At 55.9% G+C, this 57,671-nt stretch carries 48 protein-coding genes and 1 pseudogene (2 of these 49 cut by a window edge); 29 read left to right on the top strand and 20 right to left on the bottom strand.

Features of this window, described 5'->3' with window-relative positions:
- A protein-coding gene (locus GVO84_RS00965) for a DUF3053 domain-containing protein (RefSeq protein WP_024909075.1) crosses the window boundary here: on the bottom strand, positions 1 to 648 show its 5' portion. 63 nt of this gene lie to the left of the window's left edge; the window shows 648 of its 711 coding nt (coding positions 1–648); it begins with the start codon at positions 646 to 648; its stop codon lies off the left edge, out of view.
- 331 nt (positions 649 to 979) lie between these two features.
- Between GVO84_RS00965 and GVO84_RS00960 the strand changes: the two genes are divergently transcribed.
- Complete coding sequence (locus tag GVO84_RS00960) at positions 980 to 1,267, top strand: HTH-type transcriptional regulator (RefSeq protein ID WP_023309948.1); 288 nt, start codon at positions 980 to 982, stop codon at positions 1,265 to 1,267.
- 38 nt (positions 1,268 to 1,305) lie between these two features.
- On the opposite strand, the gene GVO84_RS00955 is transcribed toward GVO84_RS00960, so the two are convergent.
- Positions 1,306 to 2,925, bottom strand: coding sequence for an ABC-F family ATP-binding cassette domain-containing protein (locus GVO84_RS00955; RefSeq protein WP_159515282.1), 1,620 nt, complete (start codon positions 2,923 to 2,925; stop codon positions 1,306 to 1,308).
- Positions 2,926 to 3,766: 841 nt separating this feature from the next.
- Here GVO84_RS00955 and GVO84_RS00950 point away from each other — a divergent pair.
- Together GVO84_RS00950 and GVO84_RS00945 are read left to right on the top strand one after the other, a co-directional pair.
- Positions 3,767 to 3,946, top strand: a pseudogene (locus tag GVO84_RS00950) (hypothetical protein); the annotation flags it as partial.
- A complete protein-coding gene (locus GVO84_RS00945; protein WP_306432153.1) occupies positions 3,874 to 4,284 on the top strand; it encodes a hypothetical protein in 411 nt (136 codons plus the stop codon). The pseudogene GVO84_RS00950 and the gene GVO84_RS00945, both read left to right, overlap by 73 nt.
- Before the next feature lie 93 nt (positions 4,285 to 4,377).
- On the opposite strand, the gene glyS is transcribed toward GVO84_RS00945, so the two are convergent.
- The 3 genes from glyS to GVO84_RS00930 form a co-directional block, all read right to left on the bottom strand.
- Entirely contained in the window at positions 4,378 to 6,447 is a 2,070-nt protein-coding gene (gene glyS, locus GVO84_RS00940; protein WP_159515280.1) for a glycine--tRNA ligase subunit beta, read from the bottom strand.
- Positions 6,448 to 6,456: 9 nt separating this feature from the next.
- On the bottom strand, positions 6,457 to 7,368 hold the full coding sequence (gene glyQ / locus GVO84_RS00935; RefSeq protein WP_003860141.1) for a glycine--tRNA ligase subunit alpha: 912 nt from the start codon (positions 7,366 to 7,368) through the stop codon (positions 6,457 to 6,459).
- A gap of 160 nt (positions 7,369 to 7,528) precedes the next feature.
- Positions 7,529 to 7,834 (bottom strand): YsaB family lipoprotein, encoded by a 306-nt coding sequence (locus tag GVO84_RS00930; protein ID WP_159515279.1) that lies wholly within the window; start codon positions 7,832 to 7,834, stop codon positions 7,529 to 7,531.
- Between the two features lie 183 nt (positions 7,835 to 8,017).
- Between GVO84_RS00930 and GVO84_RS00925 the strand changes: the two genes are divergently transcribed.
- Positions 8,018 to 9,013 carry an acyltransferase gene (locus GVO84_RS00925; protein WP_159515278.1) on the top strand — a complete coding sequence of 332 codons (996 nt, stop codon included), beginning with the start codon at positions 8,018 to 8,020 and terminating at the stop codon, positions 9,011 to 9,013.
- On the opposite strand, the gene GVO84_RS00920 is transcribed toward GVO84_RS00925, so the two are convergent.
- From GVO84_RS00920 to xylA, 4 genes are all read right to left on the bottom strand, one after another.
- Positions 9,006 to 9,926: a GlxA family transcriptional regulator gene (locus GVO84_RS00920; RefSeq protein ID WP_121425979.1), complete on the bottom strand. Its 921-nt coding sequence runs from the start codon at positions 9,924 to 9,926 to the stop codon at positions 9,006 to 9,008. The genes GVO84_RS00925 and GVO84_RS00920 overlap by 8 nt on opposite strands.
- Positions 9,926 to 10,465: an isochorismatase family protein gene (locus tag GVO84_RS00915; protein WP_159515277.1), complete on the bottom strand. Its 540-nt coding sequence runs from the start codon at positions 10,463 to 10,465 to the stop codon at positions 9,926 to 9,928. The genes GVO84_RS00920 and GVO84_RS00915 overlap by 1 nt, the downstream gene beginning before the upstream one ends.
- 103 nt (positions 10,466 to 10,568) lie before the next feature.
- Positions 10,569 to 12,023, bottom strand: coding sequence for a xylulokinase (xylB, locus tag GVO84_RS00910; protein WP_159515276.1), 1,455 nt, complete (start codon positions 12,021 to 12,023; stop codon positions 10,569 to 10,571).
- A 60-nt stretch (positions 12,024 to 12,083) separates the two neighbouring features.
- Complete coding sequence (xylA, locus tag GVO84_RS00905; protein ID WP_121426086.1) at positions 12,084 to 13,406, bottom strand: xylose isomerase; 1,323 nt, start codon at positions 13,404 to 13,406, stop codon at positions 12,084 to 12,086.
- 371 nt (positions 13,407 to 13,777) lie between these two features.
- Here xylA and xylF point away from each other — a divergent pair, with 371 nt between their 5' ends.
- From xylF to xylR, 4 genes are all read left to right on the top strand, one after another.
- Complete coding sequence (gene xylF / locus GVO84_RS00900; protein ID WP_032650791.1) at positions 13,778 to 14,770, top strand: D-xylose ABC transporter substrate-binding protein; 993 nt, start codon at positions 13,778 to 13,780, stop codon at positions 14,768 to 14,770.
- A gap of 72 nt (positions 14,771 to 14,842) precedes the next feature.
- Entirely contained in the window at positions 14,843 to 16,384 is a 1,542-nt protein-coding gene (locus tag GVO84_RS00895) for a xylose ABC transporter ATP-binding protein (RefSeq protein WP_121425982.1), read from the top strand.
- Positions 16,362 to 17,543 (top strand): xylose ABC transporter permease XylH, encoded by a 1,182-nt coding sequence (xylH, locus tag GVO84_RS00890; RefSeq protein ID WP_024909063.1) that lies wholly within the window; start codon positions 16,362 to 16,364, stop codon positions 17,541 to 17,543. The genes GVO84_RS00895 and xylH overlap by 23 nt, the downstream gene beginning before the upstream one ends.
- 33 nt (positions 17,544 to 17,576) lie before the next feature.
- Complete coding sequence (xylR, locus tag GVO84_RS00885; RefSeq protein ID WP_159515275.1) at positions 17,577 to 18,755, top strand: D-xylose utilization transcriptional activator XylR; 1,179 nt, start codon at positions 17,577 to 17,579, stop codon at positions 18,753 to 18,755.
- Between the two features lie 39 nt (positions 18,756 to 18,794).
- Here the strand turns inward: xylR and GVO84_RS00880 are convergent, their stop codons facing one another.
- Positions 18,795 to 19,619, bottom strand: a complete 825-nt coding sequence (locus GVO84_RS00880) for a protein bax (RefSeq protein ID WP_032661838.1) — start codon at positions 19,617 to 19,619, stop codon at positions 18,795 to 18,797.
- A gap of 314 nt (positions 19,620 to 19,933) precedes the next feature.
- On the opposite strand from GVO84_RS00880, the gene GVO84_RS00875 reads away from it, so the two are divergent.
- Together GVO84_RS00875 and avtA are read left to right on the top strand one after the other, a co-directional pair.
- Positions 19,934 to 21,964 (top strand): alpha-amylase, encoded by a 2,031-nt coding sequence (locus tag GVO84_RS00875; RefSeq protein WP_159515274.1) that lies wholly within the window; start codon positions 19,934 to 19,936, stop codon positions 21,962 to 21,964.
- Between the two features lie 246 nt (positions 21,965 to 22,210).
- Complete coding sequence (avtA, locus tag GVO84_RS00870) at positions 22,211 to 23,464, top strand: valine--pyruvate transaminase (protein ID WP_121425986.1); 1,254 nt, start codon at positions 22,211 to 22,213, stop codon at positions 23,462 to 23,464.
- Between the two features lie 7 nt (positions 23,465 to 23,471).
- Here avtA and GVO84_RS00865 read toward each other — a convergent pair whose 3' ends face one another.
- Both GVO84_RS00865 and yiaJ read right to left on the bottom strand, forming a co-directional pair.
- Positions 23,472 to 23,927 (bottom strand): 4Fe-4S dicluster domain-containing protein, encoded by a 456-nt coding sequence (locus GVO84_RS00865; RefSeq protein ID WP_159515273.1) that lies wholly within the window; start codon positions 23,925 to 23,927, stop codon positions 23,472 to 23,474.
- A gap of 3 nt (positions 23,928 to 23,930) precedes the next feature.
- Positions 23,931 to 24,749 carry an IclR family transcriptional regulator YiaJ gene (gene yiaJ, locus GVO84_RS00860; RefSeq protein WP_021242452.1) on the bottom strand — a complete coding sequence of 273 codons (819 nt, stop codon included), beginning with the start codon at positions 24,747 to 24,749 and terminating at the stop codon, positions 23,931 to 23,933.
- Positions 24,750 to 24,974: 225 nt separating this feature from the next.
- Here yiaJ and yiaK point away from each other — a divergent pair, with 225 nt between their 5' ends.
- From yiaK to araD, 8 genes are all read left to right on the top strand, one after another.
- Complete coding sequence (gene yiaK, locus GVO84_RS00855) at positions 24,975 to 25,973, top strand: 3-dehydro-L-gulonate 2-dehydrogenase (RefSeq protein ID WP_121425988.1); 999 nt, start codon at positions 24,975 to 24,977, stop codon at positions 25,971 to 25,973.
- 10 nt (positions 25,974 to 25,983) lie between these two features.
- Positions 25,984 to 26,451 carry a YhcH/YjgK/YiaL family protein gene (locus GVO84_RS00850; protein WP_159515272.1) on the top strand — a complete coding sequence of 156 codons (468 nt, stop codon included), beginning with the start codon at positions 25,984 to 25,986 and terminating at the stop codon, positions 26,449 to 26,451.
- A 28-nt stretch (positions 26,452 to 26,479) separates the two neighbouring features.
- Positions 26,480 to 27,409 (top strand): DUF4862 family protein, encoded by a 930-nt coding sequence (locus GVO84_RS00845; protein WP_159515271.1) that lies wholly within the window; start codon positions 26,480 to 26,482, stop codon positions 27,407 to 27,409.
- Between the two features lie 46 nt (positions 27,410 to 27,455).
- Positions 27,456 to 28,775 carry an MFS transporter gene (locus GVO84_RS00840; protein ID WP_159515270.1) on the top strand — a complete coding sequence of 440 codons (1,320 nt, stop codon included), beginning with the start codon at positions 27,456 to 27,458 and terminating at the stop codon, positions 28,773 to 28,775.
- A 78-nt stretch (positions 28,776 to 28,853) separates the two neighbouring features.
- Positions 28,854 to 30,359 carry an FGGY-family carbohydrate kinase gene (locus GVO84_RS00835; RefSeq protein ID WP_159515269.1) on the top strand — a complete coding sequence of 502 codons (1,506 nt, stop codon included), beginning with the start codon at positions 28,854 to 28,856 and terminating at the stop codon, positions 30,357 to 30,359.
- On the top strand, positions 30,356 to 31,009 hold the full coding sequence (gene ulaD, locus GVO84_RS00830) for a 3-keto-L-gulonate-6-phosphate decarboxylase UlaD (protein ID WP_159515268.1): 654 nt from the start codon (positions 30,356 to 30,358) through the stop codon (positions 31,007 to 31,009). Before GVO84_RS00835 ends, ulaD begins: the two co-directional genes overlap by 4 nt.
- Before the next feature lie 2 nt (positions 31,010 to 31,011).
- A complete protein-coding gene (locus GVO84_RS00825; RefSeq protein ID WP_080329869.1) occupies positions 31,012 to 31,872 on the top strand; it encodes an L-ribulose-5-phosphate 3-epimerase in 861 nt (286 codons plus the stop codon).
- Positions 31,866 to 32,561 carry an L-ribulose-5-phosphate 4-epimerase gene (gene araD, locus GVO84_RS00820; protein WP_159515267.1) on the top strand — a complete coding sequence of 232 codons (696 nt, stop codon included), beginning with the start codon at positions 31,866 to 31,868 and terminating at the stop codon, positions 32,559 to 32,561. The genes GVO84_RS00825 and araD overlap by 7 nt, the downstream gene beginning before the upstream one ends.
- Here the strand turns inward: araD and GVO84_RS00815 are convergent, their stop codons facing one another.
- Positions 32,562 to 33,371, bottom strand: coding sequence for an AraC family transcriptional regulator (locus GVO84_RS00815; RefSeq protein ID WP_121425995.1), 810 nt, complete (start codon positions 33,369 to 33,371; stop codon positions 32,562 to 32,564).
- 225 nt (positions 33,372 to 33,596) lie between these two features.
- Between GVO84_RS00815 and GVO84_RS00810 the strand changes: the two genes are divergently transcribed.
- Positions 33,597 to 34,997, top strand: a complete 1,401-nt coding sequence (locus tag GVO84_RS00810; RefSeq protein ID WP_159515266.1) for an MFS transporter — start codon at positions 33,597 to 33,599, stop codon at positions 34,995 to 34,997.
- A gap of 10 nt (positions 34,998 to 35,007) precedes the next feature.
- Entirely contained in the window at positions 35,008 to 36,957 is a 1,950-nt protein-coding gene (locus GVO84_RS00805; RefSeq protein WP_159515265.1) for a glycoside hydrolase family 127 protein, read from the top strand.
- Between the two features lie 106 nt (positions 36,958 to 37,063).
- On the opposite strand, the gene GVO84_RS00800 is transcribed toward GVO84_RS00805, so the two are convergent.
- On the bottom strand, positions 37,064 to 37,804 hold the full coding sequence (locus tag GVO84_RS00800) for a MipA/OmpV family protein (RefSeq protein ID WP_159515264.1): 741 nt from the start codon (positions 37,802 to 37,804) through the stop codon (positions 37,064 to 37,066).
- Between the two features lie 117 nt (positions 37,805 to 37,921).
- Here GVO84_RS00800 and GVO84_RS00795 point away from each other — a divergent pair, with 117 nt between their 5' ends.
- On the top strand, positions 37,922 to 38,887 hold the full coding sequence (locus GVO84_RS00795) for a LysR family transcriptional regulator (RefSeq protein ID WP_121425999.1): 966 nt from the start codon (positions 37,922 to 37,924) through the stop codon (positions 38,885 to 38,887).
- Here GVO84_RS00795 and aldB read toward each other — a convergent pair.
- The 6 genes from aldB to GVO84_RS00765 form a co-directional block, all read right to left on the bottom strand.
- Positions 38,884 to 40,422, bottom strand: coding sequence for an aldehyde dehydrogenase AldB (gene aldB, locus GVO84_RS00790; protein ID WP_023309928.1), 1,539 nt, complete (start codon positions 40,420 to 40,422; stop codon positions 38,884 to 38,886). The genes GVO84_RS00795 and aldB overlap by 4 nt on opposite strands.
- An 86-nt stretch (positions 40,423 to 40,508) precedes the next feature.
- A complete protein-coding gene (selB, locus tag GVO84_RS00785; RefSeq protein ID WP_159515263.1) occupies positions 40,509 to 42,356 on the bottom strand; it encodes a selenocysteine-specific translation elongation factor in 1,848 nt (615 codons plus the stop codon).
- Positions 42,353 to 43,738 carry an L-seryl-tRNA(Sec) selenium transferase gene (gene selA, locus GVO84_RS00780; protein WP_159515262.1) on the bottom strand — a complete coding sequence of 462 codons (1,386 nt, stop codon included), beginning with the start codon at positions 43,736 to 43,738 and terminating at the stop codon, positions 42,353 to 42,355. Before selA ends, selB begins: the two co-directional genes overlap by 4 nt.
- 103 nt (positions 43,739 to 43,841) lie before the next feature.
- The gene (locus GVO84_RS00775) at positions 43,842 to 44,450 is read right to left on the bottom strand and encodes a glutathione S-transferase (RefSeq protein ID WP_159515261.1); all 609 of its coding nucleotides are present in this window, start codon (positions 44,448 to 44,450) and stop codon (positions 43,842 to 43,844) included.
- A gap of 90 nt (positions 44,451 to 44,540) precedes the next feature.
- Entirely contained in the window at positions 44,541 to 45,677 is a 1,137-nt protein-coding gene (locus GVO84_RS00770; RefSeq protein WP_121426003.1) for an HlyD family secretion protein, read from the bottom strand.
- Positions 45,678 to 45,679: 2 nt separating this feature from the next.
- Positions 45,680 to 46,036, bottom strand: a complete 357-nt coding sequence (locus tag GVO84_RS00765; protein WP_159515260.1) for a DUF3302 domain-containing protein — start codon at positions 46,034 to 46,036, stop codon at positions 45,680 to 45,682.
- 656 nt (positions 46,037 to 46,692) lie between these two features.
- Between GVO84_RS00765 and GVO84_RS00760 the strand changes: the two genes are divergently transcribed.
- The 8 genes from GVO84_RS00760 to lldR all read left to right on the top strand — a co-directional run.
- Positions 46,693 to 48,600, top strand: a complete 1,908-nt coding sequence (locus GVO84_RS00760) for a PTS mannitol transporter subunit IICBA (protein ID WP_159515259.1) — start codon at positions 46,693 to 46,695, stop codon at positions 48,598 to 48,600.
- Between the two features lie 100 nt (positions 48,601 to 48,700).
- The gene (gene mtlD, locus GVO84_RS00755) at positions 48,701 to 49,849 is read left to right on the top strand and encodes a mannitol-1-phosphate 5-dehydrogenase (RefSeq protein WP_159515258.1); all 1,149 of its coding nucleotides are present in this window, start codon (positions 48,701 to 48,703) and stop codon (positions 49,847 to 49,849) included.
- Positions 49,846 to 50,436 (top strand): mannitol operon repressor MtlR, encoded by a 591-nt coding sequence (mtlR, locus tag GVO84_RS00750; RefSeq protein WP_159515257.1) that lies wholly within the window; start codon positions 49,846 to 49,848, stop codon positions 50,434 to 50,436. Before mtlD ends, mtlR begins: the two co-directional genes overlap by 4 nt.
- Before the next feature lie 58 nt (positions 50,437 to 50,494).
- Complete coding sequence (locus GVO84_RS00745; RefSeq protein WP_159515256.1) at positions 50,495 to 50,857, top strand: YibL family ribosome-associated protein; 363 nt, start codon at positions 50,495 to 50,497, stop codon at positions 50,855 to 50,857.
- 487 nt (positions 50,858 to 51,344) lie between these two features.
- Positions 51,345 to 51,995: a DUF3251 domain-containing protein gene (locus GVO84_RS00740; protein WP_159515255.1), complete on the top strand. Its 651-nt coding sequence runs from the start codon at positions 51,345 to 51,347 to the stop codon at positions 51,993 to 51,995.
- 43 nt (positions 51,996 to 52,038) lie between these two features.
- Positions 52,039 to 55,668, top strand: coding sequence for a YadA-like family protein (locus tag GVO84_RS00735; protein WP_159515254.1), 3,630 nt, complete (start codon positions 52,039 to 52,041; stop codon positions 55,666 to 55,668).
- Between the two features lie 291 nt (positions 55,669 to 55,959).
- Positions 55,960 to 57,615, top strand: coding sequence for an L-lactate permease (gene lldP, locus GVO84_RS00730; protein WP_038417734.1), 1,656 nt, complete (start codon positions 55,960 to 55,962; stop codon positions 57,613 to 57,615).
- Positions 57,612 to 57,671, top strand: the 5' portion of a protein-coding gene (gene lldR, locus GVO84_RS00725) for a transcriptional regulator LldR (RefSeq protein WP_063145474.1). 714 nt of this gene lie beyond the right edge of the window; the window shows 60 of its 774 coding nt (coding positions 1–60); its start codon is at positions 57,612 to 57,614; the stop codon falls past the right edge of the window. Before lldP ends, lldR begins: the two co-directional genes overlap by 4 nt.

Below are 57,671 nucleotides of genomic sequence, written 5' to 3'. Positions count from 1 at the left end.
CGGCCCAATCAGCGTATTGTACTGGCTTGCCTGCTGCGAGGTCGGGAACTGAATGCCGTTGGCAACAAAGCTCACCTGCGTATTCTGCTGGGCAATAAAGTCACCCACCTGAACCAGCTGCTGCGTGAAGATTTGCGCGGCCGGAATCAGCGGTTGCAGCGCTTCAGAAGGCTTGGTCACCACTTTCTCATACACTTTGTCGAAGACCGGTTTGAGATCGTCGCCCTGCTTCAGCGCAGAACGTGACGCGTCAGCCTGCATTTTCGCATTCTGCAACTGCTGGCTCAGCACGCCAAGCGCACCGTTGGACTGGCGAAGCGGTTCGCGCTGCGTCATATAATCCTGCGGAACGCGGATGGCGTTCACGCTATCCACCACGGGACGAATTCCGGAATCCATCGCCTGGCTCACCTGCTGTGAATAACCATAAAGAATGGCGTAATCGGACACGAAGGGGCCAAACTGTTTTTTCTGATCCGCAGTCAGCGTCGGCAACCGCTCGCCGCTGCGCATCACTGTATTCTGTAGAAAATCGATAAACGCTTTGCGCTGATCGCCTTCTTTATCAAAACACCCACTCAGGCTAACAACCATCAACAACGCCGCAATAGGCGCAAACCAGCGAGAGCAGGACTTTCCTGTCGCCATTTTATTACTCCTTTCACCCAAAAAAGCGCACACCGGCACACGCGTGCCCGACGCTGACAAGGATAGTCCAGGTCAGCCTTGCAAGATACTCTTTTCATGCAAAACGGCTATTGCCGATTTATTTCTTACCATTTACAAAAAAATACCTGACGAAGCCGACATATGACTAATCAGGGAATTAGCATAACTATCCATATTGCTGAATCGGATAAAGCGATCGTTACCGCACGATTAATCACACCCGTGACGATCCTGGGTTGGTATTAGGGACTATTCTTAACTGGCTCTCTGATGTTCTTGATCACGATGTGAGATTTAAGAGGAGTCCTCAATGGAATATAAAGATCCTGAGTTTGAGCTGCTGAGCAGCCTGGAACAGATCATTTTTAAAGATGTACCGCAGACGATTAGCCTGCAACAAAAATCCAATCCCTTTACAGAATATGAGCAATTGCGCAAAGGGACAGGATTGAAAACCGAAGAATTCGCCAGAGCGATGGGTGTCAGCGTGGCTATGGTGCAGGAGTGGGAGTCAAAACGTGAGAAACCCACCCCAACCGAGTTAAGGCTGATGCGCCTGATTCAGGCCAACCCTGCACTCAGCAAACAGATAGCGTAGTCAAGTTTGAACGCCCCCGCCTCTGCGGGGGCTTGTGTTTAAAGGCTCTCACAACGCCAGCCCGCCTCTTCCCACACCCATTCATGCGTTAACGTTAAGCCTCTTAAAAACGCCTCATCGTGTGATACCACCAGCAGAGCCCCGGGGAAATTGGCCAGCGCCGCTTCAATGGCCTGGACCGAGGCCAGATCCAGATGGTTGGTCGGTTCATCCAGCAGCAGAAGCTGCGTGGCCTCCGCGCGCCACAGCACGCAGGCCAGGGCGGCCTTAAGACGCTCGCCGCCGCTGAGCTCCGCCAGCGGGAGCATCACTTTGTCGGCACCCAGTTGAAGCTGCGCCAGACGGGTTCGCAATACCCCCTCTTCCAGAGGCGTATGACCCAGGTTGAGATGCGTCATGACCGACTGCGAAAGATCGAGCCGGGACAGATGCTGGTCGAGATAGGCACAGCTGACGGACACCTTACAGGTACCCGAACGGGGGGCAATCTCGCCGAGGAGGATTTTTAACAGCGTCGATTTTCCGCAGCCGTTCGGTCCCTTTAACGCCACGCGCATCGGTCCGTCCATCCGCCAGTTGAGCGGAGGAATATGCACATGCGGCAGCACCAGATCCTCCAGCACCAGCACCTGCTTCCCCTCCGGGATCTGACTCCCCGGCAGGGTGAACATTACCGGGTTATCTTCTTCAACGCGTTCACGCGCCTTGTTTACCGCAGCATTCAGGGCTTCATTTTGCTCGCTGTGCTGTTTTTTCCAGGAACCGATCCGCTCCTTTGCCGCGCCTTTATATTTGACCCGCTCGAACGACGCGATATTCAGGGTATCGACGGTGCGCAATGTCTTTGCCGAACGCCGCTGGCTGTCGTCATGCTCTTTTTGCATGCGTACCCGAGTGCGTTTGCGCTCGGTTGCAGCATGTTCCAGCGCCGCGCGGGCCGCCTGCTGTTCGGCATCGCGCTGGGTTTGATAATCCGCATAATTCCCGCCGTAGCTGCGCAGGCCCGAGGCGCTCAGTTCAAGGATTCGCGGCACCTGCTCCAGAAGTTCGCGGTCATGGGAGGCCACCAGCACGCCGCCCTGAAAACGACTGAGCTGGTCGTAGAACCACGCCCGGCCTTGCCGATCCAGATGGTTAGTGGGCTCGTCCAGCAGCATGAAATCCGCCTCAGCCGTAAACGCCCCGCACAGCAGGGCGCGAATGCGCTCGCCGCCGCTGAGTTCACCGGCAGGTTTATCCGGGTCAAACGGTGGAAGCTGCGCATTGCTAAACGCCTCGCTCAGACGCTCGGCAACATCCCAGTAGCCGTCAAGCAACTCCAGATCGTCAGGCTGGTAATCGCCGCTGTCGATGCGCTTACGCGCAGTAAAAATCGCGTCATACCCGAGCAGTTCAGCCAGCGTCGTCTGCGGAGAAATGACGTGCTGCTGCGCCACATAGACATGCGAGCCAAAGCGTTCAATATGACCGGTAGCCGGTTCGTCCAGCCCCGCCAGCAGACGCAGCAGACGCGTTTTCCCGCTGCCGTTACGGCCAACCAGCGCGCACAGGGAGGGTTCCAGTGTGAGATTCAGCGGACCAAAAAGGGTATCGCCCGTCGGAAACTGACAGGTGACCTGATGCAAAATAAAAGAAGGGGACTGCGCAAAATGAGCCATAAGCACTCCTGAATGAAATCAAAACATCCCCTGCCGACGCGGTGGCGTTTAGCAAGGATCGAAATTCATCAGTCGTGTTTGTTCATTTTTGGGGGGCGCTCCAGCGCGAGAAAGTTAACGCGATAAGGATAGCGGTAATGTGTTGACCATTTCAAGGTTAAATTTTGGGCGACTTATACTCCCTCTCCCTTTGGGCTGAGGGATCCCCACAAATTAATGCGAGCAGTGAACAATCCCCTCGCCCCTTTGGGGAGAGGGTTAGGGTGAGGGGGAGCATACGGCTCTGGTGGTCATTCCGTTCACTTTATGTTCCTTGCTACTCTGTAACGACAATATCCGTGAACGTGCCAGGGTGGCTCAATCGCCACCACCCTGGCTACCCGGGCTCCCGGCGGTAAATCGCCGCTACGCGGTACCTTCGGCTTATTCCTTCCGGCTTATCGGGGACGGGCGGAGGTAACATCCCTGTAAAGCCCGCCCTCTCGGCGCATCCATGCGCCTCGCCCCGGCCTGCAGGAAACGCCTCAGCGATTTACAGCCGGACCATAGCGTCGCTATAAGACCTCTGCCCGCAGTATGCTTTTCATTGCGGTAATTTTGCGAGTCTCTTTCCAGAAATGGTAATATCCTCAGTGGCATAGCTCAAATCTATTGCCGCCTGTTTTGATGAGCAGTAAGTTCTCTTTGCACCTGCAAAATCAGGTGCCGGGTTTAGCATCCTGGCTTATCTTATCGGCGGCACATTATGTGCAGCATGCTTTGCTACATCTCAATGGTGGGCTGAGCAGGGGCATCGAAAGATGCGCCGGTATCCGATAAGGCCGGTAATGCTAACTCTGTTCAGTCCACCACCAGCGAAGTTAGCATTTCCGGTGGTGGAAGCTTTATCACTTATCGGAGGCTGCCAATATGGCTACTACCCCAACCCAAGCTCATTCTTTATTCACCCTGCCCTTCAACCACGCCACCGAATTCACCGAACTGGCGGATAACTGCGAACGTTTTACCGACGCACTGGTAGATTGCGAAGAACCCGCCCCAAAAATGGCGCTTTACGGCAGACTCTATGCCTGTCTGAATCTTCTGCAACCCACGCTTCTGGAACCTGTTCCGGACGCTTTAAAAGCCAGCCTGACCGTGAAGGAACTCCCGTCACGCGTTCCGGCTTTCGAACCCGAATGCGATCAGCTGGGGCGCTACTGTCAGGAGCTTACGCAGCTGCTGATGAACGGCTCACTGCCGCGACAATCTGAAATCGTTATGGAAGATTTGCTGTGCGAGCTGGTCAGCTACTTTGCTGATACGCTGAAGGCACCGCGCTGGCTGCAGACAGACGAAGGCACAATCGCGATCGGCTAAACCTGCCGGATGACGCTGCGCTTATCCGGCCTACAAAAACCCCATAAAAAAACCCGCCGAAGCGGGTTTTTAGCATTTGTAACAGCGGGCACATTACTGCAGCAGCGAAATATCCGCTACGCGCAGGAACAGTTCGCGCAGTTTCTCGAGCATGGAGAGACGGTTAACACGCAGCTCTTTATCTTCTACGTTCACCATCACTTTCTCGAAGAAGGCGTCGATAACGTCACGCAGCTCGGCCAGCTCCACCAGCGCTTCCTGGTAGCGACCTTCCGCGAAGTACGGCTCGAGCTTGTCGCGCAGCACCACAACCTGCATCGCCAGGGCGATCTCTTCCGGCTCTTTCAGGGTTGCGGCGTTCACGCGCTCGTTCAGCGTCTCGTCGGATTTCGCCAGAATGTTGGATACACGCTTGTTGGCCGCGGCCAGGGCAGATGCCGCTTCCAGGGTACGGAAGTGGGAAACCGCCTTCATACGCGCATCGAAATCAGCCGGACGAGTCGGACGACGCGCCAGCACCGCCTGAATGGTGTCAACGGTGTAACCTTCGTCCTGATACCACGCGCGGAAACGACCGAGCATAAAGTCGATCACGTCATCCACAACGTTCGCGTTGGTCAGCTTGTCGCCGTACAGACGCACCGCTTCTTCGGTCAGCGTCTGCAGATCGAGGTTCAGGTTCTTCTCAACGATGATACGCAGCACGCCCAGCGCAGCACGACGCAGCGCAAACGGGTCTTTGTCGCCTTTCGGATGCTGACCGATACCGAAGATACCCGCCAGGGTGTCCATCTTATCGGCAATCGCCACGGCGCAGGCAACCGGGTTGGACGGCAGGTCGTCACCCGCAAAGCGCGGCTGATACTGCTCGTTCAGGGCCACGGCCACGTCTTCCGCTTCGCCATCGTGACGCGCGTAGTGCATGCCCATCACGCCCTGGGTGTCGGTAAATTCGAACACCATGTTGGTCATCAGGTCGCACTTGGACAGCAGGCCAGCACGCGTCGCGTGGTTGACGTCTGCACCGATTTCACGAGCAATCCAGCCGGACAGCTCCGCAATGCGGTCGGTCTTGTCGCGCAGCGTGCCCAGCTGCTGCTGGAACAGCACGGTCTGCAGGCGCGGCAGGTTATCTTCCAGACGCTTTTTACGGTCGGTATTGAAGAAGAACTCGGCATCCGCCAGACGTGGGCGCACCACTTTCTCGTTACCGGAGATAATCTGGATCGGATCTTTTGATTCGATGTTCGCTACGAAGATGAAGTTTGGCAGCAGCTTGCCGTCGTTGGCGTATACCGGGAAGTACTTCTGGTCACCCTTCATGGTGTACACCAGCGCTTCAGCCGGAACGGCCAGGAATTTCTCTTCGAACTTCGCGGTCAGCACAACCGGCCATTCCACCAGAGAGGTGACTTCTTCCAGCAGGCTTTCGCTCAGGTCAGCGTTACCGCCAATCTGGCGCGCCGCTTCTTCGGCGTCCGCTTTGATTTTGGCTTTACGCTGCTCGTAGTCGGCAATGACTTTACCGCGCTCCAGCAGGATCTGCGGATACTGGTCGGCATTGTCGATGGTGAACTCAGGCTCGCCCATAAAGCGGTGGCCACGGATCACGCGATCGGACGCCACGCCCAGAATGGTCGCAGGGATAACGGTATCGCCCAGCAGCAGGGTCACGGTGTGAACCGGACGCACGAAGTGCACGTCGGACGCGCCCCAGCGCATCAGCTTAGGAATCGGCAGCTTCGCCAGCGAAGTGGCAATCATGTCCGGCAGCAGCGCTTCCGCGCTTTCGCCTTTCACGTGCGCACGATACAGCAGCCACTCGCCTTTATCCGTGGTCAGACGCTCGGCCTGATCAACGGTGATGCCGCAGCCGCGCGCCCAGCCTTCAGCTGCTTTGCTCGGCTTGCCTTCCGCGTCAAACGCCTGGGCAATCGCCGGGCCACGTTTTTCGACTTCACGATCCGGCTGAGACGCCGCCAGATTTGCTACTTTCAGCGCCAGACGGCGCGGTGCAGCAAACCACTCAATTTTACCGTGTGCCAGGCCAGCGTTATCCAGCTCGGCAGTCACGTTCGCAGCAAAAGATTCAGCCAGGCTGCGCAGGGCTTTTGGTGGCAGCTCTTCGGTGCCGATTTCCACCAGGAAAGTTTTCTCAGACATGGCCGCCTCTTATTTGTTTCGGTTGCACATCGGGAAGCCAAGGGCTTCACGGGACGCGTAGTAAGCTTCTGCAACGGCTTTGGTCAGGGTACGAATACGCAGAATGTAGCGCTGACGTTCAGTCACGGAGATGGCTTTGCGGGCGTCCAGCAGGTTGAAGCTGTGGGCGGCCTTCAGAATACGCTCGTAAGCAGGCAGCGGCAGCGGAGTCTCCAGCGCCAGCAGCTGCTGCGCTTCTTTCTCGTACTGCTCGAAGCAGGTGAACAGGAAGTCCACGTCCGCGTATTCGAAGTTATAGGTGGATTGCTCCACTTCGTTCTGATGGAAAACGTCGCCGTAGGTGGTTTTACCCAGCGGGCCGTCGCTCCAGACCAGGTCGTAAACGCTGTCTACGCCCTGAATGTACATCGCCAGACGTTCCAGACCGTAGGTGATTTCACCGGTGATCGGCTTACATTCCAGACCCCCCACCTGCTGGAAGTAAGTGAACTGGGTCACTTCCATGCCGTTCAGCCACACTTCCCAACCCAGACCCCAGGCACCCAGCGTTGGGTTTTCCCAGTTATCTTCCACGAAACGGATGTCGTGGATGGTTGGATCCATACCCAGCTCTTTCAGCGACCCGAGGTACAGTTCCTGAATGTTGTCGGGTGATGGCTTAATCACCACCTGGAACTGATAGTAATGCTGCAGACGGTTCGGGTTTTCACCGTAACGACCATCGGTCGGACGACGGGAAGGCTGCACATACGCGGTCGCCATTGGCTCAGGCCCCAACGCGCGCAGGCTGGTCATCGGGTGTGAAGTGCCGGCGCCGACTTCCATGTCCAAAGGTTGAACAATGGTACAGCCCTGACGAGCCCAGTAATCCTGTAAGGTCAGGATCAGGCCCTGGAAGGTCTTGGTATCAAACTTTTGCATAGTATTTCGTGCTGGATACGTGTGGTTTTAAATGGAAGGGACCAGTATACCCGCTGGCTGCAAGATATACAGTACGAAACGGGGTTGTTTAGGGAAAATTGGGAAATAAGCCTTGCGGCCAGAACGCTGACGGCGTCTGGCTGTTGATTATGCGAGCAGGCTAGCGCATGGAGAGGTGTAAAAACTGACCGTCCGCATCAAACGAGCAGACAAAGCCCTCTTTGCGCGACGTATGGCCCCGCAGCTCGTAGCTTCCCTGAAAACGCTCAAACCCGGTGACATCAATTTTCTGCACGTCCGAGTTATAGCGGCGAGCGGCCCGATCCTTACAGAGCGCTTCCATATCCAGAGAACGTTCCGGGCTCATTTTACCCTGCTGCGCTTTTTGCACAGGTGCTTCTTGCGGCGCACTGCATCCCGCCAGGATCGCCAGCAGAAAGAGTGACGCCACACGCTTCATCATCATTTTTATTACCGCCCTGGTCAGTGGCTGTTATTTTTAGTATCAAAGCTTTTATAGATTACGGTCCGGCATTCTGCGAATCTCGCGGCCTCCCTACAAGCCTGCTGAATAAAACTCAGAATTTTCCAAACGAAGACTTTTGGACAACGGCAGTCACACTCAATTTACAGGGAATACGAGGAACTGATGCAGTCAAAAATTAACTGGATTGATAACCTGCGAGGAATAGCGTGTCTGATGGTGGTCATGATCCACACGACGACCTGGTACGTCACAAATGCCCACAGCATCAGCCCCGTTAACTGGGATATCGCCAATATTCTCAACTCTGCGTCACGCGTCAGCGTGCCGCTGTTCTTTATGATTTCCGGCTTTCTCTTTTTTGGCGAACGCAGCGCGCAGCCGAGACACTTCATTCGCATCGCGGCCTGTCTGGGGTTCTACAGCGCCGTTGCCCTGCTCTATATCACCCTGTTCACCTCGATTAACGCCGGGCTTTCGCTGAAATACGTGCTGCAAAAACCGGTGTTCTATCACCTGTGGTTCTTCTTCGCCATTATCGTTATCTATCTGGTCTCCCCGCTCATCCAGGTAAAAAACGTCAGCGGTAAAATGCTGCTGGCCCTAATGGTGGTTATCGGCATTATCGCCAACCCGAATACGCTCTCGCAGAAAATCGACGGATTTGAGTGGCTGCCGGTCAATCTCTATATCAACGGTGATACTTTTTACTACGTGCTTTACGGCATGCTGGGGCGCGCCATTGGGATGATGGACACGCAAAAACGCGGTCTGAACTGGCTCTGCGGGGCGCTGTTTATCGCTGGCGTGGCGGTGATTTCACGCGGGACGCTGCACGAGCTGCAGTGGCGCGGCAATTTTGCCGATACATGGTATCTGTACTGCGGGCCGATGGTCTTTATCTGTGCCGTTTCGCTGCTCACTCTCGCCAAAAACACTCTGAACGCGCGTCCCCTGCCCGTGCTGAGTCTTATCTCGCGGCACTCTCTCGGGATTTACGGTTTTCACGCGCTGGTGATCCACGCGCTGCGCACGAGAGGCGTTGAGCTAAAAAGCTGGCCGGTGCTGGATATCGTCTGGATTTTTGCCGCCACGCTGGCGATCAGCCTGCTGCTGTCGATGCTGCTGCAAAAAATAGACGCTCGCCGCTTCGTTAGCTAATGCTTCGCTGCCGGGCGCGATGATACTGGCGCGGGGAGGAAAACCCTGCCGCCAGTGAAGCCTGCTCCACGCCGCGCCCCTGCAATAGCCACTGCTCCGCCACCGCCAGACGCAGCTGCTCAAGATAATCGCGAACGCTAATGCCTAAATGTGACTGGAAAAGCCGGGTGAGGTGACGCGGGCTGACGTGCGCCAGGGCGGCAATGTCAGGCAAGCTCCACGTTTTTTGCGGCTCGGCGGTGAGCGCATCCTGCGCCCGATGAATCGCCGGATGAAGATGGTTGCGGTAGCGTAGCCACGGAGATAGCTGGGGATCGTCACCCGAACGGCGGAACCAGACCACCATTTCACGCGCCACGGTCAGCGCCTTTTCGGGGCCGCACAGGCGGTTAATCATGTGCAGCGCCAGATCGATGCCCGACGTGATCCCCGCGCTGGTCCAGATGTTCTCATCCTGCACAAAGATGCGGTTTTCTTTAATCGTCGCCGTGGGGGCAGCGGTGCGTAAACGGCTAATAACATCATGATGGGTTGTGCACTGTCGGTTGTTCAGCAGGCCCGATTTCGCCGCCAGTAAAGCCCCTGAACAGACGCACATCACGGCGATCTCCTGGCGCTGGATCTGCGGCTGCAGGCGCATCAGCCAGTGCTGGATCTGCTGCGCCTGTGGCGTTGAGAACTGAAAGCGGGAGTCGCTCACCCCCGGCAGTACAAGCAGGCTGCCCGGAGGCAGGCTTTCCGGCAGCGGCTGGATACCGCTCATCGTCAGGCCTATCGACGTCGGAACCTCCGGCTGCGGGCCAATGTAATGCAGGCGAAACGCGTCGCCAGCCAGCACAAAGGTCTCCGCCGGGCCGGTCATGTCTAATGACAGCACCCCGGGCAACATCACGAACCAGACGTCGATGCTCATTACAGGGACTCCAGCGTCTCCGCTACCGTTTTAATCTCGGCAAAACGCCCGGACAGTACCGTCTCGGTACGATGGCGAATTTCCGCTGCGCTCAGGGTAATGCCCTTGTACGTCATGGGAAACGTCAGCGTTGCCTCACTGACAAAGGTCACAGCATAACCCAGATCGGATGCCACCCGGGCGGTGGTTTCGCAGCACTGTTCAGTGCGAATACCGCAGATAATCACACTGTTGATATCACGCTCGCGCAGCCAGCGGTCAAGCCCGGTATCCGTAAATGCATTATGGACGTGTTTCTGGAAAACCACATCCGGCTGATGACGCAAAAAGGCCATCGGTTTGACATAGCCGCTTTCCAGGGTGAAAGGTCCGTCTTCATCCACATGAAAAATATCAACGACCGGAATATTGCGCGCCTGGCAGCCTTCAATCAGCCCCAGCATCGCCTGCTGAAACGCAGGGATCTCGCCTTCCTGCCAGTAATTGCGGTGGTGAAATGACTGCTGCGTATCGATGTTGATTAATGCAGTGCGTGACATGATGGATCTCCTCGCCAGTGGGTGTAACACCATACTGGCAAGGAAAGGAAGCCACGCACAGACCAAAAAAGGACATCCTCGTGCCTCTCCCGGACAAGCGTATTTACGACATCAGCGGCAGCAGCTGCTGGTAGATTTTGCGGAACACATAGCGCCTTTCCGTGTAGCGCGCATGGCGCACCGCGTCAGGCACATGCGCCTGTTCAAGCGTAAGCTGCGGCAACAGCTGCGAAAGCGGTTGTTCCGGATGAATAGCTATCTGCGCCAGACGCGCGGCGCCGAGCGCGGGCCCGACATCCCCGCCGGTGCGGAAATCCAGCTGCAACCCGCTGATATCCGACAGCATCTGTCGCCAGTAAGGGCTTCGCGCACCGCCGCCAATCAGGGTGACGCTCGTCGGTTTCAGGCCGCAGTCGTGCACCACGTCCATCCCGTCGGCCAGGGCATAGCCCACGCCTTCCAGAACCGCACGGGCCAGTTCTGCCGGGCCATGCTGATGGGTTAAGCCAAAGAACACCCCTTTCGCTTCCGGGTTGTTGTGCGGCGTACGCTCGCCGGAAAGATACGGTAAAAACCAGACGGTACCCGCAGCGTCATCCGCCTGCTGGGCTGCGGAAATGAGCGCCGGAACGTCGGCCATGCCGGTGAGTTTTGCCGCCCAGTCCAGGCAGGACGCCGCGCTGAGCATCACCGACATCAAATGCCATTTCCCGGGAAGGGCATGACAGAAGCTGTGCACGGCGCTTTCTGGATTACTGCGATACCCGTCGCTGACGGCAAAATAGACGCCAGACGTTCCCAGCGACAGCATCGCCTGGCCCGCCTCAACCATGCCAACGCCGACAGCGCCCGCCGCGTTATCGCCGCCCCCGGCCACCACCGGTACGGCAGGTATATTCCAGCGCTCAGCAATGGAGGACTGCAATGTGCCGGTAACCTCGCAGCCTTCGAAGAGGGCAGGCATATGGTCACGAGTCAGATGGCAGGCATCCAGCATCGCCTCGCTCCAGTCGCGCTTCGCCACGTCGAGCCACATTGTGCCGGCGGCATCGGACATGTCGCTGGCGAAATCGCCCGTCATGCGAAAACGGAGATAATCTTTCGGCAGCAGGACTTTCGCCACCTGACGGAAAATCTCCGGTTCGTGGCGCTGCACCCACAGTAATTTAGGCGCAGTAAAGCCGGGCATCATCAGGTTGCCGGTAATCTCGCGGGAGGCAGGTACGCGCGCCTCGAGAAGCGCACACTCTTCCGCGCAGCGGCCATCGTTCCAGAGGATCGCAGGGCGCAGCACGCGATGCTGGCTATCGAGCAGCGTAGCGCCGTGCATTTGTCCGGCAATTCCCAGCGCTTTTACGTCACGGAGACTATGCTGCGCACCTAAGGCTTTGATTGCGCGATCCGTCGCCTGCCACCACTGCTCCGGATCCTGTTCCGACCACAGCGGATGCGGACGTGAAACCTGCAGCGTTTCCGTCTGCGTGGCTAACACGTCGCCCTGCTCGCTCAACAGGATGGCTTTCACACCCGATGTGCCAAGATCGATCCCGATATACATTGTGGTGACTCCTTTGACAGAAATGCCCGGTGGCGCTGCGCTTACCGGGCCTGGATGCTGTTATTTATCGAACAGGTAGTGATTGACCAGGTTTTCCAGCAGTTCCTGATGCCCGCTCTGGTGCTGCGGCGCCAGCTGATGTTGTTCAGCGTACTTCGCGATTTCGGCAAGCGATAACTGCCCTTTCAAAATTTGCTGGCCCAGCTCACTGTTCCAGCCGCTGTAACGCTTCGCTACGCGTTTATCCAGCTCGCCGTCTTCAATCATTCGAGCCGCCACTTTCAGCGCCAGCGCCATGGTGTCCATCGCGCCAATGTGGCCGTAGAACAGATCGTATTTGTCGGTGCTCTGACGACGCACCTTGGCGTCAAAGTTCAGGCCGCCGGTGGTGAAACCACCCGCTTTGACGATCTCGTACATCACCAGCGCATTCTCTTCCACGCTGTTCGGGAACTGGTCGGTGTCCCAGCCCAGCTGTGCATCGCCGCGGTTCGCATCGACAGAGCCGAAGATACCCAGCGCAATCGCAGACGCGATCTCGTGATGGAAAGAGTGACCCGCCAGCGTGGCGTGGTTGGCCTCAATGTTCACTTTAATCTCTTTTTCCAGGCCGAACTGCTTCAGGAAGCCATACACCGTCGCCACGTCGTAGTCATACTGATGTTTGGTTGGCTCCTGCGGTTTCGGCTCGATCAGCAGCGTGCCGCGGAAGCCGATTTTGTGCTTATGGTCGACAACCATCTGCATAAAGCGGCCAATTTGTTCGCGCTCCTGGCGCAGGTCGGTGTTGAGCAGGGTTTCATAGCCTTCACGGCCCCCCCACAGGACATAGTTTTCACCGCCCAGCTGATGCGTGGCGTTCATTGCCGTCACCACCTGCGTGGCCGCCCAGCTAAACACGTCCGGATCCGGGTTAGTTGCCGCGCCCGCGCCGTAGCGAGGGTTGGTGAAGCAGTTTGCCGTGCCCCAGAGCAGCTTCACGCCGCTTTGCTGCTGTTTCGCCGCCAGCACATCCACCATCTGCGCGAAGTTGTTCAGATACTCTTTCAGCGACGCGCCTTCCGGCGATACGTCCACGTCATGGAAGCAGTAGTACGGCACGTTCAGCTTGTGGAAGAACTCAAACGCCACATCGGCTTTGCGTTTTGCCAGCTCGATGGCCTCACCCGGCTGCTGCCACGGGCGGTCAAAGGACCCCACGCCGAACATATCGGCGCCGTTCCAGCAGAAGGTATGCCAGTAACAGGCGGCAAAGCGCAGATGATCTTCCATGCGCTTACCCAGCACCAGCTCATCCGGGTTGTAGTGACGAAATGCTAAAGGATTGGTCGTTTTTGGGCCTTCGTAACGAACACGATCGAGTTGGTCGAAATAAGCTTGCATATTGAGCTCCATAATCAGGGTATGCGGCGAGTCGTTGATACAGGAGTAATAGTGAATAGACATTTTGGGTTGCTCAATTACGTTATTTCACACTGCTATTGAGAGAATGCACAACTGTGCGCTGGCTCGCAAAATAATGCGCAGACAAACTATTTTTCGGCGCGTATTCCAGAATCAAATGTAATTAAGACGTTACGTATTTTAAAATCCGATCGCGGTCATAAATTCAGAAATAAACCAAATATCATAATGAGAAGATAAAAATCTGTAATTGCCAGCCCGCCTTTCCGCGTTAAAAATTTGCTGCGTCTCAGCAGTGAATGTTTCTTTTATCTCAGCAACACATACCCCTACAAAAAGGCCTAATAATTATGAAGATAAAGAACCTGACTCTAACGCTTTGCACTACGCTCCTCCTTGCAAGCTTTGCAGGACATGCCAAAGAGGTCAAAATTGGCATGGCGATTGACGACCTGCGTCTGGAGCGCTGGCAAAAAGATCGCGATATTTTTGTTAAAAAAGCAGAATCCCTCGGCGCCAGCGTGTTTGTTCAGTCGGCTAACGGCAACGAAGAAACACAAATGTCGCAGATCGAGAATATGATCAACCGTGGCGTCGATGTCCTGGTCATTATCCCCTATAACGGCCAGGTATTAAGTAACGTGGTGAAAGAAGCCAAACAGGAAGGCATAAAAGTCCTGGCCTATGACCGCATGATTAATAATGCGGACATTGATTATTATATTTCATTCGACAATGAAAAAGTCGGGGAATTACAGGCGCAAAGCCTGATCGATAAAGTGCCTCAGGGCAATTATTTCCTGATGGGCGGCTCTCCGGTGGATAACAACGCCAAACTGTTCCGCGAAGGGCAAATGAAAGTCCTTAAGCCGTACATCGACAACGGGAAAATTAAAGTGGTTGGCGATCAGTGGGCCGACGGCTGGCTGCCAGAAAACGCGCTGAAGATTATGGAAAACGCGCTGACGGCCAACAACAACAAAATTGACGCGGTTGTGGCCTCTAACGATGCCACCGCAGGCGGCGCTATCCAGGCCCTGAGCGCCCAGGGGCTGGCCGGTAAAGTCGCCATTTCAGGACAGGATGCCGATCTGGCTGGCGTAAAACGCATTATCGCAGGCACCCAAACCATGACGGTCTACAAACCGATTACCCAACTGGCCAATACGGCGGCGGAAATCGCCGTAGAGCTGGGCAATGGCAAACAACCTAAAGCAGACGCGACCCTGAATAACGGGCTGAAAGACGTTCCGGCGCGCCTGCTCACACCGATTGAAGTCAACAAAGAGAACATTGACGCCACCGTGGTTAAAGACGGTTTCCACAAGAAGAGCGAACTGTAATCCGGCGCGGCCCCTGCTCTGCGGGGGCGCATCACGTTGTACTGTTCTTCCTTCGGGTTATGTGGAGCGGTTATGCCTTATTTACTTGAAATGAAAAGCATCACCAAACGCTTCGGCACGGTGAAAGCCGTCGACAACGTCAGCCTCCGGTTGAACCCCGGCGAAGTGGTTTCGCTGTGCGGTGAGAACGGTTCGGGCAAGTCGACGCTGATGAAAGTGTTGTGCGGGATATACCCACACGGCAGCTACGAAGGTGAAATCGTCTTTGCCGGTGAAGTTATCCAGGCGACACACATCCGCGATACCGAACGCAAAGGCATCGCCATCATTCACCAGGAGCTGGCGCTGGTGAAGCATCTCACCGTGCTGGAGAATATCTTCCTCGGGGCCGAAATTTCCCGCCACGGCGTGCTGGATTACGACACCATGACGCTCCGCTGCGAAAAGCTGCTGGCGCAGGTGAGCCTCAACATTTCACCGGATACCCGCGTGGGGGATCTGGGCCTCGGGCAACAGCAGCTGGTCGAAATAGCGAAAGCGCTAAATAAACAGGTCAGGCTGCTGATCCTTGATGAGCCCACGGCCTCGCTCACCGAACAGGAAACCGCGGTTCTGCTCAATATCATCCGCGACCTGCAAAACCACGGCATCGCCTGTATCTACATCTCGCACAAGCTGAACGAGGTTAAAGCCATTTCGGACACCATCTGCGTGATCCGCGACGGGCAACACATCGGCACGCGTGAAGCCGCCGGGATGAGCGAGGATGACATCATCACCATGATGGTGGGCCGCGAGCTAACGGCACTTTACCCGAATGAACCCCACGCAACAGGTGATGAAGTGCTGCGCGTGGAAAACCTGACCGCGTGGCACCCCGTTAACCGCCACATTAAGCGCGTCAATAACGTCTCGTTTTCCCTTCGCCGTGGCGAAATTCTTGGGATAGCGGGCCTCGTCGGTGCCGGGCGCACCGAAGCCGTACAGTGTCTGTTTGGCGTGTGGCCGGGGCGCTGGGAGGGCACGATTTATATCGACGGTCAGCCGGTGAAAATCGACAACTGCCAGCAGGCGATTGCCCGCGGCATTGCCATGGTCCCGGAAGATCGTAAAAAAGACGGCATCGTGCCGGTCATGGCTGTGGGTAAAAACATTACGCTTGCGGCACTCGATCGGTTCTCCGGCGCGCTGAGCAGCCTGGACGATGCCGCCGAGCAGCAGTGCATCCTCCAGTCGCTTGCCCGGCTGAAGGTCAAAACCTCTTCACCGGAGCTGGCGATAGGCCGCCTGAGCGGCGGCAACCAGCAGAAGGCGATTCTGGCGCGCTGCCTGCTTCTCAATCCACGCATATTAATCCTTGATGAGCCCACGCGCGGGATTGATATCGGTGCCAAATATGAAATCTACAAACTGATTAATCAGCTTGTACAGCAAGGGATTGCCGTCATTGTCATTTCGTCTGAGTTACCCGAAGTGCTCGGCCTGAGCGACCGCGTGCTGGTCATGCACGAGGGAAAACTGAAAGCCAACCTGATTAACCAGAACCTGACGCAGGAGCAGGTGATGGAAGCCGCTTTAAGGAGCGAACGTCATGTCGAAAAGCAATCCGTCTGATATCAAAGTCGCTGTTCCGACGCCCGGTGCGTTCGCGGGGCTAAAAGCGCTTAACCTGCAGGTTTTCGTGATGATCGCGGCGATCATCGTCATCATGTTGTTCTTCACGTGGATGACGGATGGCTCTTACCTGAGCGCGCGTAACGTCTCCAACCTGCTCCGCCAGACCGCCATCACCGGCATTCTGGCCGTGGGCATGGTGTTCGTGATTATCTCCGCGGAAATCGACCTGTCGGTCGGTTCGATGATGGGGCTCCTCGGCGGCGTGGCGGCGATTTTTGACGTCTGGCTCGGCTGGCCGCTGCCGCTGACCGTGGCGGTCACGCTGGTGCTGGGTCTGGTTCTGGGAGCCTGGAACGGCTGGTGGGTTGCCTACCGTAAGGTGCCATCGTTCATTGTCACCCTGGCGGGGATGCTGGCCTTCCGCGGGATCTTAATCGGCATCACCAACGGCACCACCGTCTCCCCCACCAGTGCGGCCATGTCGCAGATTGGCCAGAGTTACCTCTCAGATAGCGTGGGCTTTACCCTCGGTGTGATTGGGTTGCTGGCCTTTGTCGCGTGGCAGTGGCGTGGACGCATGCGCCGTCAGGCGCTGGGGCTGGCTTCTCCGGCGTCAACCTCGGTGGTGGGGCGTCAGGCGCTCACGGCGGTCATTGTGCTGGGCGCCATTTGGCTTCTTAACGACTATCGCGGTGTCCCGACCCCCGTCCTGCTGCTGGCGCTTTTACTGCTGGGCGGCATGTTTATGGCCACGCGCACCGCGTTTGGCCGCCGTATTTATGCCATTGGCGGCAACCTTGAAGCTGCCCGCCTCTCGGGTATCAATGTCGAGCGCACCAAGCTGGCGGTCTTCGCCATTAACGGCCTGATGGTCGCTATCGCCGGGCTGATCCTCAGCTCGCGTCTCGGAGCTGGATCGCCCTCCGCCGGTAACATTGCCGAACTGGATGCTATCGCCGCCTGCGTCATTGGCGGCACCAGCCTCGCAGGGGGTATCGGTAGCGTGGCGGGCGCGGTCATGGGGGCATTTATCATGGCGTCGTTGGATAACGGGATGAGTATGATGGACGTCCCGACGTTTTGGCAGTATATCGTCAAGGGGGCCATTCTTTTACTGGCAGTCTGGATGGACTCGGCCACCAAGCGACGGGCCTGATAACCGTATTGTGACTTAATTGGGAAGTGAGCCATGTTTGAAAAGCGTCACCGCATTACGTTGTTATTCAATGCCAATAAAGCCTACGACCGTCAGGTGGTAGAAGGTGTTGGTGAATATTTGCAGGCGTCGCAATCTGAATGGGATATTTTTATTGAAGAAGATTTTCGCACCCGTCTGGAGAACATCAAAGAGTGGCTGGGCGATGGCGTCATCGCCGACTATGACGATCCCGTCATCGAGCAGCTGCTGACCGACGTCGACGTCCCGATTGTGGGCGTCGGCGGCTCCTACCATGCGCCCGAACACTATCCGCCGGTCCACTATATTGCCACCGATAACCATGCCCTGGTCGAGGCCGCCTTTCTTCATTTAAAAGAGAAAGGCGTCCATCGCTTCGCGTTTTATGGGTTACCGGCCACCAGCGGCAAGCGCTGGGCCGTTGAACGCGAACACGCGTTTTGCCAGCTGGTCGCGAAGGAAAAGTATCGCGGTGTGGTGTACCAGGGGCTGGAGACCGCGCCGGAAAACTGGCAGCACGCGCAAAACCGCCTGGCGGACTGGCTGCAAACGCTGCCGCCGCAAACCGGTATTATTGCCGTGACGGACGCGCGCGCGCGGCACGTGCTGCAGGTCTGCGAACACTTACACATTCCGGTGCCCGAAAAGCTGTGCGTGATTGGCATTGATAACGAAGAACTGACCCGCTATCTGTCTCGCGTGGCGCTCTCCTCTGTTGCACAGGGCACGCGTCAGATGGGTTATCAGGCGGCGAAGCTGCTGCATCGTCTGCTGGATAAAGAATCTCTGCCCCTTCAGCGCTTGCTCGTGCCTCCTGTCCGCGTCGTAGAACGTCGCTCAACTGATTATCGCTCCTTAAGCGACCCCGCCGTCATTCAGGCCATGCACTATATTCGCAACCACGCCTGCAAAGGGATTAAGGTCGATCAGGTGCTGGATTCGGTGGGCATTTCGCGCTCGAATCTGGAGAAGCGTTTTAAAGAAGAGGTGGGCGAAACCATTCATGCCGTCATCCATGCTGAAAAGCTGGAGAAAGCACGCAGCCTGCTCATTTCCACGTCGCTGTCGATCAACGAAATCTCGCAGATGTGCGGTTACCCGTCTCTGCAATATTTCTATTCGGTGTTCCGCAAAGAGTATGACACCACGCCGAAGGAGTATCGGGATCGCCACAGCGAGGTGCTGATATAGAAAAGAAAACGCCTTCCAGTGGAAGGCGTTTTTTTGAGATTACATATGGGCGGCGATTAAGCGCTGGTTATCCTGGTACATGGCGAACAGATAGTTGTTATAGCTCTGTCCCTTTGTCGAATAACCTTTCAGCTTGTGGATCATCGTACTGGCCGTCACTTCCTGGTCCGCTTTACGCAGCTGAGCGCGTGATTTACGGAACGATGAGTAGGCCGGGTGCGTGTTCAGATTTACCACGTAGGCGCTGACGGAATCTTTCACAGATTCAAACTGCGAATAGCCTTTCACCTTGCCAGGGGCATTGTTACAACGACCTTTCACACATTTCATGCCGAAAAGGTTGTTGTTGCTACGCGCAAGCTTAGACGTCCCCCAGCCGCTTTCGGCAGCAGCCATGGTCGCAACCATGCTGCCCGGGATGATATCTACACGCTCAAGGAGAGCATTCCACGGCACACGACGCGTGTTACCGTTCCAGCTCAGCTTGTAGCGCTTCGTGATATCTTTCAGACGCGCGCGCTCTGACGGCGACCAGCGGCTATCGTACTGTTTGGAAATCAGCCAGTTACGATCCGCAGTAATCGCGGCATTTTGACTCGTGATGTAAGGCATTACCGTCCGGAGAAACGCTTTTTTCCTTGGTGTTCCGGAAGGGTATTTTCGCAAATCAGGAAGTGAACTACTCTTTGCACTATTGCGAGAATACTCTTGTTTACTGCTAACCTTACTACTTGTCGTCTTTATTACGTGGGCTTTCTTACTCGTTGTATCCGTGTGCGTCTTCGCAAGCACCTCACCCGAAAATGCCGTGGTGAGTAACATGAGTATCGCAGCCCCATATCGTCGAATGGGAGTCGATATCATTAGGTCTCCTGGTCGGATGTAATCATCCCAACACCTTATTTTTTTCACAAATTTGAGAGCGGAATCTCAAATCATATCAAAAATAGACTTCAAGAGCACGTATAGAAATAGTCCAATTCCGAAACTATGTCACCTGAAACTTGCTCATAAAAAAATCATTCCGCAGAAACTGTGTGCGCTATCGCAGATAACTGCCTAATTTTGCGCGAGATCACTCATCCTCACGCATCCTCCTGGCAGAAAGCGGCAGGGGATGAGTTTTTGCCCCCCGCCTGATGGCACACTGGTCAAAAATGCCGCGACAGGAAAAAGGAATGAAACGTACCGCATTAGCCTTTCTGATGTTACCCGCACTGGCGCATGCCGACTGGTCATCGCCGGGGTTTAGCGCCTTTAGCGCCGAAGGCACCGGGGTCTTCACCAGCCAGGCAAAGCTTGCGAAGGGTACGCATCCTCTGACGCTGAGTTTTGACAAGACGTGCTGGCAGCCTGCGGACGCGATAAAACTCAATGAGATGCTGTCGCTCAAGCCCTGTGACGGCACGCCACCGCAGTGGCGCCTTTTCCGCGACGGTGACTACCAGATGCGGATTGATACCCGCTCCGGCACGCCCACCCTAATGCTGACGATTCAGAGTGCCGCAGAACAGCCGGTTGCAAACGTCATCCGCCAGTGTCCGAAGTGGGACGGCAAACCGCTGACGCTGGACGTCAGCAGTACCTTCCCGGAAGGCTCCGTGGTGCGCGACTTCTACAGTAAACAGACGGCAACGGTGCAGAATGGAAAAATAACCCTGCAGCCAGCCGCCAACAGCAACGGCCTGCTGCTGCTTGAGCGCGCCGAAACCGACAAGCCTGCGCCGTTTAGCTGGCAAAACGCCACCGTCTATTTTGTACTGACCGACCGCTATGTGAATGGTGACCCGGGCAACGACAACAGTTACGGTCGCCATAAAGACGGCATGCAGGAGATTGGCACCTTCCACGGCGGTGACCTCAAGGGACTCGCCGGCAAGCTCGACTACTTACAGCAACTGGGGGTGAATGCGCTCTGGATAAGCTCTCCGCTTGAGCAGATCCACGGCTGGGTTGGCGGTGGCACCAAAGGTGATTTCCCGCATTACGCCTATCACGGCTACTACACCCAGGACTGGACAAAGCTCGACGCCAATATGGGCACTGAGGATGACCTGCGCCAGCTTGTCGACGAAGCGCATAAGCGCGGGATCCGCATTCTGTTCGATATCGTCATGAACCACGTTGGCTATGCCACGCTGGCAGACATGCAGGAGTATCAGTTTGGAGCCCTGTACCTGCAGGGTGATGAGCTGAAAAAGATGCTGGGAGAACGCTGGACGGACTGGAAGCCGGGCGCGGGCCAAAGCTGGCACAGCTTTAACGACTACATCAACTTTAGCGACAAAGCCGCATGGGAAAAATGGTGGGGTAAAAAGTGGATCCGCACCGATATCGGCGATTACGACAACCCTGGCTTTGATGATTTGACCATGTCGCTGGCATTTCTGCCGGATCTGAAAACGGAATCCACGACGCCTTCCGGATTGCCAAACTTTTACCAACACAAGCCCGATACCCTCGCGAAGGCCATCCCGGGATATACCCCGCGCGATTATCTGACCCACTGGCTCAGCCAGTGGGTACGTGACTACGGCATCGACGGTTTCCGGGTGGATACGGCTAAACACGTTGAGCTTGCGGCCTGGCAACAGCTGAAAGACCAGGCAAGCCAGGCGCTGGCCGCCTGGAAAGGGGCGAACCCGGACAAAAAGCTCGACAACGCACCGTTCTGGATGACCGGGGAATCCTGGGGCCACGGGGTGATGCAAAGCGATTATTACCGCCACGGTTTTGATGCGATGATCAACTTTGATTATCAGGAGCAGGCGGCAAAAGCGGTGGATTGCCTGGCCGACATGGATCTCACCTGGCAGCAGATGGCGGAGAAGCTGCAAAGCTTCAACGTGCTGAGCTATCTCTCATCACACGATACGCGTCTGTTCCGCGAAGGGGGCCAGCGCGCGGCGGAGCTGCTTCTGCTGGCGCCGGGCAGCGTACAAATCTATTACGGGGATGAATCCGAGCGTCCGTTTGGGCCAACAGGCTCCGACCCGCTGCAGGGCACCCGTTCGGATATGAACTGGCAGGACGTCACGGGCAAGCAGGCCCTAACCGTCGCCCACTGGCAAACGCTGGGCCAGTTCCGCGCCCGCCATCCGGCGATCGGTGAAGGCAAGCAAACCACGCTGTCGCTGAAAGAGGGGTACGGCTTCGTGCGCGAGCACAATGGCGATAAGGTGATGGTGGTATGGGCAGGTAATCAGTAGACCACACCCCTCACCCTAACCCTAACCCTCTCCCCACAGGGGAGAGGGAATTGCACTGTGCGGTCTTTCCCCCTCGCCCCTTTGGGGAGAGGGCCGGGGTGAGGGGCACTCTCCAGAACTATTCACTACACAAATCCAACTCTGCCATACAAAACAACAAATCCGACCACATCACCCGATTTGCACCAGCACGGTGCTAGCGTTATGGTTACCCACTTTCAAAATAAGCTCGACAGATCACCTGCTATGACGTTTTCACTTTTCGGCGACAAATTTACCCGCCATTCAGGCATTACTCGCCTGATGGAGGACCTCAACGACGGGCTGCGCACACCGGGCGCAATCATGCTCGGCGGCGGAAACCCGGCTCAAATCCCGGAGATGACGACCTATTTCCAGACGCTGCTCGCTCAGATGCTGGAAAACGGCAAAGCAACCGATGCGCTTTGCAATTACGACGGCCCGCAGGGTAAAACCGAGCTGTTGGCACTCCTTGCCGAAATGCTGCGTGACGAGCTGGGTTGGGATATCGAACCACAGAATATTGCACTGACAAACGGCAGCCAGAGCGCGTTTTTCTACTTGTTTAACCTGTTCGCAGGGCGTCGCGCCGACGGCACCACCAAAAAAGTGCTGTTCCCGCTGGCACCGGAGTATATCGGCTACGCTGATTCCGGCCTGGAAGAGGATCTGTTCGTCTCCGCGCGCCCGAACATTGAGCTGCTGCCGGAAGGCCAGTTCAAATATCACGTCGATTTTGAACACCTGCATATTGGTGAAGAGACGGGCATGATCTGCGTATCGCGTCCGACTAACCCAACGGGCAACGTGATCACCGATGACGAGCTGATGAAGCTGGATGCGCTCGCGAATCAGCACGGCATTCCGCTGGTGATCGATAACGCCTACGGCGTTCCGTTCCCGGGCATTATCTTCAGCGAAGCACGTCCGCTTTGGAACCCGAACATTGTCCTGTGCATGAGCCTCTCTAAGCTGGGTCTGCCGGGCAGCCGCTGCGGCATCATCATCGCTAACGAGAAAATCATCACCGCCATTACCAATATGAACGGCATTATCAGCCTTTCACCGGGCGGCATTGGCCCGGCGATGATGTGCGAAATGATTAAGCGCAACGACCTGCTGCGTCTGTCCAATGACGTGATCAAACCGTTCTACTACCAGCGCGTTCAGGAGACAATTGCGACAATTCGCCGCTATTTGCCGGAAGAACGCTGCCTGATCCACAAGCCTGAAGGGGCGATTTTCCTGTGGCTGTGGTTTAAGGATTTGCCGATCACCACCGAGCTGCTTTACCAGCGCCTGAAAAAGCGCGGCGTGCTGATGGTACCAGGCGATTACTTCTTCCCGGGGCTCGATAAGCCGTGGCCGCATACTCACCAGTGCATGCGCATGAACTATGTGCCCGACCCGGAAAAAATCGAAGCGGGGGTTAAGATCCTCGCCGAAGAAATCGAAAAAGCCTGGCGCGAAGACGGTTAGTAAAACCCTACGCCAGATAACGTTGCCGCTCGGCGCGTAATCTGGCGGGATCGACACAGCTTAACGCGTGGGTTGGACAGGCCTCAACGCAGGCCGGTCCGCCTTCGCGATGCGCACATAAATCACATTTCAGCGCCTGCGGCTTATTTCCCTCCAGACGAACCTGCATCGCCCCAAACGGACACGCCACCACACAGCTTTTGCACCCGATGCAGCGCGTCTGCTCAACGAGCCAGGCTCCCGCCGTACGGCTGATGGCATGGGTTGGACAGACGTTAGCACAGGGCGCATCCTCGCACTGATGGCAACCCACGGCCGTCGTGTAGGCGCCCCCCTTAACCACCCGAAGGCGGGGCGTAAAGGCATGAGCGGAGACAGCGCTCTGATGCGACACCGCGCAGGCCACTTCGCAGGTGCGGCACCCAATGCATTTTTCCGCATCCGCCATGATAAATCGGTTCATCTGTTACGCCTCGCGCACGTTAAAACCCAGCTCTTTTGAGATAGCCTCTGCCGTTTCGCGCAGCGGCTTGAGCAGGTTCTTCTCACCCACCTGCTTCATGCGCGACGTCGACAGCGAAATGGAGATCGCATACGGCACGCGGCCGTGGATATCAAAGACCGGCACGGCAATGCAGGAAACCCCCAGCTCGTTCTCTTCTTTGTCCATCGCCATGCTGCGATCGCGAATTTCCGCCAGCTCATCATACATCGCACTCAGCTCAGTGATGGTGTTGCGCGTCAAAGGTTGGATCTGTTCCTGATGGCTTTCCCAGTAGCTCGCCACGTAGTCCTGATGACCAAACGCCATGTAGATCTTGCCCATTGCGGAGCAGTAGAGCGGCATATGCTGACCGATATAGGCGCGCGTGCGCAGCATACCGGTTGTCGGTTCGAGCTTGTAAATCAGGATCGCGTGGTCGTCTTCCCGGCTGGAGAAGTTCACCGTCTCGCCGGTCGCGATGTTCAGCGCTTCGAGGTGCGGAGCGGCCACGTGGATGATATTCAGCGACGACAGCGCCTTTTGCCCGACGGCGATAAATTTGGTGGTCAGGCGATAGCTGCCCGCCGCGGGTGCCGGGGTCACATACCCGCACGACTGTAGCCCCTGCAGCAAGCGGTGCACGGTGCTCTTATTCAGCCCCGCCAGTTCCGATAAATGCGCAAGCGGACATCCGTTCGGATAGTTGCTGAGGATTTCAATCAGCATCAGGCCGCGAAACAAGCTCTGGCTGCCTGCTGGCCTCTCTTTTTCTTGCGTCATTTCGCTCTCTTTCATGCTCATTAAATGGCTCCTTTTTGTCGCGCCCTGATGGTAGCGCAAAGTGTGGTTCAGTTCACGATCTCAACAGAAAAAACACAACCTTTTGATTTTAATCGATTTTGAAAAACATGAATGTCGTTGATCTGACAAAATTTGATCGCTATATTTGAAATCAGATTCCGCATAGTGAAATTTAGCGATAAAAAAGCACTCGCACTTGCCCCTTAAAAGAACAGGAGAACAGGGATGAAAGTGACCTTTGAAGAGTTGAAAGCGGCGTTCAATCGGGTCCTGCTCGATCGCGGCGTGAAAGCTGAAACCGCAGACGCCTGCGCCGAGATGTTCGCCCGCACCACGGAGTCCGGCGTCTATTCGCACGGCGTTAACCGCTTCCCGCGCTTTATTCAGCAGCTTGATGCAGGCGATATCATTCCCGACGCACAGCCAAAACGGGTGATGACATTAGGGGCTATCGAACAGTGGGACGCCCAGCGCGCCATCGGAAACCTGACGGCGAAAAAAATGATGGATCGCGCCACCGAGCTGGCGTCCGACCACGGCATCGGTCTGGTGGCACTGCGCAACGCGAACCACTGGATGCGCGGCGGCAGCTACGGCTGGCAGGCGGCGGAGAAGGGCTATATCGGCATTTGCTGGACCAACTCTATCGCCGTGATGCCCGCATGGGGATCAAAAGAGTGCTGCATCGGCACCAACCCGCTGATCGTGGCTATTCCCTCTAACCCGATCACCATGGTCGATATGTCGATGTCGATGTTCTCCTACGGCATGCTGGAAGTGAATCGCCTGGCCGGGCGCGAGCTGCCGGTCGATGGCGGCTTCGACGACGAGGGCAATCTCACCCGAGAGCCGGGCGTGATTGAGAAAAACCGCCGTATTCTGCCGATGGGCTACTGGAAAGGGTCCGGCTTATCCATCGTGCTCGATATGATCGCCACCCTGCTCTCCAACGGATCCTCCGTCGCGGAAGTGACCCAGGACAACAGCGACGAGTATGGCGTGTCGCAGATCTTTATCGCCATCGAGGTTGATCGCCTGGTCGACGGCCCAACACGAGATGCCAAACTGCAGCGCATCATGGACTTCGTCACCACCGCCGAACGCGCTGATGAAAACGTCGCCGTCCGTCTGCCGGGGCATGAATTCACCCGTTTGCTGGAAGAGAACCGCCGTAACGGCATCACGGTTGACGACAGCGTGTGGGCGAAAATCCAGTCTCTGTAAGGAGTGGACCATGATATTCGGACATATTTCCCAGCCAAATCCGTGTCGCCTGCCGCGGGCGATTGAAAAAGCACTTCATTTTCTTCGCACTACGGATTTCACCACCCTGGCGCCAGGCGTGGTGGAAATTGAAGGCCGCACTATTTTTGCCCAGGTTCTCGACCTGACGACAAAGGAACCGCACGAGAACCGTCCTGAAGTGCACCGCCGCTATCTGGATATTCAGTTTTTGGCATGGGGTGAAGAGAAAATCGGTATCGCTATTGATACCGGCAATAACGAAATAAGCGAATCATTACTGGAACAGCGGGATATTATTTTTTATCACGACAGCGAAAATGAATCCTTTATCGAAATGACACCCGGCAGCTATGCCCTATTTTTCCCGCAGGATGTGCATCGTCCTGCCTGTATTAAAAACAAGGGATCCGCAATTCGTAAAATTGTGGTGAAAGTGGCAATCAGCGAATTAGATTAGTTTTCTGATATATATACAGGAACGCGAAATGACCAATACCGGTTTTATTATTGGTGCGTACCCCTGCGCACCCTCGTTTCACCAGAAAGGGGAACAAGAAGAACAAACCTTCTGGCGGGAACTTTCCGACACGCCGAACATTCGTGGCCTGGAACAGCCGTGCCTTGAACATCTCCATCCGTTTGGGGATGAATGGCTGTTCCGCCATACGCCGGGTGACTGGCAAATCGTCGTCACCGCAGTCATGGAAACCATGCGCCGCCGCGGCAGCAGCAACGGCGCGTTTGGCCTGGCCTCAGCCGACGAAGCGCAGCGTAAAGCGTGCGTTGATTTCTACCGTCATCTGCAACAGAGAATTACTGCCGTGAACGCTCGCTTCCCGGGCAAAGTGATTGCCCTGGAGATGCAGGCAGCCCCGCAGGCGGGCAATGCTTCCATCGAACAGGCTACCGAGGCGTTTTCCCGCTCGATTCGGGAAATCGCGGGCTGGGACTGGGACTGCGATCTGGTGCTGGAACACTGCGATGCCATGAACGGTCCGGCACCGCGCAAGGGCTTCCTGCCCCTGGAGCAGGTGCTGGAGGTGGTGAAAGACACCGATATCAGCGTCTGCATCAACTGGGCGCGTTCGGCCATCGAAGGCCGCAGCACGACCCTTCCGCTTGACCACGTTAAGGCCGCGCTCAACGCCGGGAAACTGGGTGCACTGATGTTTTCGGGCACGACCAGCCACGGGGAGTACGGAGAATGGCAGGATCTGCACGCGCCGTTTTCTTCATTCTGCGCCGACAGTTTGATGTCAGCTGAACACGCAAAATCACTCTTTACTGCGGCGAGCGCCGCAACGTTGAAATTCTCCGGTATTAAATTACTGGAAATAAATGCTAATGCTGACGTCAGTCATCGCATCGCTATTTTGCGTGACGGTATTAGCGAAATGAATAAAGCAACACAATAACAATAAAAATATCCCTATTCCGGTTACATTGACTGAGACAGTAAATATGAACACTTACTCGAATACTCTACAAGCGGACATTCCGCGCCAGCGCTGGCTAAGAATCATTCCTCCCATTCTTATCGCCTGCATTATTTCATATATGGACCGCGTGAATATCGCTTTTGCGATGCCGGGTGGTATGGATGAAGAATTAGGTATTACCGCCACTATGGCGGGCCTGGCAGGTGGGATCTTCTTTATCGGCTATCTGTTCCTGCAGGTTCCCGGCGGCAAGATTGCCGTCCACGGCAGCGGCAAGAAGTTTATCGGCTGGTCGCTGGTTGCCTGGGCGGTGATCTCGGTGCTCACGGGTCTGGTGACGAATCAGTATCAGCTGCTGGTGCTGCGCTTCTTACTCGGCGTGGCGGAAGGCGGGATGCTGCCCGTTGTGCTCACCATGATCAGCAACTGGTTTCCGGATGCCGAGCGCGGTCGCGCCAATGCCATTGTGATCATGTTCGTACCCATCGCCGGGATTATCACCGCCCCGCTGTCGGGCTGGATTATTACCGCACTCGACTGGCGCTGGCTGTTCATCATTGAAGGTCTGATGTCCGTCGTTGTGCTGGTGCTGTGGGCGTTCACCGTGTACGACCGACCGCAGGAAGCGCGCTGGATCTCAGAGGCGGAGAAAAACTATCTGGTGCAAACGCTGGCGGCGGAGCAGCAGGCCATCGCCGGAAAAGAGGTAAAAAATGCCTCGCTCAGCGCCGTGCTGTCCGACAAAACCATGTGGCAGCTGATCGCCCTGAACTTCTTCTACCAGACCGGGATTTACGGTTACACCCTCTGGCTGCCGACCATCCTGAAAGAGCTGACGCACACCAGCATTGGTCAGGTGGGCATGCTCGCCATCCTGCCTTACATCGGCGCCATTGCGGGCATGTTCCTGTTCTCTACGCTTTCTGACCGCACCGGCAAGCGCAAGCTGTTTGTCTCCCTGCCGTTGATTGGCTTTGCACTCTGCATGTTCCTCTCTGTGGCGCTGAAAGAGAGTACCTGGCTGGCGTATTCAGCGCTGGTGGGCTGCGGGTTCTTCCTGCAATCCGCCGCGGGCGTGTTCTGGACCATTCCGGCGCGACTGTTCAGCGCAGAGATGGCGGGCGGCGCGCGCGGCGTGATCAACGCCCTGGGCAACCTTGGTGGCTTCTGCGGCCCGTATGCGGTTGGCGTGCTGATCACCCTGTACAGCAAAGATGCGGGCGTTTACTGCCTGGCGGTGTCGCTGGCGCTGGCGTCACTGCTGGCCCTGCTGTTACCGGCGAAATGCGATGCCGGCGCAGAGCCTAATCCCACGGTGACTCCGCATAAGCGTGCGGCCTGATGCCCTCACCCCAGCCCTCTCCCACGGGGAGAGGGAGAAAACCGAACCGGGTCCACCCGGCGAATAAGTGAGATGAAGATGAGTGAAAAAGAACCCTTCTGGCTGGGTATCGATTGTGGCGGTACTTATCTGAAAGCCGGTTTATACAACAGCCAGGGCAAGGAAGTTTGTATTGAACGTCGCTCCGTTGCCACGCTCAGCCCGCGTGCTGGCTACGCGGAGCGGGATATGCATGAGTTGTGGCAGCACTGCCACGCCACCATCGCCGCGTTGCTTAAGAATTCAGGTGTAAACGGCAACCAGATTAAAGGTATCGGCATTTCTGCACAGGGTAAGGGACTGTTTCTGCTCGATAAACAGGACCAGCCGCTGGGCAACGCCATACTCTCCTCTGACCGCCGGGCGCTGGACATTGTGCAGCGTTGGCAGCAGGACGGCATTCCCGAAAAGCTCTACCCGCACACGCGCCAGACGCTGTGGACCGGGCACCCGGCCTCGCTCCTGCGCTGGGTGAAAGAGAACGAACCGCAGCGGTACCAGCAGATTAGCAGCGTGATGATGGCGCACGACTATCTGCGCTGGTGTCTGACCGGCGTGAAGGGCTGTGAGGAGAGCAATATCTCCGAGTCCAATCTCTACAACATGAATACCGGGAAATACGACCCACAGCTTACGCGCTGGCTCGGTATCAGCGAAATTGACGGCGCCCTGCCGCCGATTGTCGGCTCAGCAGAAATTTGCGGGGAAATCACCGCTCAGGCAGCCGCACTTACCGGTCTCGCGGCGGGCACGCCCGTCGTTGGTGGACTGTTTGATGTGGTTTCCACCGCAGTCTGCGCCGGGCTGCAAGACCAGCACACGCTGAATGCCGTGATGGGCACCTGGGCCGTCACCAGCGGGATCGCCAGTGCGCTTCGCGACAACGAACCCTTCCCGTACGTCTATGGCCGCTACGTGCACCCGCAGCAGTACATCGTTCACGAAGCCAGCCCCACCTCATCCGGCAATCTTGAGTGGCTCACTGCCCAATGGGGCGATATGTCATTCGATGAGATCAACCATGCCGTCGCCAGCCTGCCGAAAGCGGAAAGCGATCTGTTCTTCCTGCCGTTCCTCTACGGCAGCAACGCCGGGCTGGAGATGACCAGTGGTTTCTACGGCATGCAGGCGCTACACACCCGCGCGCACCTGCTGCAGGCGGTTTACGAAGGCGTGGTGTTCAGCCACATGACCCACCTTAACCGCATGCTCGAACGCTTTACCCAGGTGCAGGCGCTGCGCGTGACGGGTGGTCCGGCCCATTCGGACGTGTGGATGCAAATGCTCGCCGACGTCAGCGGGCTGGCCATTGAGCTGCCGCAGGTGGAAGAGACGGGGTGCTCCGGCGCGGCGCTGGCGGCGCTGGTAGGCACTGGCGTCTACCCCGATTTCCACGCGGCGCAGCGCACCCTCAAACACGACATCCGGGTGATTGAACCGGACATGCGCGCCCATGCGGCCTACCAGCGCAAATATCACCGTTACCAGCTACTGATTTCAGCACTACAGGGCTATCACGCCCGTGTTAAGGAGTACGACCTATGAGCCGACCATTACTGCAGCTGGCGCTCGACCACACTTCACTGCAGGCCGCGCAGCGCGACGTCGCGACGCTTTCAGATCACGTCGATATCGTCGAAGCGGGCACCATTTTGTGCCTGACAGAAGGGCTGAACGCCGTGCGCGCCCTGCGCGAGCAGTGCCCGGATAAGATCGTCGTTGCGGACTGGAAAGTGGCCGACGCCGGAGAAACGCTGGCTGAGCAGGCGTTTGGCGCGGGCGCTAACTGGATGACCATCATCTGCGCCGCGCCGCTGGCAACCGTTGAGCGAGGCCACGAGGTGGCACTGCGCTGCGGAGGTGAAATCCAGATGGAGCTCTTTGGCAACTGGACGCAGGACGACGCGCGCGCATGGCATCGCGTCGGCGTGAAGCAGGCAATCTATCACCGCGGGCGCGACGCACAGGCGAGCGGTCAGCAGTGGGGCGAAGCGGATCTCGCGAAAATGAAGGCGCTCTCCGATATCGGCCTGCAGCTCTCGATCACCGGCGGGATCACCCCTGCCGACCTGCCGCTGTTTAAGCAGATCAACGTCAAAGCCTTTATTGCCGGGCGTGCGCTGGCTGGAGCAGAGAATCCGCCGCAGGTGGCGCAGGCATTCCACTCGCAAATTCGCGACATCTGGGGAGCGTAACTATGCGTCAGCATCCGTTAGGGATTTACGAAAAAGCACTACCAAAAGATCTCTCCTGGCCGGAACGCCTGGTCCTGGCGAAGAGCTGCGGATTCGATTTCGTTGAGATGTCGGTTGATGAAACCGACGAGCGTTTATCGCGCCTTGAATGGAGCACCACGCAGCGTGCATCCCTGGTCGAAGCCATGCTCGAAACGGGCGTGGCGATCCCGTCAATGTGTTTGTCCGCCCACCGTCGCTTCCCGTTTGGCAGCCGCGACGAAACGGTGCGCCAGCGCGCCCGTGAGATCATGACCAAAGCCATCAGGCTGGCGCGCGACTTAGGCATTCGCACTATTCAGCTTGCGGGTTATGACGTCTATTACGAGGAGCACGATGAAGGCACGCAGCAGCGCTTTGCCGAAGGACTGGCCTGGGCCGTCGAGCAGGCCGCCGCCGCACAGGTGATGCTGGCAGTCGAGATCATGGATACCGCATTTATGAATTCTATCAGCAAGTGGAAGAAGTGGGACGACATGTTCGCCTCGCCGTGGTTCAGCGTTTACCCGGACGTCGGCAACCTCAGCGCGTGGGGTAACGACGTTACCGCCGAGCTGACGCTGGGCATTGACCGCATTGCGGCTATTCACCTGAAAGACACCCAGCCCGTGACCGCGCAAAGCCCCGGACAGTTCCGTGACGTGCCGTTTGGCGATGGCTGCGTCGATTTTGTCGGTGTGTTTAACACGTTGAATCAGTTGAACTATCGCGGCGCGTTTCTGATTGAAATGTGGACCGAAAAAGCCAAAGAGCCAGTGCTGGAGATCATTCAGGCACGCCGCTGGATTGAAGCCCGTATGCAGGAAGGAGGCATGACATGTTAGAACAACTCAAAGCCGAGGTGCTGGCGGCAAACCTGGCGCTGCCCGCCCACCAGCTGGTGACCTTTACCTGGGGCAACGTCAGTGCAATAGATCGCGAAAGCGGCATGATGGTGATCAAGCCGTCCGGCGTGGAGTACGACGTGATGACGGCGGAGGATATGGTGGTGGTGAATATCGCCACGGGTCAGGTCGTCGAGGGTAATAAAAAACCCTCTTCAGACACGCCCACCCATCTTGCGCTGTACCGACGTTACCCGGAGATTGGCGGCATCGTGCATACGCATTCCCGCCACGCCACCATCTGGTCGCAGGCGGGGCAGGATTTACCCGCCTGGGGCACAACGCACGCGGACTATTTCTACGGAACCATTCCCTGCACGCGCCTGATGACCTCGGCAGAAATTGCCGGGGAATACGAATACCAGACGGGTGAAGTGATCATCAAAACCTTCGAGGAGCGCGATCTCAGCCCGATGCAGATCCCGGCGGTGCTGGTCCACTCCCACGGCCCGTTCGCCTGGGGTAAAGATGCTGCCGATGCGGTTCACAATGCCGTAGTTCTGGAAGAGTGCGCGTACATGGGCCTGTTCTCGCGCCAGCTCGCACCGCAGCTACCGGTTATGCAGCAGGAGCTGCTCGACAAGCACTATCTGCGCAAGCATGGGGTGAATGCCTATTACGGCCAGTGATCAGCCGGAATTGATATGCTCTTTACAGTACCGCCGTTTCCAGACGGCGGGGGTTAGCCCGGTATGCTTTGAAAAGATCTGCCGAAAATAGCCCACGTCATTAAAGCCGCAGCGGGTTGCCACTTCGGTGAGCGAGGCAGAGCCATCCAGCAACAGCTTTTCAGCCGCCCTGACGCGCTGGCGATGTATCGCCTCCGTCAGGGTTAAATGGAAAGTCCGGCGAAATACGCGTCCGAGGTAATCGGCATTGCAGTGCAACGCTTTTGCCAGTTGCGACGTAGAAAGCGGTAAATGAAACTGCGTGCGAATGAGCTGCTTCGCCTTCCACGCCATCGCCGCACCGGCTTCATCAGCTTTATCTTCATATCCTGATGAAATGGAAATTTGCTGTAAAATCAGTAATAAAATGATTTCCAGCGCCACGCTTCGCTGTAATTTCTCCTGCTCACTCAGGAACTGGCGAAAAAGAGAAATCACATACTGTGCATCCCTCACTCGGCAATGTTGTTCTATTGCCAAATTTGGTAACCGGGGCGGGTGATGCTCAACCTCAAAATGCAGCCAGTAAAATTTAAGATCGGCCGGAAAGTCGCCCACGCCCACATGGCGTCGGTCTGGCCAAAGCAGCAAACTCTCTCCTGCTTTTACCTCAAATAACGTGCTTTCTTCCTGGATCGTTAATGTCCCTTTTTCGACAAAAATAATCTCCCACGACGTTAATTTTCGCGCAGGGTGGCGGCCCACGCCCCGGGAGATAAATAAGCCGCCATTTTGGACCTTAATCGGAAGCGCTATGGATAATTCAAGCATGGATATTCACCATTCCGCTTTTATTGCCATCAATATTCAACTTACGCTTTGATTATTAATCAATATTCGAATAACTGTCCGATCGGAATCACATTTTTATCATCAGGTCGGAATCGTCATGTTTTTATACTTTTCCCTTCCCTTGTTGGCCTTTCCGTTCGGTGCAGAATAAATGAGTACCTTGCACAAATACGATAATAAATTCGATTACTGAGGAGTTACTTCATGACTTCCACACCGATTACAGAATCAGACGTGACACAAGGGGCAACAGATAGCCACTTGTCCGTCCGCGAAAAAATTGGCTACGGCCTGGGTGATGCGGGCGGGACGGTGATTACCTGCCTGATCATGAATTTTCTGACCTTTTTCTATACCGATATTTTTGGTCTGACGCCTGCGCTCGTTGGCACGCTCTTTATTGCCTTGCGCGTATTTGACGCCATTTCCGATCCGGTAATGGGCATTATTGCCGACCGCACGCAAAGCCGCTGGGGGCGTTTTCGCCCGTGGCAGCTGTGGGTCGCCTTCCCGATCGGGATTATCGGCGTGCTGACTTTCACCGTTCCGGAAGCCAGCATGGGCGTGAAAATCGCGTGGGCGTTCGGCACCTATTTGCTGTTGTCTGTGGGCTACACCGCCATCAACGTGCCCTACTGCGCGCTGATCAACACGATGACGACCCGTCACAATGAGGTGATCTCCTGCCAGTCATGGCGCTTTGTACTCTGCGGTGTTGCGGGTTTCCTGGTCTCAGTGGGTCTGCCGTGGCTCGTCGAAGCGCTGGGCCAGGGCAATGCCGCAAAAGGTTACCAGCTTGGCGTTGGGGTGCTGTGCGCTGTCGCCGTGGTGATGTTCCTGTGCTGCTTCTTCTGGGTGCGCGAGCGCGTCCCGCTGGCGCTAATGGGCAAATTCACCCTGCGCGAGCATCTGGCCGGGTTGCGTAAAAACGATCAGCTGCTGCTGATGCTGGTGATGTCGTTCCTGCTGATCAATGTCTTCAACATTCGAGGCGGCGGGTATATGTACTTTATCACCTACGTGCTGCAGGGCAGTACCGCGTATACCTCGCTGTTTTTCACCATGGTGACCTTTGCCGCCATTCTGGGCGCGGTGATCGTCAGCCCGCTGTCGCGCCGTATTGATACAGTCAAACTCTACTATTACACCAACCTGGTGCTCGCCGCGCTCGCAGTGGGAATGTGGTTCCTGCCAGGCGGCCCGGCACACCAGACGCTCTGGCTGATCGTCATTTTAAGCAACGGCGTGATCCTGGGCTTCACCCTGCCGCTGCACTTCTCGCTGATGGCGTTTGCCGATGATTACGGCGAATGGAAAACCGGCGTGCGCTCTTCTGGGATGAACTTCGCCTTCAACCTGTTTTTCATCAAGCTCGCGTGGGCGTCCAGCGCCGGGATCATCAGCCTGGTGTTTATTGTCGTGGCCTATCAGCCAGGCGCGGGCAATCAGACGCCTGCTTCGCTGCAGGGCATCACCGCCATGGAGACGCTGCTCCCCGCCCTTTTCCATCTGCTGCTGGCCGTCTCTATCCGCTGGTGCAGACTCAACAACCCTATGATGTCGCGCATTGCCACCGACCTGCGCCAGCGTCACGTACCCTCCTGAGGAGAACACGATGTCTATTATGGAAGCCGACCTGCATAAACTGAAAATTAACGACCCGTTTCTCGGGCAGTATCAACGGCTGGTACGTGAGGTGGTGATCCCCTACCAGTGGGATGCCCTAAACGATCGCGTGACGGAGGCCGAACCCAGCCACGCCATCGCCAACTTCCGCATTGCGGCGGGCCTGGAGGAAGGTGAATTCTACGGCATGGTGTTCCAGGACAGTGACGTGGCGAAATGGCTCGAAGCCGTGGCGTGGTCGCTGTGCCAGAAACCGGATGCTGAACTGGAAAAAACCGCCGACGAGGTCATTGAACTGATTGCCGCAGCGCAGTGTGAAGATGGCTATCTCAACACGTACTTTACGGTGAAAGCCCCCGAGGAGCGCTGGACGAATCTGGCCGAATGCCACGAGCTGTACTGCGCCGGACATATGATTGAAGCGGGCGTGGCGTATTTCCAGGGAACAGGGAAACGCCGTCTGCTGGATGTGGTCTGCAGGCTGGCGGACCATATCGACAGCGTGTTTGGCCCCGGTGAAAACCAGCTACATGGTTATCCGGGCCACCCGGAAATCGAGCTGGCGCTGATGCGGCTTTACGACGTCACGCAGGAGCCCCGCTACCTCACGCTGGTGAAATATTTCGTTGAACAACGCGGCGTGCAGCCTCACTTCTACGATATCGAATATGAGAAGCGCGGCAGAACGTCATACTGGAACACCTATGGTCCGGCCTGGATGGTCAAGGACAAAGCCTACAGCCAGGCGCATCAGCCGCTTTCTGAACAACAAACGGCCATTGGACACGCGGTGCGTTTTGTCTACCTGATGGCGGGCATGGCGCATCTGGCGCGCCTGAGTCATGACGAGGATAAACGGCAGGACTGTCTGCGGCTGTGGAAAAATATGGCGCAGCGCCAGCTGTATATTACCGGTGGAATCGGGTCGCAAAGCAGCGGCGAGGCGTTCAGCAGTGATTACGATCTGCCCAACGATACGGTCTATGCCGAAAGCTGTGCCTCCATCGGTCTGATGATGTTTGCGCGCAGGATGCTGGAGATGGAGGCTGACGGCCACTACGCCGACGTGATGGAGCGCGCGTTATACAACACGGTACTGGGCGGGATGGCGCTGGACGGTAAGCATTTCTTTTATGTGAATCCGCTGGAGGTGCACCCGAAAACGCTGGCATTCAACCATATCTACGATCACGTGAAACCCGTCCGCCAGCGCTGGTTTGGCTGCGCCTGTTGTCCGCCGAATATCGCCCGCGTGCTGACCTCGCTGGGGCACTACATTTATACCGTCCGCCAGGATGCGCTGTTGATCAATCTGTACGTGGGGAACGACGTCGCCATTCCGGTTGGCGATAACGCCCTACAGCTGCGCATTAGCGGTAATTATCCGTGGCAGGAGCAGGTGAAGATCGAAATCACCTCGCCGGTTCCGGTCACCCACACGCTGGCACTCAGGCTGCCGGACTGGTGTGCCGCGCCTGACGTTTTATTAAATGGTGAAGCGGTAACGGGCGAGATCTCACGTGGATACCTTTATCTGACCCGCAGCTGGCAGGAGGGTGACGTCATTACGCTAACGTTACCTATGCCGGTTCGCCGGGTGTATGGCAACCCACAGGTCCGCCAGCAGGCGGGGAAAGTCGCTCTACAGCGCGGACCGCTGGTTTACTGCCTGGAAGAGGCTGATAACGGTGCCAATCTTCATCACCTTTCTCTGCCTGAAAACAGCGAGTTCAGGGTCTTTGAAGGGAAAGGGATTTTCGCGCACAAGATGCTGATACAGGCAGAGGGGATGGGGTGTCACGTGAAGGACACGGATGCGCTGTGGCAATACGACCGCTCGCCGGTACAACGTCAGCCCCAGACGCTGACCTTCATTCCCTGGTTTAGCTGGGCTAACCGGGGAGAAGGGGAAATGCGGATATGGGTGGACGAGGCATAATTAACTGCGGGTAGCTGCCCGGTGGCGCTGCGCTTACCGGGCCTACGATGTGCCCCATGCCCCACGTAGGCCGGGTAAGGCGAAGCCGCCACCCGGCTTTACCGCATCAGAAACGCCAGGTCAGGCCGGTCATCAGCGCGAAGCTGTCGTCGCGGTCGATCATTGGGCTGTTCTTCACGTCGTCAGGCAACACGGTGTAGACCGCGCTGGCGTTGAGGTATAGCTTCTGCGTTAACTGGTATTTAGCTGCCAGGCCAACGTATGGCGTCCAGCTGTCACCGGCGGTGTATTGCTCCAGACCTGAGCGGCGAGACTCGCTGCCGGATACGCCGTAGTAGTAGTCGTTATAGCTTTCGTCGCTGTAGAACACACCAACAGAAGGCGTCAGGGTCAGGCGCTCCATTCGGATCGGACGGAAGTACGATACCTCGCCCACTACGCCACCGCTTTCATCCATCGCATCACCCGAGACCGCCACTTTCAGCGAGCCCCAACTTTCATGGCGGTAGTACGCGCCACCGAGGAAGGCTGACGCTTTACGCTCATCAAGCTGCTTCATCTGATGGTCGTCGTTGTCATCAGGATCGAAGTGCAGCGGCATCCACGACGCGGTCAGGCTGAATTCATTTTTTGGGTCTTTCCACAGGATCCATCCTCCGGTGGTCTGGCGAACGTAAAAGCGATCGCCTTCGTAGCTAATTAACGGTACTGCGGTAGTATTTTCGTTATAGCCTTTGTAAGGAGACTCATTAAATACAGCCCCCGCTCCAAGTGAAAAGTCTCCGGCCATTGCTGAGGATGTTGCAAATAACGTGGCAGCGATGAGTAAATTGTATTTAATAGTCATTACATGTAATCCATTAAAATGCCAAACAAGCGAGGCGCATAATAATGGTTACAAATTTGCCAATGCAACGCTGCGGTTTATATAATATTATATATAAAATCATATAGATGGGTGCGCATGATGAATAAATTACAGCTAAAGCCACGCGAATTAAAAATTATATCCGTCATCGCAGCCACCCACAGCATTGGTGATGCCGCCGCCCTGCTGGGCATGGCGCAGGCCAACGTCAGTAAATATCTGTCTGATTTTGAAACGCGGGTTGGACTGAAGGTTTTTGAGCGCACCACGCGCCAGCTGGCCCTGACCCAGTTTGGTGAAGCGTTACTCCCTTACGTTAACGCCACGCTGGATAAAAACAGTCAACTTGTTAATTTCATTGCTGATTATAAGCATGAGAAGCGAGGAAAGGTCACAATCTATGCCCCTACAGGTATCGTAACCTATCTCGCGCGCCACGTGATCCATCAGATAGAAGACATCGGTGACATTCGCATCTCCCTGAAAACCTACAACCTGGATCGGAATGAATTTTCAGAAGGCGTTTCCTTCCCGGATGATTGCGACATTTTAATTACCTATGCGCAACCGAAAGACGAAAGCCTGGTCGCCAGCGTGTTGACAAAATATTCCGTTACGGCATTCGCAACCGTTGAGTATTTAAATAAACACCCCTTAACGGGACCTGAAGATTTAATTAACCACTCCTGCATTCTCATTGACTCTATGCTGGTCGATGATGCGAACATCTGGCGTTTTCGCGTGCACGGCAGTGATAACGTGCATGACTACCGGGTGACCGGTAATTATATTTGCGACAATACGCAGACGGCTCTGGAGCTGGCAAGAAATAATCTTGGAATTGTTTTTGCACCAAAAGAGAGTCTGAAGAAAGAATTAACAAACGGGATGCTGGTCCCCTGCTTCCCGCATCAGGAAGAGTGGTGGCTCGATCTGACGGCCATCTTCCGCAAACGTGAATACCAGCCCTGGCGCGTGCAGTACGTTCTGGATGGCGTCCTCAACTGCCTGCGCCAGCAAATTGCTCAGGCCGCCCATGGACGGCCTGAGCTGGGCGATTAGAACAGCCCCAGCGGTTTATCGGAGTAGCTGACCAGCAAGCATTTCGTCTGCTGGTAATGCTCCAGCATCATCTTGTGGGTTTCACGCCCGATGCCCGACTGCTTATAACCGCCAAAGGCCGCGTGCGCCGGATAAGCGTGATAGCAGTTGGTCCAGACGCGCCCGGCCTGAATGCCTCTGCCCATTTTATAGGCCAGATTACCGTTGCGGCTCCAGACGCCTGCCCCCAGGCCATACGGCGTGTCGTTGGCAATCTCCAGCGCCTCCTCCATGGTTTTGAAGGTGGTCACGGCCAGCACCGGTCCGAAAATTTCCTCCTGGAAGACGCGCATGTTGTTCTGACCGAACAGGATCGTCGGCTCAAGGTAATACCCTTCCTGCAGATCCCCTCCCAGCACCTTACGGCGACCGCCGGTCAGAATATCCGCCCCCTCTTTCTTGCCGATATCAATGTAGTTGAGGATAGTTTCCAGCTGTCCGTGCGAGACCTGCGCGCCCATCTGCGTAACGTTATCGAGCGGGTTACCGCTGCGGATAGACTCGACGCGGCGAATAGCCCGCTCCATAAAGCGCTCATAGATGGACTCCTGCACCAGCGCGCGGCTTGGGCAGGTGCAGACTTCGCCCTGGTTAAACGCAAACAGCGCAAACCCTTCCAGGGCTTTATCGAAGAAGGCATCCTCTTCCTCCATCACGTCCGCGAAGAAGATGTTCGGGGATTTCCCGCCCAACTCCAGGGTCACGGGAATAATGTTCTGCGTGGCGTACTGCATGATCTGCTGGCCCACTTCCGTCGACCCGGTAAACGCCACTTTGGCGATCCGTTTCGAGGTAGCCAGATATTCTCCTATCTCACCGCCCGCCCCGTTGACCACGTTAATCACGCCCGGCGGCAGAAGATCGCCAACGATTTCCATCAGCAGCAGCACCGAGAGCGGGGTCAGACGCGCCGGTTTCAGCACAATGCAGTTCCCGGCCGCCAGCGCGGGCGCCATTTTCCAGCTCGCCATCAGCAGAGGGAAGTTCCACGGAATAATTTGCCCGACGACGCCCAGCGGCTCGTGGAAGTGATACGCCACGGTGTCGCTGTCTACCTCGCTTATCCCGCCCTCCTGAGCGCGAATACAGGAGGCAAAATAGCGGAAGTGGTCGATGGCCAGCGGCACGTCTGCCGCCATCGTTTCCCGGATCGGCTTGCCGTTATCCCAGGTTTCCGCCGTCGCCAGCAGCTCCAGATTCTGCTCCATCCGGTCGGCGATTTTGAACAAAATGGCCGCGCGGTCCTGAACGGAGGTATGACCCCATTTATCTTTCGCTTTGTGCGCCGCATCCAGCGCCAGATCGATATCGCGCTTGCCGGAGCTGGCTATCTCGCACAGCGGCTGGCCGGTAACGGGGGTCAGGTTGGAATAGTATTCGCCGTCGACGGGAGCAACCCAGTCGCCGCCAATAAAGTTGTCATAACGAGGCTTCAGCTTGAGGGGAAAACCATACTCGCCGGGCTGGATACGCGATGAGGGAGGATTGTTTGTCATGACCGTCTCCTTGCTGTTGGTGTACAACAAGGGTAGTTCCGGCTGGCGATTTTCTCGCCAACCGGTAACGGCGTTTACGACGGGGGTCACGGAGTTTCAGGAAATAATAACGAATCTCGCAATAAATGATCGTTACCGCGACGGCGGGTAAAGCCGATGCGGTTGAAATACTCCAGGATCTGAATCGCCAGCTTGCGGCCCACGTTCAGCCGGTCGCGGAAATCGGCCGCGCAGGTAGAGCCCCGCTCCTGATCCAGCTCGCGGATCAGGTTGGCAAACGCCACAATACGATCGTTACGGTAATAACGATCTTTCACGATCGCGACTATCAGCCCCTGCTGCGCCGCATGGCGCAATACCTGACGCATCACCTGCTCGTCGGTGCTCGTTTCGCGGGCCAGATCGCGAACCCACCACGGCTCATCGCCAAACAGCGAGGCCACTTTTTTCCATACTGCCTCTTGCTCTGCGGTGAACCCGGCCTTGTGATCCGGCAGATGCAGCCAGCCGTGGTGGCTTTTAATCACACCGCTTTCGCGCATGTTTTCAATCAGCAGCAGCACCAGCGCATCGTCTTCCATCGGCAGCGCCATGCGTCGCAGACGCTCACGGCCCGGGCCAGGCTCGTCCTGATGCTGTTCATGGTACGTCGCCAGCGTGTTCAGTATCTTACGCTGCCAGTGTGCCGCAACCGGGGCATTAAGCAGGCTATTTCCAGCCTGAATAAAGCCCGGCTGCTGGGTGAGCTGACGTAAGCCTTCCCCGCTCAGCTGGCGTGCCCATGCAAAATCACTCAGGCTCACCGCACCGCGATCGAGATGCACCCGCAGCGCGGCGCTATCATCGCTAGCCTGCGCGAGCGCTGCCAGCCACCGCAGATATTCAGGTTTACGCTTGCCGCGTCGCGGTGGATTCAGCGCGACGACCCGTGCCCCGGCCAGCGTTTCCCGCGCGGAAATATCACGCAATACCAGACGATCGTTGTCAGCAAGCCAGAGCGGAGAATCGAATACCAGTTCGGCAAGGTCGTTTTCCAGCAGCGACACGCGCCCGGTGATATGGCTCGCCGCATGGTGAATATGCAGCGGCTGCCATTGGGTCAGGGGCACGTTTGTCTGCAGAGAGACAATGACGCGTTCAGACGGTTCTGGTGGAGCATCGGCCAGCAGCCAGTCGCCGCGGTTAAGCTGCTCTTTTTCCGCATCCCCGGCAATGTTCAGCGCGATCCGCTGCCCGGCATGAGCATGCTCTGCGGGCTGGTTTTGCGCATGCAGGCCGCGCACGCGCATCGGCTTGTTAACGCCCGTCAGCCACAGGCTATCCCCCACTTTCACTTCGCCGCTCAGCGCCGTACCGGTAACCACCAGACCCGCGCCTTTGACGGTAAACGCCCGGTCAATGGCCAGACGGAAGCGGTGGTGGCTGGCGTGGTCACGCGACGAAAGCTGCTGTAAGTGGTGGCGAAGTTCATCGATACCGCGCCCTTCTGTCGCCACGGTGACAAAAAGCGGCGCATCGGCAAAGCCATATTCCCGCAGGGCCGCCTGCACCGTTTCGCGCACCTCGCTGACGCGCGCGTCGTCCACGCGATCGGCTTTGGTCAGCGCCACGGTCAGCTGCGGGTTGCCGGTCAGCTGCAGGATCGCCAGGTGCTCACGGGTTTGCGCCATAACGCCGTCATCGCAGGCCACCACCAGCAGGGCATGATCGATGCCCCCCACGCCCGCCAGCATGTTGGACAGAAACTTTTCATGCCCCGGAACATCTATAAAACCCAGTACGCGGCCGTCCGGCTGGGGCCAGTAGGCATAGCCCAGATCGATGGTCATGCCGCGCTTTTTCTCTTCCGGCAGACGGTCGGCGTTTATGCCGGTAATCGCCTGCAGTAACGTGGTTTTTCCGTGGTCGACGTGACCGGCGGTGGCAATAATCATTTCAACAACATCTCCAGAAATCGCTCTTCATCTTCAAGGCAGCGCAGATCCAGCCACATTCGGCCACCGTAAATCCGCCCGATAACCGGCGCAGGCAGGCCACGCCAGCGCGACGACAGGGCTTCGAGGCCGCTGCCGCGCCCGTCGCGCGGGGCGAACGTGAGTGCTTCACTCGGCAGCCTGTCCACCGGCAGCGAACCGCTGCCAATCTGCGACTGGCAGGGTTCAATGCGAACGTCAAAATCGGGGTAGTGCGGAGCAATGCGCGGCAGCAGTAATTCGGCCTGGGCGCGAATCGAGGCGGCATCGCGGGTTAACAGACGCAGCGTGGGCAGGCGGTCGGCCAGTTTCTCCGGGTGGAGATAGAGCCGCAGCGTCGCGTCCAGCGCGGCAAGCGTCATTTTATCGGCTCGCAGGGCGCGCTTGAGCGGATGCTGCTGCAGCTTCGCAATCAGCTCGCGCTTGCCGACGATAATCCCGGCCTGCGGCCCACCCAGCAGCTTGTCGCCGGAAAAGCTGACCAGGCTGACGCCCGCGGCAATCATCTCTTGCGGCATCGGCTCCTTCGGCAGCCCGTAAAGGCTCAGATCCACCAGCGAGCCGCTGCCGAGATCGGCAATCACCGGTATATTCAGTTCGCTGCCAATCGCCGCCAGCTCCGCCTCTTCAACCGTTTTGGTAAAGCCTTCAATATGGTAATTGCTGGTGTGGACCTTCATCAGCAGGGCGGTATTTTCATTCACCGCCGCGCGATAATCTTTCGCATGGGTACGGTTGGTAGTGCCCACTTCATGCAGCGTGCAGCCCGCCTGGCGCATCACGTCCGGAATGCGAAACGCCCCGCCAATCTCCACCAGCTCGCCGCGGGACACCACCACCTCTTTGCCGCTGGCGGTGGCCGCCAGCATCAGCAGCACCGCTGCGGCGTTGTTATTCACAATGCAGGCATCTTCCGCGCCGGTCAGCTGACACAGCAGGTCCGCCAGCGCCCGGTCACGATGCCCGCGCCCGGCGCCGTCCAGATCGTACTCCAGCGTCACGGGCGCTCGCATGGCCTGCGCGACCGCCGCGATAGCCTCTTCCGCCTGCTGCGCGCGGCCCAGGTTGGTATGCAGTACGGTACCGGTCAGGTTAATCACCGGGCGTAACGCGCTTTGCGCTTTCTCATCCAGCCGGCGTTCAGCTTCCTGCTCCCACGCCGCGCACCAGCCGGGCAAGGCGTTTTCTGACTGAATAGCGCTACGAGCTTCGTCCTGAAGCAGACGTAGCATCTCCACCGTCGCGGTATGACCGAAACGCTCAACGGCAGCATGAATGCGGGGCTCGCGAAGGAGACGGTCGGTCGCGGGGATCTGGCTGTACAGCGAATGATGAGTAGTCATGAAAGCGCCTGGCGAGTAAATATCTTCCCCCCTCCCGACGGGAGAGGGAGTTAACATGTGGAGGGATTGTAACGCCTCCGACGCCGAAGTGTTATAACCCGCGTCAAGCCTTTGGCGGTTCTGTCCGGGCAAAGCTCTCGCGGCTAAAAAGCGTGTCTGCCAGTTTCACCAGCAGCGGACGGTCGACGCACCAGCCGGGGGAAACGCGGCGGAAGTTGAGATAGCCGATGGCGCAGGCGATGGCAATGGTTGCCAGGTTCAGGCTGTCGGTTTGAATTTTTCCTTCCCGGATAAGCTGCTCGCACCTGTCCAGGCTGCGGCTGATCTTTTCCCGCTGGCGTAACAGTTCCGTCTCCGACTGCTGGGCGGCGGGCCTTGCCTGTTCACGCACGGAGGTTAACGCCGCATCCATAATGCCATCGGCCAGGGCTTCAATTTGCTTCACTGCCAGCGCCGCTTTTGGGTCAGCCGAAAGCATGGCCGGGGCAACGCCCAGCAGCTCGATATACTCCGCAATAATCGGGGAATCGAACCAGTATTCGCCCTCGTCCGTCACCAGCGCCGGGACTTTCCCCAGCGGGTTGTACTGCGCGACGCCGTTTTCGGCGTTGTAAGGCTGTTCATTGATGAATTCAAATTCAATCCCTTTCTCCAGCAGGAGAATCGAGATCTTTCGCACGAAGGGACTGGTGTAGCTACCGATGAGTTTCATTGCCTGATCCTTGATGCCGGAAAAAGCTCAGTATGGATCAAGCGATGAAAAAAGGGCAGGTATGCGTGTCGCATTCCTGCCCTGGAAGGATTAGTGATCGAGGTAGAGGTAGTGCATCCAGCTGGTCATGCGCAGCAATACTTTACGCATGACCGACACGTGGGCGAAATGGTCCGAATAGACGGCCACCTGGGCGTAAATACCGTCTGGCAGCGCATCGACTTCCGCATTCGGATCCAGTTCGATAGTGCCCAACACGCCGTCCGTTCCCGGCACCACCGTCAGCGACTGCAGCGCGCCCTGCGCCTGATAGGAGCCTCCCGGCACCACCGGCAGAATCGCGGTGAGCTTCCCGGAGAACACCTGGCCCGGCAGCGCGTTGAACACCACTTCCGCTTCATCGCCCGGCTTCAGGCGCAGCAGCGAGTTCTGACGGAACTGGGCCACGATTTGACGCTTCTGTTCAGGAATAAAGACCATCACCGGACGCAGTGGCAGCGCGGCGGCATAGGTCCCCGGACGAATCAGCACCTGGGTGATATAGCCATTGCTGGGCGCACGCACCACGGTCTGATCCAGGTTGTATTTGGCTTCGGCAAGCTGAGCGCGTAAGGAGGCAATCTGCGACTGCTCGCCGTTCACCATGCTGTCCAACTGGCTTTGAATCTGGGTCTGTTCAGCAACGGAGCCTTTTACCAGCGCATCCTGCGCGAGATAGTTCTGCCGCGCGTTGTCGATATCGCTTTCAGAGAACGGATTCACCTTCGCCTGGCTGCCTTTCAGGTAGCGCTGATAATCTTTATACAGGCGGTCGCGCTCTGCTGAGACGCGCGTCGTATTGGCGACGGCCTCCACCAGCTGCGCTTTCAGATTGTCGATATTGTGCGTCGCGGTCACCAGGTCGGCCTGGAGCCTGTCGACGCGCGCCTGATAGCGGCCCGGATCCAGTTTAAATAACACTTCGCCTTTTTTAATGAGCTGGTTATTTTTATCGGTCACTTCACTGACCACCCCGGTAACCTGCGGCGTAATCGGAATAGAAATAACTGCTTTTTGCGCCGTAAAGGTGTACGGATGGTTATAGTTCATTAACAGAATAAGTCCGGCAACAATAAACACCCCGCCTAATGTCGCGGTAGCGAGCGTCCACTGGTTTACCGGAATACGGAATATTTTAAAAATCACCCAGGCAAATGCCACATAGGTCAAAATAATTAACAGATCCATGATTAGCGCTCCAGCGTGTTCTTATCAGCAGCAGGCTTTATCGCGGCCAGCTTTTGTTCGAGTTCCGCCACGCGTTTGGCGAGCGCATCCATGCCCGGCACCTCATCAGGCTTTGTAATGTGGTTCTGCATACCCCAGCCGCGATCTTCACGGTACAGCGTGGCCCAAATCCACAGGAACGGCCAGATGGCATGAAGCGTAAACAGGCTAATCCAGCCTGCAGTATGAATCGCATCGGCATGGGGATGGTTACGCTTTTTGGCCATATTATATGGAATGTCATGGATGGCGATGATTCCGTAAAAGAGAACCAGAAATACAAAAATCAATACGCCCAGCGCAAAATAGTTGAGAAACATATTCTCCTCACTTAAACAACGTCAACTCATTAAATTAATATAATGGTACGCAACCTAATTAATTTTTATAAACACGGGGTTGTGCTTACTATTTCCGAGCCGGGGAGTATGGGTTTTTATAATAACTCCATGCAAGTTTATAAGCGTGTCAAAATATATCCTGAATAATAATAGACTTAACCTTACAATATGAGCGTAATCCACGTTTTAACTTTTCGCCATACCACACATCAAAAGTGGTTTTTTAGCTTAACGTGTCGTGCTAAGTCATCCTGACGTCGAAACGCCAGGCAGAGTTTGCCGCCGATCGCAGCCGGAGAAATCTGCATAAAAATATTTTGTGAAATCAGTCACAATCCAGAAACAAACACACAAAACCAAAACGTGAACAACATCACAGAAAAGGGTGGTTTTTGCTTTATTTCTCGCCATCGTATTTTTTTTGCACATCCATTTTGTGATTCAGATCACCTCATTAATATCCACACCCCCTACATTTACGTGACATGCGTCACACAAATTTTCGCTGTCTGGACAGTTGAACGATTCAGTGCCAGATTTCACAGCATCAGAACAGGGTCCGGCTACCTCTGCCGCCTCATTAACAATAAACCTCGGGCCGCAAGCCTAAGCGCAAACAGAAGAAGGGGTGTTTTATGTCATCCGATTTCAAGATCAAAGTTCAAAGCTTTGGTCGTTTCCTCAGCAACATGGTGATGCCAAATATCGGCGCGTTTATCGCGTGGGGTATCATCACTGCATTGTTCATTCCGACAGGGTGGTTGCCTAACGAAACGCTGGCGAAACTTGTTGGCCCAATGATTACCTATCTCCTGCCGCTGCTCATCGGTTTCACCGGTGGTCGTCTGGTGGGCGGTGACCGTGGTGGCGTAGTGGGTGCCATCACGACCATGGGTGTTATCGTCGGCGCGGATATGCCGATGTTCCTCGGTGCAATGATTGCCGGTCCTCTGGGCGGCTGGGCGATTAAGAAATTCGACGTCTGGGTTGATGGTAAGATCAAATCCGGCTTCGAAATGCTGGTGAACAACTTCTCTGCGGGCATCATCGGGATGATCCTCGCGATTCTGGCGTTCCTCGGCATTGGCCCTGCGGTTGAAGTGCTGTCCAAAATTCTGGCGGCAGGCGTTAACTTCATGGTTGCGCACGACATGCTGCCGCTGGCGTCTATCTTCGTAGAACCGGCGAAAATCCTGTTCCTGAACAACGCCATCAACCACGGCATCTTCTCGCCGCTGGGTATTCAGCAATCTCACGATCTCGGCAAGTCCATCTTCTTCCTGATTGAAGCTAACCCAGGTCCGGGTATGGGCGTACTGCTGGCGTACATGTTCTTTGGTCGCGGCAGCGCGAAGCAGTCTGCTGGCGGTGCGGCAATCATTCACTTCCTGGGCGGTATTCACGAAATTTACTTCCCGTACGTGCTGATGAACCCACGTCTGATCCTGGCCGTTATCCTTGGCGGTATGACCGGCGTGTTCACCCTGAGCGTGCTGGGCGGCGGTCTGGTGTCTCCGGCCTCTCCGGGGTCTATCCTGGCGGTACTGGCGATGACGCCAAAAGGGGCGTACTTCGCGAACATCGCGGCCATCTGTGCGGCCATGGCGGTCTCCTTCGTGGTCTCTTCTATCCTGCTGAAAACCAGCAAAGTGAAAGAAGACGACGATATTGAAGCGGCGACCCGTCGTATGCACGACATGAAAGCTGAATCCAAAGGCGCAACCCCGCTGACCGCGGGCGATGTCTCTAACGACCTGAGCCACGTGCGTAAAATCATCGTTGCCTGTGATGCCGGTATGGGCTCCAGCGCAATGGGTGCAGGCGTGCTGCGTAAGAAAGTGCAGGATGCGGGCCTGACCAACATATCCGTGACCAACAGCGCCATCAACAGCCTGCCGCCGGATGTTGACCTGGTCATCACGCACCGCGACCTGACCGAACGCGCCATGCGTCAGGTACCGCAGGCACAGCACATTTCGCTGACCAACTTCCTCGACAGCGGCCTGTACACCAGCCTGACCGAACGTCTGGTTGCGGCGCAGCGTCACGAAGACAACGAAGTGAAAGTGCGCTCCAGCCTGCAGGACAGCTTTGACGAGAGCAACGCCCACCTCTTCAAGCTGGGTGCGGAAAACATCTTCCTCGGTCGTACAGCGGCAACCAAAGAAGAAGCGATTCGCTTTGCCGGTGAGCAGCTGGTGAAAGGCGGCTACGTTCAGCCTGAATACGTTGACGCAATGCTGGAACGCGAAAAACTGACGCCAACCTACCTGGGCGAATCCATCGCGGTGCCGCACGGTACGGTTGAAGCGAAAGACCGCGTGCTGAAAACCGGCGTCGTATTCTGTCAGTATCCTGACGGCGTGCGCTTCGGTGAAGAAGAAGACGACATCGCCCGTCTGGTGATTGGTATCGCCGCTCGCAACAACGAGCACATTCAGGTGATTACCAGCCTGACCAACGCGCTGGATGATGAGTCTGTTATCGAGCGTCTGGCTCAGACTGAAAGCGTTGAAGAAGTTCTGGCACTGCTCAACAAATAGCAGCACCTCTTCCCTCTCCCCATGGGGAGAGGGCTAGGGTGAGGGGAAACGTTCCTCACCCCAGCCCTCTCGGGTAAAAACATTGATGAAGGTTAACACTATGAAAGCATTACATTTTGGCGCAGGTAATATCGGTCGTGGTTTTATCGGTAAACTGCTGGCAGACGCGGGCATTACGCTGACATTCGCCGATGTGAATCAGGTTGTCCTGGATGCCCTGAATGCGCGTCATAGCTATCAGGTACACGTGGTCGGTGAAAACGAGCAGGTTGAGACGGTATCCGGCGTCAACGCGGTCAGCAGCATCGGTGAAGACGTTATCGACCTGATCGCCAGCGTCGATCTGGTGACCACGGCGGTCGGTCCGGTTGTCCTTGAGCGTATCGCTCCTGCGGTCGCGAAAGGCCTGGCAAAACGTAAAGCGCAGGGCATCTACACCCCACTGAACATTATCGCCTGTGAAAACATGGTGCGCGGCACCACGCAGTTGAAAGGCCACGTTCTTAACGCTGTAGCAGATGAAGACAAAGCCTGGGTTGAAGCGCACGTCGGGTTTGTAGATTCCGCCGTGGACCGCATCGTTCCGCCGTCAGAATCCGCCACCAACGACCCGCTGGAAGTGACCGTGGAAACCTTCAGCGAGTGGATCGTGGATAAAACCCAGTTCAAAGGCGCCCTGCCGACCATTCCGGGAATGGAATTAACCGATAACCTGATGGCATTTGTCGAACGCAAACTCTTCACGCTGAACACCGGGCATGCTATAACCGCGTACCTCGGAAAATTGGCCGGTCATCAGACCATTCGTGACGCGATCCTCGATGAGAAGATCCGCACGGTGGTAAAAGGGGCAATGGAAGAGAGCGGCGCGGTGCTGATCAAACGCTACGGTTTTGATGCTGATAAACACGCAGCATACATCCAGAAAATCCTCGGTCGCTTTGAAAACCCGTATCTGAAAGATGACGTTGAGCGCGTGGGCCGTCAGCCTCTGCGCAAACTGAGCGCGGGCGATCGTCTGATTAAGCCGCTGCTGGGCACGCTGGAATACGGCCTGCCGCACACCAACCTGGTGAAAGGGATTGCCGCTGCAATGCACTACCGCAGCGAGCAGGACCCGCAGGCGCAGGAACTGGCTCAGCTGATTGATAACAAAGGCGCACAGGCTGCGCTGGCTCAGATTTCCGGTCTGGACGCCAACAGCGACGTGGTTGTGGAGGCGGTTAACGCATACAACGCAACCAAATGATGCACAGTGAGGCGCAGGTTAACCTGCGCCCAGATAATAGATTGTCAGATATGCAGGCAATAATGGAACAAACCCAGGCCTTTGAAAATCGTGTGCTTGAGCGTCTGAATGCTGGCAAAACCGTACGAAGTTTCCTGATTGCCGCCGTCGAGCTGTTAACCGAGGCGGTGAATATCCTGGTGCTTCAGGTGTTTCGCAAAGACGACTACGCGGTAAAATATGCTGTAGAACCGTTACTGGACGGAGACGGACCGCTGGGCGATTTATCCGTGCGTCTGAAGCTGATTTATGGTCTTGGCGTGCTGAACCGGCAAGAGTATGAAGATGCGGAGCTGTTAATGGCGCTGCGCGAAGAACTCAATCATGACGGTAATGAGTACACCTTTACCGATGATGAGATCCTGGGGCCCTTCGGCGAGCTGCACTGCGTCAACGCGCTGCCCCCTGCACCCAATTTTGATAACAGCGACCCTGAGCTCTACGCGATGCAAAAGCTGCGTTATCAACAGGTTGTCCGTTCCACGATGGTTCTCTCCCTGACTGAGCTGATTTCCCGAATCAGCTTAAAAAAAGCGTTTCAGAAGTAAGCCTGCTCACATTGGTGTATCCTTATCTGTAAATTCCCCGTTTTCAGAGTTATTTGTCATGAAAGAAGTCGAAAAGAACGAAATTAAACGCCTGAGCGACCGCCTGGATCTGATCCGCCACCAGATGGCTGGCCTGTCACTGGTCGATTCCGCCGAGAAGTACGCCGAGCTGGAAAAAGAGGCCGCCACGCTGGAGACAGAAATCGAGCGCCTGCGCGAAGTGAAAGGTCAGAAGCTGAGCAAAGAAGCGCAGAAGCTGATGGATATGCCGCACCGCCGTGCGATCACCAAAAAAGAGCAGGCCGACATGGGCAAGCTGAAGAAAAGTGTGCGTGGGCTGATTGTTGTTCACCCGATGACAGCATTAGGCCGCGAGATGGGCCTGCAAGTGATGACGGGTTACGCGAAAAGCGCATTCTAATCCTGCCCGTCGTTTTCCTGTTGCCCGGTGGCGGAAACTTATCCGGGCCATTAATCCCCAATGCCAGTAGAACGTTAGCCGACTAATACATTATCCATAGAAATATATTGATTACATTCCATTGACCACACAGCTATATATCTTATCATTGGCACTTTTCTGAAAAAGATATATTCACCATCAATACATTAAAACACCATCCTCTGTAACCCTTTGTTTTTTTATTACCCAAATACCTTTCCTCAAAAAATGCATTAACCCAACAAATGAAAATAGCATTTTTTCTCTTCACCTATACGTTTATACAAATATCAAACCGCAACAAATATTGCTTACCATCGTTACTTCCGTTATAAATGCTCCGCAATCAGTAGTAAGCGAAGCAATCTTTATTTATATTTTCCATCAACAAAAACACCATATACCATAGTTAGAACATCTAATTCAAAAGAATGAATTAGCCAGACAACAGCAAGGAAATGCTAATATGTCACCATATTCTAAGTTTATAACACTCCTCATTCCTGCACTGTCACTCTCTCTGATCGGGTGCGATAACCTGACAGATATGGCTGCAAACAAAGAACTCAGCCAGAAACTCGATAGTCAGCAAAGAAAAATAGAACTTATTGAAAAACAGCAAATTAACGCCATCAATAACGCCAAGGCGATTGTCAATGCCGTTAATGACATTGATAAAAAACAAAAAGCGTTGTTATTCACCGAGTTCGATCCGTCACTGACCCGCTACTTCATTATTAATAATGGCTCGATTGGATTAGCAGGACGCATATTATCCATCGAACCTATAAAAGATGGCAGCGTGATCCATATGGATCTGGTTAACTTATTAAGCGTCCCTGTATCTAACATTGGCTTTCATATGACATGGGGCGGCGAAAAACCTGCGAACATGCAGGATGTTAAAGAGCTGGCGCGCTGGAAGCAAATGCTTGTCTCAACAGCGATGAAATCCAGTATTGAATTATTACCCGGGCAATGGACAAACATTAATTTAACTCTGAAAGGTTTCTCACCTAACAACCTTAAGTACCTGAAAATGAGCATGAATATGGAAAACGTTGTTTTTGAAAGGACAACGCCTGCCGGAAAACCATCAGGTAATAACAAAAAATAACTAAAAAAGCACCGTTCCCCATTTTTAATAAGAGAAATTTATTATGAACAAAATATTTAAAGTCATATGGAATTCAGCAACAGGTACTTACAGTGTTGTGAGTGAAACAGCAAAGAGCCGCGGTAAAAAAACAGGGCGCAGAAAACTGGCGCTATCCGCACTCGTGGGTATCAGCAGCCTGATAGGGACTGGCGAAGCCCTCGCGAATGCAGGCAACGATACGGGAGCAGCAATTGGCACTGGAACTGGCTGGATTGCAATTGGCGAAGGTGCAGAAGCAGATTCAAAGATAACCTCGCAAGAAGAGGTGGCAAACAACCCAACCAAGGGATACGTAGCCGGTTCCAGCATCGCGATCGGCTATTATAGCCAGGCAACAGGAAATTCCAGCACGGCATTGGGCGGGTATAGCCTTGCCGAAAGCATAGGCTCTATCGCGCTCGGCTCTGGCGCGCACACCACCACAGACGCCAAATATTCCACGGCCGTGGGGACCAATTCCACGGCTTCTGGTATGTACGCTATCGCCCTGGGGACCAACTCAAAAGCCAACGGTAAAAACTCCATAGCGCTTGGCCGCGATGGTATCGCGGATGGCGAAAGAAGCCTGACAGTCGGGCTTGGGGCCAATGCCGCAGCAATAGATAGCATGGCTTTCGGTTACAACACGTCAGCGACGGATACTGCGACAAATAGTATTGCGTTGGGCGCAGGCTCATCCGTCTCTGCGGCCAATAGCCTTGTTTTAGGTGTGAATTCATCCGCCTCTGCGGCCAATACAATCGCGATGGGTTACAAAACGGCAGCATCGGGCCAGGATAGCCTGGCGTTCGGTAATACAGCTAGCGCGTTGGGAGTAAGCGCCATTGCGATGGGGACGAATGCACAGGCACAAAAAGATAATACTGTCGCCATTGGCGACCACAGTGCCGCGAGCGGCGCAAGCAGTGTTGCCCTGGGTCACAAGTCCGCCGCTTCCGGTACCAGCAGCCTTGCTTTTGGTGAGCAAGCGACTGCCTCAGGGATAAATTCAGTTGCACTTGGTGCGGGCTCTACCGCTCAGGAAGATGATTCCGTTTCGGTCGGTAACAGCACAACACAGCGTAAAATCGTCTACGTTGATAAAGGTTCGGTCGTAAAAAACAGCACTGATGCAGTTAACGGCGGACAGCTTTACGATGTCAGTAAATCCGTAGCTGATCGCCTGGGCGGCGGTGCCAGCGTGAACACTACCAATGGTACCGTTAATGCCCCGTCCTATACGATCACTTCAGGAACCTACAATAACGTCGGCGACGCGCTGGGCGCGGTAGATTCCTCCCTGACCAACATTAATACGACGGTTGAAGGCCTCAGTGATGATTCCCTGCTCTGGAGCGACGTCCACAAAGCCTTCAGCGCCGCACACGGCGTCGACGCGACTGCAAGCAAAATTACTGACGTGGCGGCTGGCGATGTTTCTGCTGCCAGCACCGATGCCATCAACGGCTCGCAGCTTAACACCACGAACGAAGCCGTCGCTCAGAACACGAACAATATCACCCAGAACACTACGGCTATTACTAATCTGAGCAGCTCTGTCACCACCATTAGCGACACGGTAACCGGCCTGACTGAAGATGCGCTGATGTGGAATGACACGGCCAGTGCGTTCAGCGCGGCTCACGGCACCAACGCAACCAGCAAGATCACCAACGTGGCTGTTGGTGATTTGTCTGCTACCAGTACCGATGCGGTTAACGGCTCTCAGCTTTATGAAACCAATCAGAACGTGGCAAATAACACGCTGGCGATTGAAACCATCAATACCTCAATCACTAACCTGGGAATGGATTCATTAAGCTGGAACGAAACCTCTGGCTCTTACAGCGCCAGCCACGGTAACAGCGCGACAAACAAAGTGACCAACGTCGCCGCAGGTGCGCTGTCAGCCGACAGTACTGATGCCGTTAATGGTGCTCAACTGTATGAAACAAATCAGTTAATCACAGAAAATAGTGAAGCAATTAGCAATTTAGCGGGCGACACTAGCGAAACCTATATCACCAACAACGGTGCGGGCGTGAAATACATCCGCACAAACGATAGCAGTTTAGTTGCCGATGATGCACACGCATCAGGCGCTGGCGCTACGGCTGTGGGTTATAACGCCGTGGCTTCGGGTGCGGGCAGCCTTGCTATGGGTCAGAACAGCTCAAGCAGCATTGATACCGGTATCGCATTAGGCAGCGGCTCTACCTCAAACCGCGCTATTGTTGTAGGTACACAAACAACAAGCGTAACCAGCGATGGTGTTACCATTGGCTACGACACGACGGATAGAACATTATTGGGTGCATTGTCACTGGGTACGGACGGCGAAAGCTATCGCCAGATCACCAACGTTGCCGATGGTACTGAAGCGCAGGACGCTGTTACCGTTCGCCAGTTGCAAAATGCTGTCGGTGCCGTCGCCACATCATCAGGCAAATACTTCCACGCAAACTCCACGCTGGAAGATTCACTGGCTGTTGGCACTGATTCCATTGCTGTGGGTCCTAAAACAGTTGTTAATGGCGATGCGGGCGTGGGTATTGGTTCTGGTTCAATCGTTGACCAGACAGCAACAAACGGTATCGCTATCGGCACTAATGCTCAGGCAAGCTACGCCGACAGCATCGCGTTAGGCAGTAATTCCGTGACGACCATAGGCGCACAGAGCGGATATACCGCTTACAACCTGAGTGGCACGCAAAATTCTGTCGGTGAATTCTCCGTCGGCAGCGCAACGGGTCAGCGTCAGATCACCAATGTTGCTGCTGGCTCAGCAGACACTGATGCCGTTAACGTTGCACAGCTCAAAGTGACAGACAGTAAAGTCGCGGAAAACACCACGAACATTTCCAGCCTGGTAAACAAGTACACCAATCTGGACACCCGAGTGACCACGCTGGAAAACAACATGGGTGAAATTACCGTATCAGGCGGCTCTGAATATCTGGCTGTGAATTCCACCGGAGATGCCGCTATCGCGGCAGGCGCTGAAAGCGTGGCCGTTGGCGCATCATCCACGGCATCGGCAAACAACAGCGTCGCGTTAGGAGCAGGCTCCGTTGCAGATGAAGAAAATACGGTATCTGTCGGTTCTTCAAGCCAGCAGCGCCGCATTACAAACGTCTCGGCGGGCGTGAATTCAACAGATGCCGTAAACGTGGCCCAGTTGAAGGCATCCGAAGCTGGCTCTATACGTTACACTACCAACACTGATGGTTCTGTGGACTACAGTGTGCTCAGCCTGGGCGATGGAAGTGGTAGCACTACACGAATCAGTAATGTCTCTGCAGCGGTGAATGACACTGATGCTGTTAACTATGCACAGCTCAAACAAAGCGTCGAATCTGCTAACACCTATACTGACCAGAAAATGGGTGAAATGAATAGCAAGATCCGCGGCGTGGAAGACAAAATGAGCGGCGGTATTGCCTCAGCAATGGCAATGGCCGGTCTTCCTCAGGCTTACGCGCCTGGTGCCAGCATGACGTCTCTCGCGGGAAGTACCTATAACGGTGAAACCGCCGTTGCGCTGGGCGTTTCAATGGTGAGCGCAAGCGGTAGCTGGGTTTACAAACTGCAAGGCACCAGTAACAGTCAGGGTGATTACTCTGCTGCTATCGGTGCGGGTATTCAGTGGTAACACAGTAACGTCTGTAATCCTGACAATGGCGATATCGATTCCGATATCGCCATTTTTATTTTTTCGGCCCATGAAATTGGCCCAACCAATCCGCCAGTCAACACTCCCCCGGTTCACAATTCCATTAATTCCGCTCACAAACTCATTGCCTGGCCATAACATTTAGTTAACCATTCATTGTCATTAACCCTACAACACAACATTGGCAGGACCACTTTTACACAACCTGTGACGCAGAGTTGAGCGGAGACTCACCCGCAGCGCAGGCTGTCTGGTCCCCAGGAGACCTGCATGAGCCTCTGGCAACAAAACTACGACCCGGCCGGAAATATCTGGCTGTCGAGCCTGATCGCATCGCTTCCGATCCTGTTCTTCTTCTTTGCGCTGATTAAGCTCAAGCTGAAGGGCTACCTCGCCGCGACGTATACCGTTGCTATCGCCCTGATGGTGGCGCTGTTCTTCTATAAAATGCCGGTCGATCGCGCGCTGGCCTCCGTCGTCTACGGTTTCTTCTACGGCCTGTGGCCGATTGCGTGGATCATCATCGCGGCGGTCTTTGTCTATAAAATCTCGGTAAAAACCGGGCAGTTCGACATTATCCGCTCGTCAATTCTCTCCATCACGCCGGACCAGCGCCTGCAGATGCTGATTGTCGGCTTCTCCTTCGGGGCGTTTCTGGAAGGTGCGGCAGGCTTTGGCGCACCGGTGGCGATCACCGCCGCGCTGCTGGTCGGTCTGGGCTTTAACCCGCTGTATGCCGCGGGACTGTGCCTGATTGTGAACACCGCGCCGGTGGCGTTTGGCGCGATGGGTATTCCGATTCTGGTAGCCGGACAGGTTACCGGGCTGGACAGCTTTGAGATCGGCCAGATGGTTGGCCGCCAGCTGCCCTTCCTGACCATTATCGTCCTGTTCTGGATCATGGCGATTATGGACGGCTGGCGCGGCGTGAAGGAGACCTGGCCTGCGGTGATGGTGGCGGGCGGTTCGTTCGCTATCGCCCAGTACCTCAGCTCGAATTTCCTTGGCCCGGAGTTGCCGGATATCATCTCTTCCCTGGTGTCCCTGGTCTGTCTGACGCTGTTCCTGAAGCGCTGGCAGCCGGTACGTATTTTCCGCTTCGCCGACATGGGCGCCTCGCAGGTTGATCAAACCCTGGCCCGCACAGGCTATACGGCAGGACAGGTGATCCGCGCCTGGTCGCCGTTCCTGTTCCTGACCGCAACGGTCACCCTGTGGAGCATCCCGCCTTTTAAAGCCCTGTTCGCGCCGGGCGGGGCGCTGTACGACATGGTGATTAATATTTCCGTGCCGTTCCTCGACAAGATGGTCGCCCGTATGCCGCCGGTGGTGCACGCCGCCACGCCGTATGCCGCGGTCTATAAATTCGACTGGTTCTCCGCCACCGGTACCGCCATCCTGTTTGCCGCACTCCTTTCCGTGGTGTGGCTGCGCATGAAGCCTGCGGCCGCGGTGCAGACCTTTGCGGCGACCATTAAAGAGCTGATGCTGCCGATTTACTCCATCGGCATGGTGCTGGCGTTCGCGTTTATCTCGAACTACTCCGGCCTGTCATCAACGCTGGCACTGGCGCTGGCCCATACCAGCCACGCCTTCACCTTCTTCTCGCCGTTCCTCGGCTGGCTGGGGGTGTTCCTGACCGGTTCCGATACCTCGTCTAACGCCCTGTTTGCCGCGCTGCAGGCAACGGCAGCCCAGCAGATTGGCGTATCGGACGTCCTGCTGGTGGCCGCGAATACCACCGGCGGCGTGACCGGGAAAATGATCTCTCCACAATCCATCGCCATTGCCTGTGCGGCGGTGGGACTGGTCGGTAAAGAGTCGGATCTGTTCCGCTTTACCGTGAAACACAGCCTGATATTCACCTGCATGGTGGGGGTGATCACCACCCTGCAGGCCTATGTCTTAACCTGGATGATCCCATGATAGTGATGCCCAGACGCCTGTCCGACGAGATTGCCTCTCGCGTGCGGGCGCTGATT

Origin of the sequence: Enterobacter sp. SM3, assembly GCF_009811935.2 — a bacterium.
Taxonomy (GTDB): domain Bacteria; phylum Pseudomonadota; class Gammaproteobacteria; order Enterobacterales; family Enterobacteriaceae; genus Enterobacter; species Enterobacter asburiae_D.
Note: the sequence above shows the minus strand (reverse complement) of the source record. Positions and strands in the feature narration are given on the sequence as shown.

Bases quoted from the DNA above. Each gene is read 5' to 3' on its own strand.
- GVO84_RS00810 (WP_159515266.1), top strand. From the start codon at position 33,597: ATGACTTCCACACCGATTACAGAATCAGACGTGACACAAGGGGCAACA.
- xylA (WP_121426086.1), bottom strand. From the start codon at position 13,406: ATGCAAGCTTATTTCGACCAACTCGATCGTGTTCGTTACGAAGGCCCA.
- ulaD (WP_159515268.1), top strand. From the start codon at position 30,356: ATGAGCCGACCATTACTGCAGCTGGCGCTCGACCACACTTCACTGCAG.
- GVO84_RS00865 (WP_159515273.1), bottom strand. From the start codon at position 23,927: ATGAACCGATTTATCATGGCGGATGCGGAAAAATGCATTGGGTGCCGC.
- GVO84_RS00835 (WP_159515269.1), top strand. From the start codon at position 28,854: ATGAGTGAAAAAGAACCCTTCTGGCTGGGTATCGATTGTGGCGGTACT.
- GVO84_RS00825 (WP_080329869.1), top strand. From the start codon at position 31,012: ATGCGTCAGCATCCGTTAGGGATTTACGAAAAAGCACTACCAAAAGAT.
- selB (WP_159515263.1), bottom strand. From the start codon at position 42,356: ATGATTATTGCCACCGCCGGTCACGTCGACCACGGAAAAACCACGTTA.
- GVO84_RS00930 (WP_159515279.1), bottom strand. From the start codon at position 7,834: ATGATGATGAAGCGTGTGGCGTCACTCTTTCTGCTGGCGATCCTGGCG.
- araD (WP_159515267.1), top strand. From the start codon at position 31,866: ATGTTAGAACAACTCAAAGCCGAGGTGCTGGCGGCAAACCTGGCGCTG.
- GVO84_RS00805 (WP_159515265.1), top strand. From the start codon at position 35,008: ATGTCTATTATGGAAGCCGACCTGCATAAACTGAAAATTAACGACCCG.
- GVO84_RS00775 (WP_159515261.1), bottom strand. From the start codon at position 44,450: ATGAAACTCATCGGTAGCTACACCAGTCCCTTCGTGCGAAAGATCTCG.
- xylR (WP_159515275.1), top strand. From the start codon at position 17,577: ATGTTTGAAAAGCGTCACCGCATTACGTTGTTATTCAATGCCAATAAA.
- GVO84_RS00740 (WP_159515255.1), top strand. From the start codon at position 51,345: ATGTCACCATATTCTAAGTTTATAACACTCCTCATTCCTGCACTGTCA.
- xylB (WP_159515276.1), bottom strand. From the start codon at position 12,023: ATGTATATCGGGATCGATCTTGGCACATCGGGTGTGAAAGCCATCCTG.
- GVO84_RS00915 (WP_159515277.1), bottom strand. From the start codon at position 10,465: ATGTCACGCACTGCATTAATCAACATCGATACGCAGCAGTCATTTCAC.
- GVO84_RS00745 (WP_159515256.1), top strand. From the start codon at position 50,495: ATGAAAGAAGTCGAAAAGAACGAAATTAAACGCCTGAGCGACCGCCTG.
- GVO84_RS00880 (WP_032661838.1), bottom strand. From the start codon at position 19,619: ATGATATCGACTCCCATTCGACGATATGGGGCTGCGATACTCATGTTA.
- GVO84_RS00850 (WP_159515272.1), top strand. From the start codon at position 25,984: ATGATATTCGGACATATTTCCCAGCCAAATCCGTGTCGCCTGCCGCGG.
- mtlR (WP_159515257.1), top strand. From the start codon at position 49,846: ATGATGCACAGTGAGGCGCAGGTTAACCTGCGCCCAGATAATAGATTG.
- yiaK (WP_121425988.1), top strand. From the start codon at position 24,975: ATGAAAGTGACCTTTGAAGAGTTGAAAGCGGCGTTCAATCGGGTCCTG.
- yiaJ (WP_021242452.1), bottom strand. From the start codon at position 24,749: ATGAGCATGAAAGAGAGCGAAATGACGCAAGAAAAAGAGAGGCCAGCA.
- GVO84_RS00840 (WP_159515270.1), top strand. From the start codon at position 27,456: ATGAACACTTACTCGAATACTCTACAAGCGGACATTCCGCGCCAGCGC.
- GVO84_RS00920 (WP_121425979.1), bottom strand. From the start codon at position 9,926: ATGAGCATCGACGTCTGGTTCGTGATGTTGCCCGGGGTGCTGTCATTA.
- glyS (WP_159515280.1), bottom strand. From the start codon at position 6,447: ATGTCTGAGAAAACTTTCCTGGTGGAAATCGGCACCGAAGAGCTGCCA.
- selA (WP_159515262.1), bottom strand. From the start codon at position 43,738: ATGACTACTCATCATTCGCTGTACAGCCAGATCCCCGCGACCGACCGT.
- GVO84_RS00845 (WP_159515271.1), top strand. From the start codon at position 26,480: ATGACCAATACCGGTTTTATTATTGGTGCGTACCCCTGCGCACCCTCG.
- GVO84_RS00895 (WP_121425982.1), top strand. From the start codon at position 14,843: ATGCCTTATTTACTTGAAATGAAAAGCATCACCAAACGCTTCGGCACG.
- xylH (WP_024909063.1), top strand. From the start codon at position 16,362: ATGTCGAAAAGCAATCCGTCTGATATCAAAGTCGCTGTTCCGACGCCC.
- GVO84_RS00765 (WP_159515260.1), bottom strand. From the start codon at position 46,036: ATGTTTCTCAACTATTTTGCGCTGGGCGTATTGATTTTTGTATTTCTG.
- GVO84_RS00760 (WP_159515259.1), top strand. From the start codon at position 46,693: ATGTCATCCGATTTCAAGATCAAAGTTCAAAGCTTTGGTCGTTTCCTC.
- xylF (WP_032650791.1), top strand. From the start codon at position 13,778: ATGAAGATAAAGAACCTGACTCTAACGCTTTGCACTACGCTCCTCCTT.
- GVO84_RS00770 (WP_121426003.1), bottom strand. From the start codon at position 45,677: ATGGATCTGTTAATTATTTTGACCTATGTGGCATTTGCCTGGGTGATT.
- GVO84_RS00925 (WP_159515278.1), top strand. From the start codon at position 8,018: ATGCAGTCAAAAATTAACTGGATTGATAACCTGCGAGGAATAGCGTGT.
- GVO84_RS00795 (WP_121425999.1), top strand. From the start codon at position 37,922: ATGATGAATAAATTACAGCTAAAGCCACGCGAATTAAAAATTATATCC.
- lldP (WP_038417734.1), top strand. From the start codon at position 55,960: ATGAGCCTCTGGCAACAAAACTACGACCCGGCCGGAAATATCTGGCTG.
- GVO84_RS00960 (WP_023309948.1), top strand. From the start codon at position 980: ATGGAATATAAAGATCCTGAGTTTGAGCTGCTGAGCAGCCTGGAACAG.
- avtA (WP_121425986.1), top strand. From the start codon at position 22,211: ATGACGTTTTCACTTTTCGGCGACAAATTTACCCGCCATTCAGGCATT.
- mtlD (WP_159515258.1), top strand. From the start codon at position 48,701: ATGAAAGCATTACATTTTGGCGCAGGTAATATCGGTCGTGGTTTTATC.
- GVO84_RS00955 (WP_159515282.1), bottom strand. From the start codon at position 2,925: ATGGCTCATTTTGCGCAGTCCCCTTCTTTTATTTTGCATCAGGTCACC.
- GVO84_RS00875 (WP_159515274.1), top strand. From the start codon at position 19,934: ATGAAACGTACCGCATTAGCCTTTCTGATGTTACCCGCACTGGCGCAT.
- GVO84_RS00735 (WP_159515254.1), top strand. From the start codon at position 52,039: ATGAACAAAATATTTAAAGTCATATGGAATTCAGCAACAGGTACTTAC.
- GVO84_RS00800 (WP_159515264.1), bottom strand. From the start codon at position 37,804: ATGACTATTAAATACAATTTACTCATCGCTGCCACGTTATTTGCAACA.
- aldB (WP_023309928.1), bottom strand. From the start codon at position 40,422: ATGACAAACAATCCTCCCTCATCGCGTATCCAGCCCGGCGAGTATGGT.
- glyQ (WP_003860141.1), bottom strand. From the start codon at position 7,368: ATGCAAAAGTTTGATACCAAGACCTTCCAGGGCCTGATCCTGACCTTA.
- GVO84_RS00815 (WP_121425995.1), bottom strand. From the start codon at position 33,371: ATGCTTGAATTATCCATAGCGCTTCCGATTAAGGTCCAAAATGGCGGC.